Source organism: Pseudoalteromonas sp. TAB23 (assembly GCF_000498075.1).
Lineage (GTDB): Bacteria > Pseudomonadota > Gammaproteobacteria > Enterobacterales > Alteromonadaceae > Pseudoalteromonas > Pseudoalteromonas arctica.
This window is the reverse complement of sequence record NZ_AUTP01000117.1, coordinates 1-53,275: the sequence shown is the minus strand read 5'-3', so window position 1 is coordinate 53,275 and position 53,275 is coordinate 1. Positions and strand designations below refer to the sequence as shown.

Here is a 53,275-nt window from a genome sequence, read left to right as displayed (position 1 = left end):
ACGTTAAAAATTATTTATATAGAACAACTATGTATCATAATTTTAGCCTTGTTATTGAGCTATTTTCTTATCGCTATAATAGATCACTAATTTAATGCAATTGGTATAAAAATAACTGAGGTTTTATTTTATCAAATTTAAACTAAACGGGTAATTAAACTCTTTACCTTCGTTAGCTTTAATACTCGCCATTACAACCATTACAAACCCAAAAATTGCCACTATAGGTAGTAATATTAAGCCTACTGCTACAAACATCAGTAAAAAACAAACTACATATGCAATTGCCATCGTTATTTGAAAGTTAAGCGCCTTTTTACCGTGCACGTCAACAACTGGCATCTCATCTCTTTTAATTAACCACACAATTAATGGCCCAATTATTGAGCCAAACGGCACAATAAATCCGGCAAGCGCACTCAAATGGCATAACATAGCCCACATACGGTCATCTTTATTAACTGGTTCAACCTGTTGATTTTCTTCCATAACACTCTCCTTTTTGTTTTATGTATGTTGCCTCTTAACTAAACAAATGTCTACAAATCAACCAACGTATTTGTATTTAAAAATCACAGCGTAAAATCTTGTGATAAAAAAGTGATAAGTTTGTGAGAGTTTCTGGAGACGATTATTCAATACTAAACTCGAATCATCACTTACAGGAATAATAATGAAAACTTCTACATTAACAATTGCAATTCTTTTAGCGGCAGCTAGCCAATCGACTATGGCCGCAGAATTAGACCTAAAAGTTACTAACCTAACCAAGGGTATTCACTTTACTCCACTGTTAATTACAGCACACAACAGCGAAGACACACTATTTGAAGTCGCAACAGAGGCATCTACAGCATTACAAACAATGGCTGAAGGCGGCAATATTGCAGAGCTAGTTGCACAAGCAACTGCAGCGGGCAGTGATATGGCTGNCCAGCCGCATCTACAACGGCAACACTTACCACTACCGACGGTAACGAGTACCTATCTTTAACTGCAATGATGCTACCAACTAATGATGGCTTTGTAGGCTTAAACAGCTGGAAAATCCCAACAGAAGCGGGTACTTACACAATTAATTTAAATGCTTACGATGCAGGCACAGAACAAAACAATGAGCTTGTAGTTGAAGGCTCTGGCGCTCCAGGTACTCCGGGGATTCCTGCGGCTCCAGGTGGCGACGCTGGCACTGGCGGTACAGGTATATTAAGTGGTGATACAAATACAAGCATCCATATTCACCCAGGTAGCTTAGGTGATGACGATTTAGAAGCGGGTAATAGCGATTTAAGTAATACAGTACACAGATGGTTAAACCCAGTAGCGCAATTAACCGTTACAGTTAAGTAGGAGCATGATTATGTCATCTGCTAACAACCTTAAAAAAAGTCTACTAGTGCTTGCACTTGCAACCACACTTGCAGCGTGTAGCGATAATGATAACGACCCAGTGGTTGAAGAGCCGGTCGTTGTTGAGCCAATTGTTGTAGAACCTGTGATCAGTGAGTTTACTATTACTTTTAGTAACTTAACTGCAGGACAGCCTTTGTCACCACTCTCTGTCATTGCTTTTGAAGATGAAGCACCTTGGACATTCGGCACAACAGCTTCTGTTGGTTTAGAAATGCTTGCAGAAAGCGGTGCAAATGAAGAATACCTCAGCTACGAAAGTGCACTTGCTGCAGTTTCAGCTGAAGGCGCTATTGGCCCTGGTGAAACCACCACAGTAATCATTACTGTTGAAGAGCAAGAAACGCTTAATTTGTCATTTGCTGCCATGCTTGGGAATACAAATGATGCTTTTACCGGTCTTAGTTCTTTAGATGTATCAACATTAGAAGTTGGCGGTTCGTTATCACGCACTACGACTGCTTATGATGCGGGTACGGAAGCAAATACAGAAACAGCTGAAACTGTGCCAGGTCCTGCCGCTAGCGGTGAAGGGTTTAACGAAATACGTGACGATACAGCCGATATAATAACGATGCATCCAGGCATTGTTTCAAATCAAGATGGATTATCTACATCAGCACTTGGTGTTGAACATAAGTTTGATAACCCAGTATCGAAAATAGTAATTACGCGCACGCAGTAACGTTCCAGCTTGTAATGGGGAAGTAAGGGAGCACGGATGCCCCCCTTTTTACGAGGTAATACATGCGTCACGAAAAAATATTAGTAGTAGAAGATGACAGAGAAATAGGTAAGTTAATTACCACGCAGCTAACGTCGCTTAACTTACATGTTGATCATGTTGTAAGCGCAGAACTTGCCTTAAAAAAAATAGCTAAGCATCCCTACGGACTTATTTTACTCGATATAAACTTACCCCAAATGGATGGTTTGAGCTTATGCCGAAAAATAAAAGAGCATTACCCAACTACCTCCGTAATTTTACTCACCGCGCTGAGTAGCGATATGGACAGAGTTATTGGCCTTGAAATGGGCGCCGATGATTATATTTGTAAACCCTTTTTTGCACGCGAATTACAAGCCAGAGTAAAAACCCAATTACGCCACAGAGCACAGCTACTCGCTAGCCAAAATAACGACAACTCCCCCGTTGATAGCGAACAAACACTAAATGTAGGCTCACTCAATATAGAATTTAGTTCGCACCAAGTGTATTTAGGCAAGCAAGCCCTTAACCTTACCGCCACCGAATTTGATTTACTCGTTTACTTTGCACGCCATCCTAATCATGTTTTTAGTCGTCAGCAATTACTCGATAAAGTATGGGGTTACCAACACAGTGGTTACGAGCACACGGTTAATTCACATATAAACCGCTTACGTGCCAAGCTAGAAGAACACCAACAAGCGCCTATCATCGAAACAGTTTGGGGTGTTGGTTACAAACTAAACCCTAGCCAACTCAATTAAGACACCTATTATGAAATTATCTTTGTATCAAAAATTAGCTATATCGCTAGTCGTAATTTTTTGTTTTATTTGCGCCCTAGTTTACGGCTGGAGCAAGCAATTAGAACTGACTTCAAAACACCACGCCGAACAAAATCTGCACTTAGCGTTAGCGGAACATTTAGTACAAGATAACCCACTAATAAAAGAAGGTGTTTACGACTATAAAGCGCTTGAAAACCTCTTTCATACCTTGATGTTATTAGGCCCTGCGTTTGAATTTTATTTTGTAGACGAAACCGGAAAAATTCTTACTTACTCAGCAAAACCGGGTAAAGTTAAACGTACGCATATTAGTTTAACGCCTTTAAAAAAGCTGATTAACAACCCAAGCGCTGCACCTATTTATGGTGACAATCCTCGTAATAAAGAGCAGCAAAAAATATTTTCAGCCGCGCCAGTATTTAATCACGATAAGTTACAAGGCTATTTATATGTAATTATTGGTGGCGAAGCTTACGACACCTCATTAAGCACTGTAAAAAATAATGACAAGTTATGGCTAGCCGCTTTATGGCTTGGCTCTGCACTCGCATTTTTATTTATTGCGATGCTAATTTTACTACGTTTTTTTACCAACCCAATTCAGCGCTTAGCACGCGATGTTAGTAATATTGAAGCCGCTAACTACAGCCTTACCGACACCAAGCTAAGTAACTATTCAACGCAAAAAAGTAACGAAGTGCATAGTTTAGGGCGAAGTATTCAAGCCATGTTAACGCGTATTAATGAGCAGTTTAAAGCGCTTGAACAAGGCGATAAACAACGCAAAGAGTTGCTAACTCATCTATCGCACGACCTACGTACACCACTTGCTTCACTGCAGGGGTTTTTAGAAGTATTAAATCAGTCAGGCGAGCAGCTAAGTAAAAAAGAGCAGCAAGAATACTTGCAGGTATCGCTTAATAATTGCGGGCAATTAAAGCTACTCATAGAGCAAATATTTGAGCTTGCTCACTTAGAAAATGGCGAAATAAGTATAAATAAAGAAACCTTTAATTTAGGTGAACTCATTTACGATTGCATGGCAAAATTTAGTTTAGCCGTTGACAAAAAAGGCATTAGTTTGTCGGTAGAACCTGCGATTTGTGATTTTCCTGTGGTTGCCGATATAGCTAAATTAGAGCGCGTGTTAAGTAACTTAATTGATAATGCAATTAGGCATACCCCTCGCGGCGGCAGCATTGCAGTACATGTAAAACGCAGTGACGATAATCAACTATTTGTGCATGTATCAGACACGGGCGTAGGCATAAAAGAAGATGAGCTGAATGCTATTTTTGATCCGCACTACCAAGCAAGTAATTCTAATAAAGAAGGGCGCCAGCAAGGTGGTTTAGGATTGGCTATTTGCAGAGGGTTATTAAAACTGATGGATAGCGAAATTTACGTACAAAGTGAAATTGGTAAAGGCACTATGTTTAGCTTTAACTTGCCACAAAAAAAGGTGCTTTCTTAAAAAGCACCTTACATTTTTGTTTATTTTAAATATATAAATTAATTACTTTTTAATACCCGCTAAATCAAGCATAAATGCATAGTTTAGCGCGGTATCTTCTAAGCGCTTAAAGCGACCCGATGCGCCGCCGTGCCCTGCTTCCATATCTATTTTAAACAGTAACTTATTGTCATCAGTTTTATAGTCACGCAGCTTAGCAACCCATTTTGCAGGTTCAAAGTATTGAACTTGTGAATCGTGCAAGCCAGTCGTTACCAACATATTAGGATATGCTTGCTTAGATACTTGGTCGTATGGCGAGTAAGACAGCATGTAATCGTAATACGCTTTTTCGTTCGGATTACCCCACTCGCCGTATTCATTTGTTGTAAGCGGAATGCTCGCATCAAGCATCGTTGTTACTACATCTACAAACGGTACCGCAGCAACCATGCCTTTATAAAGCTCAGGCGCTTGGTTTGCTACTGCGCCCATTAATAAGCCACCAGCACTGCCACCTAACGCAAATATTTCATCTTTTGCGCCATACTTTTGAGAAACCAATGCTTTGGTTACGTCAACAAAGTCGTTAAATGTATTCTTTTTAGTTAGTAGCTTGCCGTCTTCGTACCAAGGACGACCTAGCATTTGCGATCCACGTACATGGGCAATTGCAAATACAAAGCCACGGTCTAACAAGCTCAAACGTGAGCTTGAGAACGTTGGATCCATGGTTGCGCCATAAGAACCGTAACCATATTGCAGTAGCGGGTTAGTGCCATCTTTTTTAAACGCATCTTTACGGTAAACTAAGCTTACCGGTACTTTTATGCCATCACGTGCTGTTACAAAAATACGCTCTGAAGCGTAATTGTCAGCATCAAAATCACCTAACACAACCTGTTGCTTAAGAAGCGTTTTATCGCCAGTCGCTAAATCTACATCGTACGATGAGCTTGGAGTGGTCATGCTTGTGTAGTAAACACGTAACGTGCTGCTATCTATATCGTTATTGCCATAAGTACCAATTGTATAAGCGCTATCGTTAAAGCTCAGTGGTAACTCTTTACCTGTTTTTAAATCACGCGCAATCAACTTTGATTGGCCCATTTCACGTTCTTGGTAAACTAAGTAGTTATTAAATAAATCAATGCCTTCGAGTTTAATATCATCGCGTGCAGGGATCACACTTTGCCAATTAGCCTTGTCGCCTGCTTTATCAATATCAACTTTCATCAGCTGAAAATTTACAGCATCTAAGTTAGTTACAATGTAGTAAGTATTCCCTAGCTTCGAAATATCATATTCAAGCCCTGCTTCGCGCTCAATTAAGCGTTTAGGCATTGCCTTAGTATCATCAGCACTTAATACAGATACGCCTGATGCAGCCGTGCTACTGTGCCAAATATAAATCTCTGACTCATCTTTGCTTTTACTCATACCCATGTAGTAACTGGTATCAGTTTCTTCGTAAATTAGCTTATCATCAGCTTGCGATGTACCTAATGTATGACGATACACTTGGTAACCTAATAGAGTTTGTAAATCTTTTTTAATGTAGTAAACCGTTTTATTATCGTTTGCCCACACAATGCCACCGTTGGTGCCTTCAAGTGTGTCTTCGAGTAATTTACCGGTAGTTAAATCTTTTATTTTTACGCTATAAATACGACGGCTAACAGTATCTTCGCCATAAGCCATTAAATTGCCATTCGGGCTTACATCTAAACCACTTACTGCATAATAATCATGGCCTTTCGCAAGCTCATTTACATCTAAAATAACTTGCTGATCTGTACCTGCAAAATCGCTGCTGCGTAAGTAAGTAGTGTACTCGTTATCGCCACGTGTTTGCGTTGAGTAAAAATAATCACCGTTTTTAACTGGGACTGAATCATCGTCTTTTTGAATACGCCCTTTTAGCTCTTCAAACAACTCACTTTGCAGCGTTTTAGTATGTGCGAGCATTGCATCAGTGTATGTATTTTCAGCTTCTAAATAGTTAATTACCTCTGGTGCTTTACGTTCATCATCACGCAGCCAATAGTAATCATCTATACGAGTGTCACCATGAATAGTCATTTCATGTGGCACTTTTTTAGCAACCGGGGCAACAGCTTGGACTACTTGAACCGTTTTAACTTGTGTATTACTTTTTTTGGTTTCTTCAGGGGCTTGATTACAGCCACTTAAAATAGCGAGTGATAGTGCTGCGAGTGCGAATGGAGTACGTTTCATCAGTCAAAGTCCTTGTTGTATTTTTATTTTTTATTAAGTAATTAAATATACCTAAAAATAACCTGTGTTGTGATTTAGTTTGTGAAGCTATGTAAAGTAAATCAACGTAATTCCTCTTTTCTTAATAAGCCTACATCAGGTACTCTGTAGATATATAAATCACTTTTAAGCTCAACTGATTAAGGGTAGTAATGAATAGCGAAGTAATTAACATTTTAACTATGGCAAAAGTAATTCAAACGGCCGTTGCTCCCGTATTTTTAATCACAGGTATAGCAGCAACTTTAGGTGTTTTATCTAATCGCTTAGCACGAATTACCGACAGAGCACGCTTATTGGAGCGAAGATTAAAAGTAAATACAGATGATGATTTTAATAAGTCGCTAGCAACAGAACTCCGCGCTTTATTAAAAAGATCTCGATGTATACATATTGCTTTTAGTTTAAGTGTATTAAGTGCCTTACTTGTATGTGCTGTGGTTATGTTTTTATTCTTGTCGCACATTCAATCAATTAACTTAAGCGTGACCATTGCTTGTTGTTTTGTAGCTGCCATGGCGTTACTCATTTGTGCATTTATGTCGTTATTAGGCGAAGTATTTTTAGCAACGCGCAGCATGCGTCGCGGGATGATATTTGCAGATATTGATATAAACGATTAATTTTTTATAAAAAAACCCCGAGCAACTAATGTTGCTCGGGGTTTTTATTAAATAAGCTTATTTAATAAAATAACTTATTGTGCAGTATAAATCGTCTCTAGCACTTCAATTCTAGCTTCTTTAGCATAACCTGAAGCATTTAACTGCTCTGCTGCAACTAAAATATCTTGTCCATCATTCACTGCTAAAACGGCAATCTTAGTACCAGGAAATACAGACACCACTTTTAATCCAGCCGCTGCAGCAATGTCGCTAGCAGTAATACCATCTTTTAAAAGTACCGTAATATTACCTGATAAAGAACTTAAGTTATTAGTAAGAATATTACGAACTAATGACCCTTTAGTTACTACATCAGATGTACTTGCAACATTAACAACCGCCATGTCGCCTTTATGCATAACTACATGCTCATCGGCAGCAACACTTGATGGCACTAAGCGTAAATTTTTCTCTACTTTATAAGAACCAAAATCAGCTTTAGTATACTTTAAGCTAGATGCTTGCTTCTTTGGTAGTTGGAGCTCTTTATCAAAGCTTGTGTTTGCCGTAGCGCTTAAAGAAATACACGCAGCAGCACTTAATACGATTAATTTATTAACTTTCATTTTCATAATCCTTACTCTTGACCTGCGTGACCGAATGCGCGTAAAGACACACCCTCTAAAACACTTGCTGAACTATTATTGCTAATACCTACTACACCTAAACCATTGTCATCACCTTTACTAAGTGCATAGCTATCTGCGCTCGTATCTAGTAAACGAACTGTCCAAGTGCCTTTAGTCGACTCACCATAAAACGCATTTGAAAGCATTACTGCATCTTTTAGTATATAGCCAACACTCCAACTGCTAGTGAAACTATATGCTGGGTAGAATAAAGCTTGCTTAGATGACAGTAATACACTTCTTGTACCCGCTGGCGATGTAACTTCTATAGCTAAATCTGTTCCGGCTGAAGTTTGTGTACCATCGCTTAAGCCAAAGCCCATTTCAGCATTACTTACATCAAACTTAAACTGCATTGCTTCAATGCTTAGCTCTTCAGTCACTTCAATTTCTTGTGTAAGACCCGTTGCATTGTTATCTGGAATTTCTAGTGCAAGTGCGTCTTCAGCAATTACTGAACCAACACCGCTCCACTGAGTAATAACTTGTTCACCTAAAGCAACATCGTAAGCCTTTGCCATAGAAACCGCAGCTCCAGCATCAGCACGACCAAAACCATATAAGTTATTGAAGTTATAACCGGCAGAGTTTTCAATCCAACCGTCGTGAGCAACAAATTCGCCTTCACCAACTGTTAATTTAACAGCAGCATTATCTGCATCAATTAAAGTGCTAGTTGATGCAAGGATATGGCGAACGTCACGCCATGTTAAATCTGGATTAGCCGAAAGAATTAACGATACCACACCCGATGCATTTGGCGCAGCAGATGATGTACCATTAAACGTTGAAGTATAGTTACAGCTTGCATTGTCTGCATGGCCTGGGTAGTTAAATGGATATTGACTTGCAGCAAACTCTTCACCATAAGCAGCAGCCCATGCTGCAATAGAACCACCATTGAAACCTGAATAACCATTAATACAAGTCATTTGATCTGTTGTTACCATTGCAGGTGCAAAACGACCATACTCACCCGCTGGAGCCGACACCATTACGTTAGCACCCGCTGTAGAATAGCTAGTATGTTTACCATTAGCATTTACTGCAGCAACACTTAAATAATAAGGGTGGCCTTGGCTTGGCTCAAAAGCGCCATTATAACAAGTTAAACCTAAGTCATTTGCACCATTGTCAGCACATAAAGAACCTTCATCGCCACCGTCTTCAAATGAGTTACCGCTAGATTTCATATTTAGCGCACCTTTACCGTCACGAAGGTTAAGGTTAGGGTAAGACTCAATTGCCTCATCTAGCTCTGAATAACCGATAAACGTAGGGAACGTAATACCGTAACTACGGTTAAAGGCTGAAATATTTTCAGACGTACTAATACCACTACCAGGGAAGCCATGAGCAAGTAAATCAGTTTGTGCTACTTTATCTCCACCAAGGTAGTTCATACCGATTAAGCCTGCATCAGGTGCAACACCACGGCCGCCTTTGCCATTCCAACCTTTTGCTGCAATTAAGCCGGCAACACTTGTTCCGTGGTCACCACTGTTTGATGTACTTGTAGGGTCTGTACGATCTAGCGCTTCAGCGTTAAGGTTTAAAGAACGATTTGGTAATACGTTATCTACTAAATCTTCGTGGCGAATTTCCATGCCCGAGTCAACAACAACAGCAGTTACACCAGCTCCTGTAACGCCTTGAGCATAAGCGGCTGTTACATTCATATCTTCACCAGCAACCAAACCTGTAGCTTCTGCATTAGCAAAACTAGCATCAACACTTGCTTGCGCTTCTTCTTCTGTATCGCCAAATAGATTTACATATAAATTAACTAAGCCCTGCTTCATTTCATCGCTTAATGAGTATGCTTTTTGGCCTGTATTATTTAGGTGCCATTGTTGATTTGCTAATGGGTCACCAACAACTCCTGAAATGTTTATTTGCGCAGAAGCCGTTTTACTATTTGCGTTTACAGTGTAATCAATAACTGCATCATCATCCGTCATTGGAACATAAGTAAATGATGTTCCCTCTACAGTTAGAGTACCGTGACTAAATGTGAATACGCCATCTTCTGCAATCACTTCTTCACCGTTTTCAGTGAAGCTAAATGTAAGTGCATCGCCATCGTTATCGCTGGCTTTAAATTCTGCAGTAACAGGGATCCATTGTTTTAAGTCTACAACAACTACATCGCTCGCTTTAGGAGCTACGTCAGTAACTAATGGTACGCTACTTTTATTATCGTCATCACTACTTCCACAACCAGAAAGTGATACCACTATTGCAGCAGACAATGCTGACATTTTAAAAATATTATTTTTCATAAACTCTCTTTGTTAGTTATTTTTATGATGGGGGGGAAGTTACACAACAGGAATCAAAATAACAACGAGGTGTTTACAGTCATTAACAATAAAGACAATAGATGTAACGATAGGGTAATCGTTGTATGCTTAGTTAAAGAAACAATTATTAAGCACATATATTAACTTGAACATTCAAAGAAGCTAATATAGAACAGGATTAACAATTACTTTAAAAGGGGCAAACATGAAATTGAAAAAAGTATTAGCAGGTATAGCATTAGCTACATGTGCACTTAGCGTATCGGCAAATTCTGCATTTAAAGAACCAAGTGACGCGATTGAATACCGCCAAGCAGCGTTTTCAATGATCTCAGTACAAATTGGTGACATGGGCGCAATGCTAAAAGGTAAAGTACCTTTTGACGCAGAGCAATTTAAAATGCGTGCTAACAACGCTGCTGCACTTTCAAAAATGCCATGGGAAGCGTTTTACGAAGGGACAGATAAAGGCGACACAGCTGCACTTGCTGCTGTTTGGGCCGAAAATGCAACCTTTGTTGAAAAAGCGAATGCTTTTGCAGCAAATGCAGATAAGCTAGCGTTAGCAGCCCAATCGGGCGATAAAGCCGTAATTGGTAAAGCTTTTGGCGCATGGGCTAAAGGCTGTAAAGATTGCCATAAGCAATTTAAAGATTAATTATTGTTGTAGCCAGTTTAACAACAATAAATAGATAATAAAAAAGCACTGAGCGTTAATAACGGTCAGTGCTTTTTTATGCTTTATATTTACGAGACTTTAGCAGCTCGGCTTTTAAAAGGGCGCTTAAATAACGCACCAATATCGCCTAGAATAATATATAAACACGGTACTAATATAAGCGTTATTAACGTTGCAAACATAACAGCAAAGCCAAGTGCTACTGCCATAGGTATTACAAACTTAGCCTGCAGGCTTGTTTCAAACATAATAGGTAATACACCAGCAAAGGTTGTTATAGACGTTAATAGTATTGCTCTAAAGCGGGCACAACCGGCTTCTATTACTGCATTTTTAACGCTAACACCTTCGCGGCGAACTTGGTTTACATAATCTGTCATTACAAGTGAATCATTTATAACAACACCTGCTGCGGCAATTAAGCCAAATCCCGACATTAAGCTCATATCTAAATCAAACCAGTAATGACCCCAAATAGCCCCGGTTAAACTAAACGGAATAACCGACATTACAATAAGCGGTTGTGAGTAGCTTTTAAGCGGCACAGCTAGCAGTATGTATACTAAAATCATTCCGCCAATAAAAAACATTATTTGCTCATTAGCTTGAGCTTGCTGCTCTTCTATTGCGCCACCAAGCTCTGATTTAACACTTGGGAATTCTTCTATTAGCTGTGGCAGTAGATTTTCTTTTACTTGCTTAACCACTTCGCCTGGCTCAATTTGCTCTTCATCAATATTGCCATAAACATACACGGTACGGTAACCGCCTTCGCGGCGTATATAGCTAATACCTGGCGTTTCTGTTAGCTCTACTACATCACCAAGAAGTACTTCTCGCCCTTGTGGGGTAGTAACAACGGTGTGTTTAAGCGATGAAAATGCTTCGCGAGTCAGTTTAGGGTAACGTACCATGACGCGTACTTCTTCGCCGTTTCGGATTACGCGCTGCGCTTCGCCACCATAAAAACTGGCTCCCACTTGATTTGCAATACCTGCCAAATCTAAGCCTAAATCGTAAGCAACAGGTTTAAGGCTCATTTGCACTTCTTTGCTTGCCGGATCTATGGTTGAGCTAATATCAAACAACCCTTTTTGCTGTTGAAGTAATTGAATAAAACGACGACCCGCTTGATTTAAAGTATCTATGTCTGAGCCATACAGTAAATAGCCAAACTCGCCGCCGCCATTACCACCGCCGCCACCAACATCGTCTTGAATAGTTAACGACTTAATACCAGCAATAGTCGGCATAGCCTCACGCCAGCGACGCGAAAGTTCAAATGCATTGTATGGACGTGAATCTTCGTCAACTAATGGAGCTAGTAACTGCGACTCGGTTCTGCCTTGATTAAATACCAATACATCACGAATAATCTTTTGCCCAAACTCACGTTCAGTTTCTTCATCGACTCTAAGTACCATAGCTTCTATTTCACGAATAGCAGCAATGGTTTGTAAGTCAGAAACGTTGTCGTTCATTTCTACTTGAATTTGTGGAAAGTCGTGCGGCACTTTAGGAGTTGGAACTGTACGTACTTTATTAGACGTAATAAGTGCAATACTGATTATAAACATTGCAATAAAAGCAAACAAAACAGTCCAGCGCCAATCAACACACTTAGCAATAAAACGTTTGTATGGGCCATTTACGAAACCAAAAAAGCGTGTATTGAAGCGATCGCGCCAACCACCTTTTTTAATCGGCGAAAAGTGCGTATGAGCAATGTGAGCTGGCAGTATCAGCTTTGATTCAATCAAACTAAATACTAAACACAGCATTACTACAACGGCTATACCATAAAAGAAGGCACTTTCTGGCCCGCTCGACATTGTGAATGGTGCAAATACAGCAATTGTTGTTAACACACCAAAGGTTGCAGGGGTCGCGACTCGGTTAGCGCCACGCACAACATTTTCTACACCACCGCCGCTTTTTTCAACTTCGGTGTAGGCAGCTTCCCCTATCACTATGGCATCATCCACCACTATGCCGAGCACCATTATAAAAGCGAATAACGAAATAATATTAATGCTAATGCCAAATAGTGGCATCATCATCATGGCCCCTAAAAAGCAAACAGGTAAGCCAATCATTACCCAAAGCGCTAGTTTAAAACGCAAGAATAACGACAACATAATTGCCACCAAAATGGCACCTTGAAACAGGTTAGCTTTCATCATATCAAGGCGAGCATTTAGGTAGTAGGTCATATCCATTAATGGCTCTAATCGAATACCTGGCGGTAGCTGCTTATTTTTTTGATCAATAAACGCTTTAACCGAATCCGCAACGGGAATCATGTTTTGCTCTTGCGTTGCTTTTACCGATAAATACACCGCGTTTTCGCCATTAAACTTAAAGTAGCGCTCACCTTCGGTAAATTGATCTTTAATAACTGCAATATCTTGCAGTAAAACTTTAGCGCCATACTCGCCAATTTTTACCGGAATTTGCCTAAACTCTTCACCCGAGTAAAACTGATTCTCGACGCGAACAGAAATAACACCTGCGTCTGTTTTTAGCTGCCCCGCCGAAAAGTTAGCTGAATAACGACGCACTGCATTCATTACATCACTAAGGGTTAGGTTATATTGACGCAGCGTATCGGGCTCTATTTCAATTGCTATTTCATCAAGAGGAACATCGTTTACCACTAACGACACGTTAGATAACTGTAGTAACTCATCCTCTATTTGGTTTGCTATAGGCTTAAGCTCTGTAAGTGGTAAATCAGCAACGAGCGTCATACCTATTACGTCTTGCCTAAACTCAACCTGACTTATGGTGACCGGTTCCATACCCGCCGGAAAAGTCGCAATGCCATCAACACGCAACTTTACTTTATCAAGCACATCGGTAAGTTTTGCATCGGTGTTTATTTCCAGGCTTGCTGTACCGCCATTTCTAAATGCGCGATATACGCCTTTTTTAATTTCGGTTATATCTTTAAGTGACTCTTCAACTTTTATAAGAATACTTTCTTCTATTTCCTGAGGAGAGGCACCTGGGTAATTAGCCTCAATATTAATGTAGTTAATCTCTACATTAGGAAACATTTGACGTTGAATCGTAAAGTAACTTATAGCCCCCATAATAATGATAAAAAACATCATTAAATTAGCGGCTACTGAATTATTAGCAAAGTAGGCAATTAGCCCTGTTTGTTTTTGTTGTATTGACTCGCTCATAACTATTACACCCTACAGCTGTTGCGTGTTTGAAGTGCTCGTTTCTGAGCTTTCAGGTTTTGCAGCTACACCTGCAATTTTAACCTGCATTCCTTTTTGCGGGTATTCAGGTAAAGTAATAACGAGTTTGTCATCGGCATTTAAACCGCTGCTAATATAAAAATACTCACCCTCTTCACGAATAACCGTTACTTTACGTGGCTCTAGCTCTTGGTTTTCGTTTACTACCCACACAGTTTGGTTGTTAACCAAAGCTTGCGGTAAACGGTAAATATTATTAAGCATTGCACCTGCAAAATTTACCTGTACGTAGCTGCCAAACTTAATGGCTGGTTGTATGTTTTTAAGACCGTATGGGTCTTCTATACGCACTACCAAACTGCTCATACGCGTAGCGTTATCAACAATCCCTAGGTCGCGGTCAATTACACCTTCACGGGTGAAGCTGTTTAGGCCCTTTTGAATAATCGTCGCGGTAATGCCTTTAATACGTTCTGGCAAAAAAACGCTATCGAACCCTGCTATAGGAATAATCACTTCAGCAGTTTCAATATTATTGAGCTCAGCAACTTGCGAACCCATAGTGACAAATTGACCAACACCTACATTTCGGCTAATAACCAATGCATCGTAAGGGGCTGTTACTTCACAATTATCTAAGTCACGTTGTGCACGTTTTAATGCAGCTTGCGCCGACTTTACAGATGCCTGCGCACTTAACACTTGAGGCTTACGTAAAAATAAGTCGGTACGCGCTTTACTTGGAAAACGCTTTGCTTCATCTGCGGCCACTTGAGCTTGGGCCTGCTCTTCAATCAAGCCTGCTTGTGCACGAGCAATTTCTGCCTCTGCAACAAGTACTGCTGCTTCGTAGTTGTCTTTTTCGATAGTGAATAACGTTTCACCGCGAGCAACGATGCCACCGGCTACAAAATTAGGATGCCAACTTAACACTTCACCCGACACCTGCGCCGAAAGCTGTGTACTTTCAAGAGGCTTTACTTCACCGTAGCTATTAATAATAACTTGATGATCGTTTGCAGCCACTGGCTCAACTTGCACTGTTGGACGAGTATCAATTACTTCTTTTTTTTCTGGCTCTTGTGCAATGGCATTTATTCCCATAAAGCCAACAACACCAACAATTAGCGCTACAAATGGAAAAACCCATCTAAGTGAATTTGTTTGCATATCCTATTATCCCCAAAATTCTATTAACGTCATAATACCAGAGCCATATGAAACATTAAGGTGACATTTGTAAGCAACTGTTGCAAATACATATAAACCACTGCTATTTAAGGCTATAAAAATAACTTTGCATGCAGCTCACCTCATTCGTTATATTTTGTTACAAACTTTTGTTTATTAATATCAGTTAATTAGCGTTGTACACTTAAATTTCGTCGCGAAGATGTGCGAAATTAAATTAATTTACGTACAGTCCAATTAAATTAACAAATATTAAAAGTCTCAAAATGAAATTAACGACCATCACCCTTGCGCTTAGCTTAGCGTTTGGCAGCCATGCATTTGCAGCCGATAAAAAAGACGAAAAAGAGCCAAAAACACTTAGCGAAATGATCAAAGGACAAACCGAATTTGCCGGTATATTTAGCCTTTATCAAGACGAAAAAACCGGTAAGCACCTTATGGTGATTAACGAGTCCCAACTTAATACGCCGTTTGTATATTTTGCGCACACTGTCGATGGCGTTACAGATGCAGGCCATTATCGTGGTTCGTACCGTGAAACTAAGTTAATTGAATTTAGAAAATACTTTGATCGTATCGATATCATTAGCAAAACACCTCGCTATAAATTTGACGAAAACAGTGCAATTTCAAAAGCGAGTGATGCCAATATTAGTGAAGCGGTACTTGCGAGCATTAAAATAGAAAAAGAAGAAGACGGTAAAATAGCATTCAACGTAAATAAGTTATTTTTAAGCGAAGCACTTCATAAAGTATCACCTACGCCAAATCCAGCTGATAAAAACGCTAAAAAGCGCTTTAAAGTAGGCAAGTTAGACGATAAAAAATCACGCATTATTAAACAGCGTCCATACCCTAATAATTTAGACGTGGTTGTTGATTACGTATTTACTAACCCAAGCCCAACGGTACGTGGCTCAAATGCAGTAAGCGACCCACGTAGCGTATCTGTAAAAGTTCAGCACTCGTTTGTTGCTCTACCTAGCAATAACTACGCACCACGTATGGATGATGCGCGCATTGGTTATTTTACAAATCAATTTGATCAAATGACATCTACCGATTGGGCACCTTATGAAGATGTTATAAAACGTTGGGATCTACAAAAGAAAGATCCTAGTGCAGCACTTTCAGAGCCAGTAAAACCAATTACTTGGTGGATAGAAAACACCACACCTATCCAATGGCGCGATACTATTCGTGACGCTGTTTTAACGTGGAATACTTCTTTTGAAAAAGCCGGTTTTAAAAATGCCTTAGAGGTAAAAGTACAACCAGATGATGCAGACTGGGATGCGGGCGATATTAATTACAACGTACTGCGTTGGACTTCGTCACCTAAGCCTCCATTTGGCGGATACGGTCCAGCACTTGCTAACCCATTAACAGGCGAAATACTGGGCTCAGACATTATGCTTGAGTTTGTATTTATGAAAAACCGTTGGATTTACGACACACTTTTCACTCAAGGAACAATGAGCCACGGTGAAGCAACAAATACCGGTGAGCTAAATTGCTCACTAGGGCATGAGATTCAACAAAATCTAATGCTTGCCAAAGGTCTTGCTAGCGGCGACAAAATTGAAGATAAAGAAATGCTTCGCCAAGGTCTAACGCAATTGGTACTTCACGAAGTTGGCCATACTTTAGGTCTTAACCACAATATGAAATCATCTATTTTGTGGGATGAAAAAGAAGTACACGACAAAAACAAAACCCAAGGCATAGTAACCGGTTCTGTTATGGATTATGCACCAGCTAACATTGCCCCAATTGGTAAGCAGCAAGGTGATATTTTTCAAACAAAACCAGGCCCTTACGATGATTGGGCTATTAACTATGGCTACAGCGTAGCACTTGCAGATGAAGCTGCTGAGCAAGCTCGACTTGAAAAAATACTTGCTCGTTCAAGTGAACATGCCCTTGCCTTTGGTAACGATGCAGACGATATGCGCGCACCAGGTCGCCATATCGATCCACGTGTCATGATTGGTGATCTGTCGTCAAATCCTGCGGCCTATGGCGCAGATCGTATGGCGTTAATTAATAAATTATTTACTGAGCTAAAAGATAAAGCAACGGTTAAAGGTGAGTCTTACCAACAGCTTGTTACCTCTGCTAATAGCTTATTTGGTCAATACCGAGCTCAAGCAGGTGTTGTTTCTCGCCAAATTGGTGGTGTGTACGTTGAGCGTGCTGTAGTGGGTGATGCAAACGCAGATAAACCATTTACACCGGTATCTCTTGAACGTCAAACACAAGCGATGGATATATTAGCCAAGTTTGTATTTGCACCAGACGTACTACAAAACATGCAACCTCTATATAGCTACTTGCAACTGCAACGTCGTGGCTTTAATCACTTTGGTAAAAATGAAGACCCTAAAGCACACAAAATGATTTTAGGTATGCAAAAGTCTGTACTTGCGCAGCTATTACACCCAGCCGTATTACTGCGTATTTCTGATACTGCTTTGTACGGCAATGAATATAGCCTAACTCAGTTTATGCAAGATTTAACCGCTAATATTTTTGTGAAAAGCAAAGACGCAAATTCTATTAGTCACAACTTACAAATTGAGTATGTTAATCAGCTAATCGCAATTGCAGGTCTTGGCAAAGCAAGTAAGTACGATAACTTAGCTAAAACAGCTGCGTTATATCAGCTAACTCAAATAGCCGATACCAGCACTGCTTGGGGTGCAGATACAGCAACTAAAGCGCATAAAAAATATATTGATCGCTTAATTGCAAAAGCGCTAGAAGCGTAAAATATCTCTGCCAATTGAGTAAACCAAGGCCACGTTTAACGTGGCCTTTTTTATAACTTAATTCACAGATCAAATATAAATAGTGCCTTTTAAATACCTTACAGCATGCCCCGTTAAGGTGACGGTTGTATCACCCACTTCACATAGTAAATGCCCGCCTCTGCTTGAAGCCTGATAAGCGCTTAACGTAGTTTTACCCAATTGCTGCGCCCAGTAAGGTGCCAAGCCAGTATGAATAGAGCCTGTTACATAATCTTCGTCGCCACCGCTTGCAGGCCAAAAATAACGAGATATAAAATCATATTCAACACTTGGAGCAGTGGCCACTACATCAAGTGGATAAAGCGTTTTTAAAAGCTCTGAGCTAGTTTTTAATTCAAGTATTTGATCGGCGTTTTCATAAATAACAAAGTAGGCTTGGCGATTTTTAAGCACTTTACTCGGTTGTATAGACAGGCCATCAAGCAGTTGCTGCGGCACATTTTGCACTTCAACCGGTGCTTGTTTTGGAAAGGTCATTGCAAAGCTGCCATCAGCGTTTTTATTAACGATTAGCTCGCCCACCGCATCAGCAATAAAGCGAATTTGCGATATATTATGCTCTTCACATAAAACATAGGCAGCCGCAAGTGTGGCGTGACCACAAAAATCGATTTCCATTAAGGGCGAAAACCAACGAATAACAAAACTGCCATCGTCTTGCAGGCAGGTAAAAGCAGTTTCAGATACGTTATTCTCAGCGCCAATCTTTAGCATTAAATCGTCACTTAACCACGATTCTAATGGGATCACTGCCGCATAGTTACCTTTGAATAACTCATTCGTAAACGCATCAATTTGATGAATAGCTAATTGCACTTTAATCCCCTAAACTATTTTATATACACGCTGAAGGTAAAATTTCTTTTGGTACTGTTGTTTTATTTTCGCCAACCGCTTGCATGCCAGTTACCGGTTCGTCAAACCCACATAACCACGCAATTGGGCTTGTAGGGCTTCCCGTTACAACTGCGGGTCTGAATGTTAAAACTGTATCTTGCAAAAGCTGTGAAGCTTTATTACCCAAGCTAATATGAATAGCACCATTATCAACTGTAATACCTGTTACTCGATTGCCAATCAAAAATTTACTTGCAGGCACACCTGCTTGTTCATTACTTGCTGGAAAACGCCTGTTTTCAAGATAATAAACCGTAACGTCTTCTCTAATGGCAGNGCTGCCATTGCAAGTGGGTCAACAAGTTCTGCTCGTTGTATATACTTACTGTATTGAGGTAGCGCAACCGCAGCTAAAATACCAATAATGGACACCACCACCATCAACTCTATTAACGTAAATCCTTTTGTTCTCATAGCACTTCTCCTAGCATAAATAGTGGTTGATAAGCCGCTTTCACAAATAAGCAAATAGACACAACAATGACCAAACCATAAACAATAACGAGCTTACTTATAAAGCTTTTAATATGTGTATTAAGTAACTTTAGCTGCTGCTTTAATAACGCTTTAAATTCTTCTTGGGTTTCTAAACCTAGCAGCTCGCATTGAGCTAAGTGCTGGGTTTGAGGTGTAGAGGCTTTAACACCCTTTTTATGATTACTTGGAAATAATAGCGTGGTAATTAAAGAGTTATGCTCATTAATTAATTGACGAGGAATAAGAAATTTAAATAAACCCGAAAAAGGCTTTAGCTCTGTGAGAGCACTTACATTTTTTAGCTTTAAAATAACGGTAAAAATAACACTCAGCAATAAAACGAGTAAAATAATTGGCACATACCAGTACGTAAAATAATCATCAAATACATGATTTAAAGAAACAGTATGCTTGCTATATATCTCAACAAAAGTAGGCACAACAAAAGACTGATACAACAAAGAGGATAAAACATAAATAACAAATACAATGGTTAAGTAACTAAGCCAGCCCTTGTGCTCAAACTTAAATTCGTTAACTAATTCCGGTAAACATTGATAATACGTAGCTTGCTTTTGCGATGTTGCCTCATCTTGAGATGCAATTTGCGTCACCAGATTATGCGCTAATTTACTATGCGACCCGCTATTGGCATACATATTTAAATGGGGCGGTGTACTCAGCTCATCTTTTTGCTCTGTACTTAGTGTTTTAGAGCTATTAACACGGCAAATATAGCCAAACTGATTCCAATTCATACTTTATCCTTTTATTAGATAAAGTAATTTGCCATAAATTAGGCTAAATAGGAACTTAAGTAGCTTGTTTTTAAGCCATTACAGGCCGCATTCTATAATATTGCATACAACCAAATTGCACAGCATTGGTAAGCAACAGCATAATAAACATAAGTAAGTGCGCCGTGCTTGGAGCCGCTGTTGTAAGCTCAACAGCTAAGCCGCAAATACCAGCAATAAACTGCAAGCTAAAGTAGCGCGCGCTTAAATTACTTACATTACCCGTACGCAATGTTTTATAAGTTTGCGGCATAACACGTACCGAACTCATCACAAGGCCAACATACGTTAAAGCGCTTAATACCGTTGCAGTATCGAGGCTTGAATTCAAAAGTAGTGAAAAAGGCAGTAACGAAAAACCTAGCATAGTAAACAACTGTACCCGTTCTCGTTTAGCTGCGTTATAACGTGCAAAAAAATACAAAATAAGTCCGCTTAACGCACCGGTTACAATAAATGGTAACGCAATATAAAAACGCTCAAAATAAATATTGTAGGTTATAAAATAAAGGCTTTGTGCTAACCCAAACGTCATCATCAATAGTGATAAACCTGAGACACTACGATTTTTTCGAATTTTGTTTAGTAATGGTAAAAAACTAAAAACCAAAATAAATGAAGACAATATAGGCAAATAATGCGCCAAAGCAACCTCGCTCGTTACATAAATGTTAATTAAAAGCAGAAATAAAAACATTTAATAAACATTTGTTTTAAAAGGCTTTTACTATGAGCGCGGCATTGTAGAGCCGCGTAAATTTAACTCAACTAAATAAGAAATTCTTGTTTTAGGTACTGGCAAGCTAGGTATACAAAAACCGTAGAATTAAGTTCACGGTTTACCGGTTTAATAGAAAGCCTCACCGCCAAACTATTAAATGAAAATGATAGTTGTTATCATGCGCAAGTCATCAACTGCTGTATATAAAACTACCTATGAGAAAAACTCTTTTTAAAATTCACAGTTGGATCGCTCTAATAGCTATCATTCCATTGATTGTTATTAGTATTACAGGGAGCGTATTAGTTTTTAAAAGTGAAATAGATGGCTTACTTATGCCAAGCAGGCACTTTGTTGTAAATGCACTGCCAGAGCGCATGCCAATCGACACGTTAATTGCAAAAACAGAGCATGCTTACCCTGAATATGTAGTAGGTAGTTGGGAGATTTTTAACGATGATACAGCTGATCGGGTTTATTTAGTCAAACGCGGCACAGAGCAATGGTATAAGTTTCATTTAAACCAGTATACGGGTGACATTTTGTCTGAACCTGTTGGTACCAGCCATTATTTTACCGATTGGTTTTTAGAACTACATTACACTTTTTTACTGAACGACTTTAAAAACTTACCAGGGCAAACAGGCACTGTACTAGGCTTCTTTTTTGCTCTGTTTTTATTGGTATTAGGTATTACAGGGCTTATTATTTATCGTAAATTTTGGCAGCGTCTATTTAGTGTGCGCTGGCGTGCAACACTGCAAATTGTACTTAGCGACATTCATAAAATGACGGGGGTTGTAGGATCTCCCATCATTATTATTTTAGCTATCACAGGTGGCTACTTTAACTGGGCGGTGTGGTATCACGAAGTTATTGAACACGCAGAGGAAGAGCACTTTGTACTAACCAAAAACCTACACAGTAGCGATATTTCGTTTCAACACATACTCAATGACAGTAAAAAACAAATACCCACTTTTAACGGTACGTTTTTAGTTATGCCACTCGAGCCTGACGAAAACATTACCTTATTCGGCGAAGTCGATACCGCCAACCCACTTGCTAGTGAGTATGCCAATACTGTTAGCTATAACAAGCTAACAGGCAAACATTTAACTAACTGGGATATTCGCGAAGTAGGAGTTGGCTGGCAGGTAATTGATAGTTTTAGAAAGCTTCATTTTGGCTACTTTGCAGGGCTAATAAGTAAAATACTGTGGTGCGTAATTGGTTTAAGCCCAGTGTGGCTAGCAGGTACTGGTTTTTACTTATGGTTTACTCGCCGAAAACGTAAAAAACAATCACAAAAAAACCGCTTAAGTAAACGCAGTACAGCAAGTGCTTGATTAAAAACCCACCACATTGTAATGTAAAATTTAACAATGGAGTGGGTTTATGATGTTTTATAAAATAGCAGTCTGTATTACTTTTTTATATTTAGTTGGATGTAACACAACCAAGGTTCAGCAAGTAGAACAACAAATAGAGCTTGAACAACTATTAAACCATTCTTTGTTTAATAAACTCGACACTCCTTCTGAGTACAGTATTTTTGAGTTACCGGATACTGAAAAAGAAATGTTTTTAGCTTACGCCGAAAACCAAAAGCTATCCCAAATCCGTGATGACCGCATTATTTACAACTACCTCGAAAGCAACTTAGCTAACTTTAAATACCACGGCGATACACTTACTTCAGCCCAAGCCTTAAAACTTTCGCAAGGCAACTGTATTAGCTTAGCTGTTTTAACACAAAGCTATGCACAAACTCTCGGACTAGAAACGAGCTTTCAAGAAGTAACAAGTCAGCCTGTATACGCAAAAGAAAATAATGTTGTTTATGTAGCAAGCCACTTTAGAACAAGAGTATACGCCCCAAAAGTAGAGAAAGAAGATGATAATATTGTTGAATTTTTCAGAGCGGGCACCTTAATCGACTACTTTCCTACCCGTCGCAGTTTTTATTCAAGCAGTGCAGATTATAACGATTTAGTTTCGAAGTTTTACAGTAATTTAGCTGCAACAGCGCTAGCAGACAAACAGCTGGATATTGCTTACTCGCTTATTTTACAAGCAAACAAATACACTCCCAATGATCCTGAATTATTTAATATAGCGGGCATTTTGCATCGTCGGGCTGGTGATTTACAAAGCGCTAAAAACATCTATCAAACAGCACTTAGTAATAATGAAATAAGCATTAATTTAATCAGCAACTATCAGCTTTTAGCTAAAAAATTAGGCGACAAAGAGCTTGTTAAAGAGCTCACTTCACAATTAGTTAATAAAGAAAAAGACCCATACGAATTACTAGTAATCGCTAAAAACGACTTACAAGCTGGCCACGCTCATCAGGCTAAAGCACACCTTGAGCAAGCTATTACTAAAGCGCCTTACATTGCTGAGCTATACTTGGAACTCGCAAAAGTTCGCTATCAACAAGGTAATATTAAACAAACACAAACCTTACTTGAGAAAGCAATTGAACTAGAACGTGATAATCAAAAACTCGATGTATATCAAGCTAAGTTACTATCCTTGCAGATGGATAAGTAACTTAGCCAATTGATATTTATAACGAATAATAAAAGCTCAGCCAAGCACGCATTTCATCTTCAAAACTGTCGCCTTCTACTCGCGACAGTCCCATATTAAACGTTAAATCGTTTACACCTGCTGGCCCCATTCCAAAACTAAAGTCACCTTGGTATTTTAAGCCGTAGCTTTGTGCGTATACGGTGTCGTCGAGTTGATGTTGCTTATAATAAAGCCACGGCATGCCTTCTTTAAAGCTAAAGCCGCCACCGTAGCCTTGATAGCGCTTTGCAGTTGCACTGTAAAAAGGCAGCTCAGATGAAAGTACATATTCACTATTTTGCTGCTGATTAATAAGATTTGAGCTAAAGCCACCTAATGCAAGGCTCCTGTCGTCACGTTGCTTTTGAGAAAAGTTTGCATAAAGAGGAATACCAAATGCTTTACCAAAAATTTTTGCTGCTAAATCATAACCTTGCCAATTATTACTTTTGCTACCGCCATCGTACCAACTCGCATAAATACTTTGGCCTATAGCAAAGTCTTGACGATCATATTGCCAATTTTGAGCAATACCTAAACGCGTCCAACTTTTATGGCTTTGCTTATAATCAGTGTAATTGTAGGCAAGCTCTGGTGTTAAACTTAACTGTCCAAATTTAACGGGGTAACTTATTGCGGCAAAACCACCACGGGCATCCATGTCTGCACTTAGACTTTGCTGATACTGGCGCGATGTATCTAAATTGTAGTCAAACAGTGCAAGTTTCAGTTTTACATCAAGCGCATTATATTTTGCCTGCACATAACCACCGTGCAATGCCCCATCGTGTAAATCAGTGCTATAACCCGCTTGTAAGTCGAGCTGCTTTAATAAGTCGCTACTTTTAATGCTTAAATCTAACAAACTGGTAGAAGCCGAATAATACTGGGAGCCAATCGCGAAAGTAGCGTGCTGGTCGAGCACGTTGTAATTTGTTTGCTCTGTAGTTTCGTGCTTATATATTTTAGCTTTTGGAAGTGTATGTTCGTTTACTATTAGCAGCGGTGCTTTTTTGTTAGCTGCAAACTCAGTAACTACAGTGCTTTTTATAGCTTTTGGCAGTGTTTTTACATTTGGCCCATCTGCAGTTATCGAAAAATAGAGTAACGAGCCATCGGCCATTTCAATTGGGTGGGCAACGGCATCTTGCCCTTGGGTTAACTTGGTGAGTGTTTTACTCTCTATGTTGTAGTTATAAATATCGGTGGCGCTATTTAAACCTGCAACAAAGTAAATTGACTCGCCATTAAGACTAAAGCTCGGCTGACTTAAATATTGATACCCGTTTGGCATAGGTACTAATTGCTGCTGATTGCCGCCTACATCTTGTATATACAATTGCCAGTTTTCATTTAATGATGTTGATAAATAAGCTAATTTAGTTTCATCAGGACTGAGTATTGGGTAATCGTAAGTTGTCTCAAGGCTTTTTGTAAATAATGGTGTGATGGTTTGCGTATTGAGATCAACCTTTACTAATTCAGAGTAGCCATCTCTTATTTGCTCGCCATACAAGGTTTCGCCGTTACTGGTTACGTTAAAACGACGTATACCAGCAAGTTCGGTAAGTTGTGTAATATTTCCAGTGTCAGTGTTATAGCTAAATATGTCAGACACTTTGTTATAAATACCCGACTCTTCATTGCTGTACGCATTGAAATATAACGTTGTGCTATTTACCCATTGAGGATTTGCAATACCGGCTCGGTTAATTTGATTAAGTACTTGTTTTTGTTCGCGCTTAAACACACTGGGCGCTGTATCGGGAATATCTTGTGCATCGTTTTCGAGTAGCTCTTTTTGCGCTTTAGTAAACTCTTCTTGCGCTTTAATGTTGTCATCAGTGCTATAAATTATAAGCTTGGTATTACTCTCTTTATCTCGCTCAACAATCGCAATTTTACTACCATCTTTTGAAAGTACTGGGTTACTTGCATATAAGTTAAGCTCAAGCCAAAGTTCACTATTAAGTAACGGCTCCCCTTGCTCTATTTGCATTGCTTTATAGGTATATTCAGCTATAAATCGGCGATATAGCTTGGCTGCACTTTGCCCAAACACACCGCTAAATGCCTCATCAAAATTCCGCGTTTTTACGCCTTGCATTCGCGCCCAAACACTATCGAGTGTTTGTTCTGAATAGTTTTTCTCTAACCAATTTAAAAAGCGACTACCCATTAAATACGCCATTGAGCCGCCCATAAAGCCCTGCTCGCCATTTAACTGCCCATAGGTTGGCAGTGCGCCCTGTTGAGCAAATTCTCGCAGTATTGACTCTGAGTAGTTATCAAACAAACGTCCACGACCCGTCATTTTAGACTCAATCAATGTGGCATAACCTTCGGCTACCCAGCGCGGCGTATCACTGTAGGTTAAGTCGTATAAATCCCATATACCACGTACTTTCTGCTGCCAGTCATTGCGTGTAGGCTGTGCTAAATGCACTAAGTGAATATATTCATGCAACACAAGCAACTGCTGCCAGCCAGCGCTGTTTGATATAACTGTGTCGGATTGTGGTGGGGTTGTAAAAAGTGCCATTACAGGGTTACTTGAGGTAGGTAGCGCAAAGCCGTTTGCTGCATTTAGGGGATCAAACACCACTACATCAACTGTTTTATCAAGTGCTCTGTTTTGCTGCTCAAGCACTTTGGTGCGTACTATTTCAAGCTCTGTTGCAGTTGATTTAGCAAAATCAGCATGCTCAACACTGTAGTGAATGTTGAAATGTTCAGTATGAATAGTTTGCCAATCGGCTGCAAAGCTTGGTGCTACTAGTAATAAAGCTGATGCGATAAGTGTTTTTTTCATGAGCGTCCCTAAAAGAATTCCTTAATACCATCTAGGGTATTATTAAATGTCTTTCATGGGCAGTAAGAAAGTGTAATAAAGCATGTGCAAATGTGTATTTACACATGTTTTATTAGGGGAGTTTACATCCAGCTGCGAGTATCTGACTCAATCTGCTTAATTGTAAAATCAATAATAAAGTCAGCATCTTGCTGCTTTATGTAGGGCATAAATGCAAAGCCAGAAGCAAGTTGTATATACAGGCTTTTTAAGCCTGACTTTCTCATTAAGTACGTGCTTATACTGCGTGCACTTTGCGCTTTATAAAGCTCAAAAACACGGTAATGAACGCCAACCATACCTTTGCGTACAACCATGTAAAATCGACCATTATCCTCATGCATGTAATAACCATAACGCTGATACGATAAAGTTACCAAGCCAGAAAACACCACCAAAACACCAAGGCTTATCAAAGTATTAATATCAGCAATAAAACAAAAGCCAAACACTAATGCACTCGGTAACAGTGAATAAAAGCCTAAATTTTTATACAAAAGCGCTCGCTCTGCGCGCTTAAAAGCGAGTTTTTTACTATTAAACCACGGGTAAATCCATTGGCATACACTATCAACTTGTTCGCTATTTAATACGGGTAATACCAAGGTTTGTTTATTTTTTTTAGCCGCAACACCGGCTGCTATTCCCCCGCTACTTGCTTGCAAGCACTCAACGGTAAATCGCTTTAGTAATCGCCCCATTAGGTTTTGCTTAATAACAATAGATTGCACTTTATCCATGCTCATTGAAAGCTGATGGCGCTCTAACAAGCCAGCAATACGTTTAAACTTTTGACCTTTAAAATAAAGCTCAAAGTTATAAAAACGAATAAGCGACATAGTCACCGATAGCATTACAGCCACCAAAACTAACAAAACAATTAAGGTGATCATCGCAAAGGTAGCAGCACTTGCCAGCATACCAAGCTCTTGTTGGTAAAAGCCTTCTACTTTCGCAATAATTTGCTTCTCTAAAAAATCAACAATCAGGTTTATAAAAGGGGCCAAAGCAGCGATTGCTAAAATAGCCATATTCGACATTAAACCAAATTTAGCTATTTCTTTATTGCTAATGCTTAGGCTGTTTTCGATAATGTCTGTTTTGCTTTGTTCAGTATTTTGTATTTCTTGCTGTTGCTGTGCTTTAAAATCAAATATTTGTTTACGCATTTGCTGTGCATAATCTTTAGTGACGCCAGGTAAAACAACTTCTTGTGACACACTGCCAGCTGCATCAAAAATACAATTAACTAAGTTTACGGGGGTAAAATAAAATGGCTCGGCAATATTAACGTTTTGCACACGACCAAATTTAAGCGTAAGTCGCTCTTTTTTAAATACACCTTTGTTAAGCAATATTTCGTTGTCGCTACTAATACAAAACTTAAAATTTAAATAATATAAAAATGAGTAAATAAGCAACGAAATTAGCGCAATCCCACCTGCAACCTGTGCCCAAAACAACTTATTTTCTACTTGAGTAACAAACACGACAAGCATAGGTAGTAAGTTTAAAAGGCCATCTTTTACAAAGCGCACACTAAAGTGCACAACAAAGTATAAAAGTGCCCAGGGCGATACTTTCTGCCAGTAAATAGGGCTCGCTTTATCTTCGATAGTTGTATTACTCATCGACTAAAGCTGCCTGAGTAGTTGCGTCGTCTTGGCGGTAGTTTTGTACAAATTGGCGCATATTTTTACAATCATCATGGGTTAGCCCACTAATTTGTAAATCGGCACTTACACCACCAGCGCTAAATAATTTAATACTCGCAAGGCTAAGTTTTCGCTCTATTGGCCCTTGGTGTATTTCCATATGCTGTACACGCGCTAAAGGTAATACCGTCACTTGTTGCCAAATAACGCCTTTTTTAAAAGCAATGTCATGATTTCGCACTGCAAAACCTCGTAACCTCACACTTATCATGTTGTACAGCATAGATACGGCCACCAAAATAGGCATACCAATTAGCAAATACGTTTGTGCATTATTAGCAAAGGCTTCATTAAAATAACAAACAGCAATAAGCGCTCCAATTAGCGGTATATAAAACAGAAGCGAGCTAAGCTGTGTATGTAATAAGGCTTTATCAGCCAATGGCTTAAAGCTAATATCACTATGCTTTGGTAAATCCATTATTTGTTGATTGTTAAACACTATTTGTCCCTATTCCTGCTTTTAATTATGACTAGCTTACCAACTAATGGTGGTTATTAAGGTGTGGCTTTGTTTTGGCTCAAGCGTTACTTTATCTGTCAGTACATTAGCAGCCTCTAAGCAGAGCATTGTTTTATATTCATCATCAGCAAAGTTAGATAAGCGTTTTGATTTTTCTATCCATGGATTCCACAGTACACACGAACTTGAGTTTTCGCGGCTCACATTAATAACACCTTCTGGCGTATTAATGGTTTGCATTGTATTTGCTTGTGTATAAACCATGTCGGTTTCGCGATTAAAGCTTACAACATCGTTTTGTACAAATGGCCCTTCGCTAAACTCAATATATTGGGCGCCTTGCAAACCATTTACATGGGTATTTGTAATGTCTGATGTAGGAAAATAGGTATGCAGCGCTTGGGTAAAGCTAAATGGCGCACTCCCTAAGTTAGTGGTCGTTAAGCTAACCTGTAATTTATCGCTTAATACAAACTCAACTTTTAATGCTGACTGATATGGCCAATACGTTGTATTAACAAGCTTCATGGGTAGCTTTAAACTAACTGTAATTTTCTCATCAGATTCGTGTACTTCATCAGCTTGCCACACGCTTGTGCGCGCAAAACCATGGGCAGGCCACCCATCATTAGCGTGTGTACCAAACCACGGCCAACAAATAGGAATACCACCTCGAATACTTGCCCCTTCTTGATAGGTTTCGTCTTGTGATACCCATATAAGTGGCTTGTTATTTTTAGGGATAAAGTCGGTAATTTGCCCACCTTGCAAAAATATTTTTGCATCGCACTTTGAGCTAGCTATTTTAATAAACTCAAGACCGGTTTCGCTTTGCTCAATGCTAACTGATGGCGATAATTTCATACCTTCCCCTATAATACTGATACTAAAGATTTTTAATATTTGTGCAGAAACAATAATGCATGCTTAAAGTATACGCTATTGATATTAAATATTGATTGCTGAATTTGTTCATTGCCGATTAATACATATACAGTAAACTCACAAACAATTACTTTGTACTAACAGCTGTAAATGAATAATACTAAAGTCTATACAATAAGACTTGCCAATTATTCACAACATACGTACTGTGCGCAACTTAATGCACACAAGATGCTAAGAAAATTTACTATAATTTAAACAATATAATTTTACATTAGTTACTGCTCTAACTATTAAAAACCAATAAAAGCGGCCTAATGTGCAATATATTGTTTGAATTCAATTTATTTGATGTGTAACATTTCGCGATTACGGCAAACTACCGCCCCATCGATGAGATAAGCAAATGCAAAAATATGACGAGTTATTGGTTTCTTTACGTAAAGTGATCCGCGCGATTGACTTACATTCTAAGCAGCTAAATAAAACTTCAGGTTTAACTGGGCCACAACTGCTTATAATGCAAGAAGTTGAAAAAACCGATGGAATAACGGCGAGCCGTATAGCTCAGAACGTAAATTTAAGCCCGGCAACGGTCACCAATATTCTCGACAGAATTGAAAGCAGAGATTTAGTAACACGCGTACGCAGTCAAATGGATAAACGCAGAGTGAGCTTATACCTCACCGAAAAAGGAAAAGAGTTACTTGATAAAGCACCTCAGCCATTGCAACAACACTTTATTGAAAAGTTTTCTGCGCTTGCTGAGTGGGAACAGAGCCTTTTACTCTCATCAATGCAGCGTGTAGCCGCGATGATGGATGCAGATAAATTAGATGCATCGCCCCTTCTAGAAGTTGGTGCACTTACTCAAGCTCCTAAAGAATAAACAATAAAAAAAATACATAATTTTGTACTTACTCTAAACGTAAGGCGTTTTTTGACGTCTTGAATTTTTTATTTTTTAATCACAAGCAGAGCGGCTATTATGACTAAACTCTCAAAATTAACACTAGCACTAGTCCTAGGTGGTGTTACAAGCACTTCTTATGCGTCTGATGATCTAGACACACTACAAAGCCAACTTAAACAGCTAAAGCAACAAATGCAATTGCTTGAAAATAAGTTAGCTGATGAAAAAACAAAACAACAGCAAATTAATAAGCAGCACGAACAACAAGTTGCAAACATCAGTAAAAAATCTGATCAAAAAGTAGTTGAAGTTGCCGCAGCTGAACCTGAGAAAAAAGATGAAGGCATTAAAGTTGGTGGAGCAATACGCTTTAATTACAGCACCAACACATACGATGAAGATACCCAAGATCGCGGTGGCGATTTTGATTTTGATATTTTCCGCATAAATGTATCTGGTGAGATTAACGATATTTCACTTAACGGTGAAGTACGTTTTTACGATTATATGACCGTTGTTAAATATGCTTACTTAGGTTATGAGTTTGCAGATGGCTGGGAAGGACAAGCAGGTATTGCACCCGTGCCTTTTGGTAATGGCCCATACAACTCACACAGCTACTTTTTCAGTACTAACTATTATGTAGGCCTAGAAGACGATTTTGATTTAGGTGTAGTAGTAAAACGTAAACTTAAAGATAACTGGAAACTAGACCTAGGCTTTTTCAAAAATGATGAGCTAGGTGGTATAGACGGTGGCTCTTCAGATATTAACCATCGTTACTCTTACGACATTATTGGTAGTCGCTCAGCAGAGGAAGGTACATACGATGCACCAGGCTCTCGCATAGGCGAATACAATACGTTTGCCGGGCGTGCGACATATCAAATTGAACACAGCAAAAATATAACTACCGATGTGGGTGTATCACTATTAAGTGGTGGCTTACATGACGGTAACGATCGTGCAGGTAACTACGGCGCATGGGCATTTCATGTTGATAGCACAATTAACAACTGGAATATCCAATTTCAACACGGTGAATACGACTACGATCTAGACGACAGCAGCGACCGCTTTGTTGTTGGTGCGTATGCGTATTATGACACTGTATCTAGCGAAGCAACTATGACTAACTTTAACGTTGCTTATAATTACTCGCTTGATTGGGGCCCAGTTACCGACATTCAATTTTACAACGATTACGGCATTATTTATGACAAGTCTGACGATAGCGCAGATACATGGATGAACGTAACGGGTATGAGTGTTGCTGCAGGTGGTTTCTTTAGTTACTTCGACTTTATTCAAGCACGTAACCAGCCATTTATTGGCGGAACAATTATTGGTGATGGCGATACAGAACGTCGCTTCAACATAAATATTGGTTACTACTTCTAAACTGTTAACCGCATTTATTTTTAAAAGGGCAAACTTAGTTTGCCCTTTTTTATTGATTTTAAGCTTCGAATTAATAGCTATTTAGCCTACAATTAGAGATACCATAACACGCCTAAAAAGAGCCTAAGTGAATATAAAAGCAGTGTTTATTTGTTATAAAAACTTATGGTTTAAAGCGCTTGGCTTAATACTTGTAGCCTTGGGTATTATTGGCATTGTGTTACCGGTCATGCCTACCACTATATTTTTTATTTTAGCGCTCACCTGCTTTACTCGCTCATCACCCGCGCTTGAACAATGGCTGTTAAACCACCCTCGTTACGGTGTAACTTTGCAGCAATGGCAAGCCCACAAAGTAGTGCCTGTTAAAGCCAAATGCTACGCCGCCATTGGCATGTTAATTGGATTTATATTTTTACTGTATTCAGCCGCCCCTATTTGGGTTATTTATCTCGTTGCAATAATAGAAGTATCGGTAATGATTTACCTTATTTTAAGACCCTCTAGCCCCCCTAAGCATTAAATATTCATTTTTTACCTGCATACACCTTTATTTTAAAGTTTTATGTAAAGATAAGTAAGTAAATTTGTAATAGCTAATGCAAATCATTATCATGTTGTAAATTTGATTTATTAACTGTTTTTATGTCATTTATTAATAAGCGGGCTTTGTATAGTACAAGCCGCGCTCTACATATTTATATTTCTACAGCTCTGTTTTTTTTGCTTATTTTATTTTGCGTTAGCGGCATTGTGCTTAATCACGTTGATTGGCTTAAAAACGATAAAAATAACGGTCAAGTAAATGCAACAATTCCAGTAGAGCTAGTTACTAAAGCAAATGAACAGCTAAATACGCTGCCAACGCTTTACCCAGAAATAGAAGCTTACTTAGCTGAGCAATATGCACTTACAAAAGTAAAAAGCATTGAGTGGGAAAAAGAAGACGCGCTAGTAATGCTCGACTACCCACTGCCTGCAGGATTTGCCTACGCAGAGCTCGACTTTACAACTGGCGAGCTAAATCTTGATTACCAAACAGGTGGCTTTTTAAGCCTTATTGGCGACTTACATAAAGGCCGCCACAGCGGTGAAGTATGGAGTTGGGTAATTGATATATCTGCCGTACTAATGATTTTATTTGCCATCACCGGCATGATTATTTTGTTTCAAAATAGAAAAAAACGCTTAGCAGGAATATGGATAACCTTACTAGGAGTCGCAACTCCAATGGTTATTTATTTATGTTGGGTTCCACAAATAAAAGGAGTGTCTTAATGGTTAAATTTAAATTATTTATAAGCGCCGCATTACTGCTCGTAGCTGCGTTTTTTCAAACAACGGCGCATGCGCAAACACCACAGCTAGAGGTTGAATTAACGCTTCCCGACTTAGAAGTACAACCGTATCACCGTCCATACGTTGCAGTTTGGCTTGAAACACCAGAGCGCAAACACGTTACAACGCTTGCACTTTGGGTACAAAAAGCAGAATGGTTTAAAGACTTACGCCAATGGTGGCGTAAAGCCGGTAAAAGCGATGCCAACTTTGACGGCATTAGCGGCGCAACAAAACGCGCGGGTACTTACACTATAAATTGGCAAGGTAATGATTTAGACGGTAACCCAGTAAAACCAGGTAAATACTTACTAAATATTGAAGTTGTACGCGAAGAAGGCGGCAGAGACTACACCCGTGTTGAGCTCGATTTAACAAAGTCGGGAAAAATTACAATTGATGGTAAAAACGAGTTTTCTAAAAGCTTCGTCACTGTAAGCACTAAGTAGCTGCTACTTAATCATTTAAATTTAAGGAAATACAATGAAAATTAATTTATTAAAAACTGCATTAATCAGCGCATTGAGCTTATCTGCTTTAGTGTCAACTTCGGCAAGTGCACACGGACGTTGGTTACTACCTTCGCATACATCTTTATCAGGCGATAAAGCGCATTACGTAATGATTGACGCAAGTATTTCAAACGAAATTTTTGCACCAGACAAAGCCTTTAAACCTAAAGAAAAAGGCGCCGAGTACGATGACACATTATTAATGGCACTTGCGCCTAATGGTGAGCCAGTATCTGAAACCATCCGTGCTTATTACTTAAAACGTAAAAGCTCAGCTGCTGTAAGCTTAACAGAGCAAGGCACTTATCACATTGCAATGACCCAAAAGCCAATGTACATGACCTTCTATAAAAACGAAGAAGGTAAGCGCAAACGCGTATTTGGTAAAAAAACAGAAGCCGAGTTACCTAGCAATGCAAAAGATGTAACTACAACGAAGGTTGTTTCAACAGTAGATACATTTGTAAGCCGAAATGGCACCTCAAAGCCTGCACAGTTAGGTTTAGGCTTAGAGCTTAGTGGACCAACGCATCCAAATGACTTATTTGTAGGTGAAAGCGCTAAGTTTCAGCTTTTACAAGATGGTAAATCTGCCGGTGAAGGCATTGAAGTAAGTATTTTAAAAGGCGACACACGCTACCGTAACGACCGTGGCGAAGTAAAAGTAACGACCGATAAAGAAGGTATGTTTACAATTACGTGGAAAGAACCAGGCCTATACCTAATCGAAACCTCTAACAAGGTTACCGTAAATGAAGAAGGCGTAGATGCAGGACGTTATGCATTATTTACAACGCTTGAAGTTGCCCCTGAATAATTTAAATTACTAAATTTAAAAAATTGAAAGGCCAAGCATTTGCTTGGCCTTTTTACGTCTTACTAACTTTTATCTAAAATTCCCTTGAATTCGCAACCATTCGACACAAGATTGCAACTACAACGATCCAAACGCCTATATCGCGCGTAAACACTGGGGCGTGTTGGCCTTTGTGGATTGAAATTTGTTCAATCTAGGAGCGATTTAATCGCGGCGCGAGGTTTGTAACCTAGTGGGCTAAGTAAAAACTGAGTAACAAAGAGTTAATCGTTCCTAGAAAGAACCCAAAGGGCAGCGCATGTTTGGCATTTATGCTGCGTTATCGCCTATTTATGGGGAGTACTACATAGGCTCTGCCTTGCCTAAAAGCCAAACATACTGCTGCAAATTCAATCACCAAGGCAACACGCCCCAGCTTCACGTGTTAACAACTTAGAATATCTTAGATAGTTTTTATCTTTGCACTAGGGTAGTCGCTTCTATATGATGCGCTCCTTTTCGACTAGCAGCTCTTGGGGAACAATTAATGACTTTTAAGCGTTTATCTGCAAATAAACTAGCACTTAGCTTGGCCGTTACCACTGCACTTAGCACACCTTACTCTATGGCCGTTGCCGCAGAGCAAGATAATCAAGCAGAAAAGAATATCGAAGTAATTTCGGTTACCGGTACTCGCAGAAGCTTACGCAGTATTGCCGAAAGTACGGTACCCGTAGACATTATTACCAGCGGTGATATGCAAAGTACGGGTCAGCTAGAAATAAGCCAAATACTAGCAAACCAAGTACCTAGCTTTAACTACCCAAGTGCCACTATGGGTGATGGTACTGACCATGCAAAACCAGCTGTTTTACGTGGATTAGCACCCGATCACACATTAGTACTTATAAACGGTAAGCGCCGCCATGCCGGTGCGCTATTAAACTTAGCAGGTGTTGTTGGCCGAGGCTCTACAGCTGTTGATTTGAACATGATCCCAACCTCTGCAATTAAACGTGTTGAAGTACTACGTGATGGCGCAGCCGCACAGTACGGTTCTGATGCAATTGCTGGGGTAATTAACATTGTACTTAAAGATGCCTCAGAAGGCGGTAGCGTAAGCGTAACGTACGGTAAATACGATACTCAAATGGCTGGTGTATCTCAGCTAGAAAGCACCTATGCAGACGCAAACGGCGACTTAGCCTTTAATACCGGTGGCGACAGAGAAGTAAACGACGGTGCGACACGCACTGTTAGCGCAAACTCTGGTTTTGCGTTATCTGATAACGGCTTTGTAAACGTATCAATTGAATACCGTGATAACGACTCAACTCAACGCTCAGGTTTTGACCCTCGCGAACAATACAGCCGCCTTGATGATGGCAGCCTAGACCCACGTGAATTTACTATCGATCGTTACAATCACCGCTTTGGTAAAGCAGACCTTGAAGATTACGCGTTGTTTTACAACATGGGTTACGATTTAGATAACGGCTTAAACCTTTATTCATTTGGTAGCTACTCAAAGCGTGAAGGTAATTCAGGTGGTTTTTACCGCCGAGCAAAAGACAGCCGTAACGTTTTAGAAGTGTACCCAGATGGCTTTTTGCCGCAAATTGAAACAGACGTACAAGACTACTCATTTGCACTGGGCTTACAAGGCGAAACTAACGACTGGACATGGGATGTAAGTACCAACTACGGCCGCAACGACTTTGGTTTCGGTGTTGTAAATAGTATTAACACATCACTAGGTGCCGACAGCCCAACCGAATTTGACAACGGTGCATTGGTTTACGATCAGTTTTTAGTAAACGCAACGGCCAATACCACACTGGATTTAGGCTTACCTGATGACGTATTTTTTACCGTAGGTACTGAATACCGCCATGAAAGCTACAAAATAGAAGAAGGCGAAGAAGCGTCTTACATCACCGCACTTGATAGCGACGGTAACCCAATTGCAGCCGGTGGCGCGCAAGTACTTGCTGGTTTTGGACCAGAAAGTGCGACTGACGAAAGCCGTCATAACATCGCTTTATTTGTTGAGTTTGATACCTACTTAACAGAAAAGTGGAACGTCGTTTTAGCGGGTCGTTATGAAGATTACAGCGACTTTGGTGACACATTTACTTCTAAGCTTGCTTCGCGTTACAGCATTACTGAAAACCTATCGCTGCGCGGTGCAATTAGCACAGGTTTCCGTGCGCCATCTTTAGCGCAAAGCTCGTACCGCCAAATATCAACCGTACTTGAAAACAACCAACCATTTGAAGTTGGTCTATTCCCAACTGATTCTGCAGCAGCGCAAGCGCTAGGTGCACAGCCGTTAGATGCTGAAGAGTCAGTAAACGTTACTGCGGGCTTTATTTACACTCAAGGCAGCTTTAGCTTAACTGTTGATGCGTACCGTATTGATATTGATGACCGTATTGTATTGTCTGAAAACTTAGAAGGCGATGCAGTTGTTGAAATACTACAAAATGCCGGTGAGCTAAATACCGAAAGCGTACGTTACTTTACCAACGCTATCGACTCACGCACGCAAGGTGTAGATATAGTAGCCACTTATAACTTAGATTTAGACAACTTAGGTGATTTACGCCTAAACGTAGCTGCTAACTTTAACGATACCGAAGTAACGCACGTAAACGACAACCCAGCACAGCTTAACTCACTAGGTGACGACTATGTAGTGTTTGCACGTCGTGAAGTAGGTCGCTTTGAAGAAGGCACGCCAGATAGCAAATGGAACCTATCAGCAGTATGGAACTTTAACGAATGGCAAACAACGCTTCGTGCCACACGTTATGGTGAAGTCGCTGATATATCAACTACAGCTGACCGCGATGAATACCTAGACCCTAAGTGGATCACCGACCTAGAAGTGGCATACCGTCCAGACGAATATTGGAAATTTGCCGTTGGTGCAAACAACTTGTTCGATCAGTACCCACAAGCCACCGTGGATAACATTGGTTACTCTGACTTTGGCCAAATATTCCCGTACACACCGTATGCGCCTTACGGATTAGACGGACGTTTCTTATACGGTAATATTACTTACAGCTTTTAATTTAAATTTAATGAGTTAAATTAAAATCCGATATGGCATGCCATATCGGATTTTTTATATTTAAAAAATAGTAATAAAAATAACCATCCTAGCTATAATCAAATAAATTCAGCAATAACACCTTCAACATAAATTGCTAACTTTTTATTATTATTAAATTTTTTTTATATGATAAATTGATTATCAGGTTAAGTTAGTTGCTAGTAAGTCATCAAAAAACAACTTAAAACGCCTATAATTAAACTAAGTACGCATAAATACCGTCTTTCTTTGGAGTGAAGTATGAGCTATAAAAACTGGTCAATATCAAAACAAATTGGTGCCCTAGCATTCACTTTAACGTTATGTATTTTTAGTTTAGTGGGGCTATCTACCTATTTAATCTCGGCTAATACACTTTCTGAAAAAAGTGAAACTGCGATTAAGTCTGAAATAACCGCTATTTCAGATCTTTTAGAACTCCAATACGACAGCCTACTTGCAATAGCAAAACGCAATGCGACCGTATTTAAAGGTATGTACCCTGGTGAATTTAAAAAAAGCGATCAAAAAGTAATGGTCGTAGATACTATGGTTCCTATTCTTTTACATGATGGTGAACAGGTTAATAACAATATCGATATTGTTGAAAATTACGCTAAATTAACCGGAGGTAACGCCACGGTATTTATGCGAGATGGGGATGATTTTTTTCGTATTACTACCTCTTTAAAAAAGAGTGATGGGCAACGCGCTATTGGCACATACCTAGGAAAAAAACACCCAGGCTATCAGCCTCTTATGAACGGTCAAAGCTATGAAGGTTACGCTAAATTATTCGGCAACGAGTATATGACTGTTTACCAACCAATTAAAAATAAACAAAACCAAGTAATTGGTATTTTATACATAGGTTTTAATATAAACGATGCACTGGCATCGCTGAGAGAGTCTGTTAATAAAATAGTAATTGAAGAAAGCGGTAACTTATTTGTTTTCAGAAATACAAATGATGTAGTTATAGCAGGTAAAGAGGCCGCAGTTGACTCAAAAGTGAACTCCAAAGCACTTGATGGGCTTAATCTAGAGGCAATTAAAAAAGGTCTGTCATTAAAATACAATAGTGAAAATAACACCCCGATGTTTGCTTACAGTAAAACGGTACCTGGGTGGGATTGGACCTTACTTGGTCGTGTAAAAGAAAGCGAACTCACTGAAGAAAGCATAAAACTAATGGTAGTTAACAGCATAACGTCTGTTGGGGGGATCCTTGCTATCTCAATTTTACTTTTTTGGGTGCTAGTAAAAACACTTAAACCATTAAGACAGTTAACACGTAGCGTTGATGCATTAGGCAAAGGTGATTTGTCACAACATTTTGTAAATACCAACACAAATAGTGAAAATGAAATAGACCAAATTACCGCGAGTGTAAGCAGCATGTCGGTTGAACTCAAAAAGCTAATACTCGCCTTACAAAACTCTGTAGTTGAGCTGGAAAAGCAAGCGGGCATCTCCAAAAAAATTGCACTCACTAACGGCAAAGAAGCACATGCAATGATGGGGCAAACAGATCTAATAGCCACCGCCATCGAAGAAATGTCAGTATCCATTAAAGATGTAGCCAATAACGCAAATGAAGGCGCTCAACGAACCCAACAAGTTGATGCAGAAGCTCAATTAGGTCGAACACAATTAACCCAAGTTGTTAATGACTTAATGCAACTAAGCCAACAGTTAAATGATAGCCATAACTCTGTAGAAAAAGTAAACACCGCGAGTAACGAAATAAGTAAAGTAACCGAAGTAATTAATGGGATTGCTGAGCAAACAAACTTACTAGCACTTAATGCAGCAATAGAAGCGGCAAGAGCTGGCGAACAAGGTAGAGGGTTTGCAGTTGTAGCCGATGAAGTTAGAACATTAGCGCAGCGCACTCAAAAATCAATTTTAGAAATTAGCCAAACAATTGAACAGCTACAAATACAAGTTACCGCCGCAACTAAACAAATGGAACAAAGCCGTCAGTTGGGTATTAAATCAGCTGAAGAGGGCGAAAAAACAGGAGAGCAACTTAACTTAATCACTCAAAGTATTGGTGATCTAACTCGCTCATCAAATAATATAGCTGAGGCAACAGATCAACAAAGCACCGTTGCTGCAGAAATCACTCAAAACCTACACTCTATAAGCCAGCTCGCTAAAGAGGGTGAGTCTCGCACGCAAAGCACTGTAAATTCGGCAAGTGAACTAATGACATTAGCTGAAAAAATTAAGCAACAAATAAGCTACTTCAGAGCACATTAATACCACAGTTAAAGTTTCTAAATTAAACAAAGGATGCATCGCGCATCCTTTTTTATTAATAGTTAGTTATTTTAACCACTTATTAGTATTTCAACTTTCATAAAAAACCACCACCCTATATAAAACAATAACTTACATTTCGGCCTCATTTTTGCTCTATATTGTTTATATAAATACAAACAATAAATACCAAAGGACTAAACATGAGCTCATCAACACAATTAAGCATTGCAAAACCACTTTCACTTATTGGCGGCATTTTATTATTAAGTGGCTGTGTATTTCATATATCGCCAAGCGTTGCGTCGGTAAAACAAACTAAACAGCTATCACTGCCAAGTAATAATTTAGAATATTTAAATGTGTTAAGCGGCGCAGGTAGCCTTGAAATAAAAGGCTCAAAAACGGCCACCAGCATTAGTGTTGATGCCACTATTTACACAGCCGACATTGAAGACGAATACGAGCTAACGCTCGAGCAAGACGGTAAACAGGCAAAGCTTGTTGCCCAAAATAAAAGCCGTAATGGTATTAGCTTTTACAGTGGTCAATCTCCAAGTATTAATTTAGTGGTTACTGTGCCAAGTAATCTAAATTTAGATATTGATGATGGCTCTGGCGACATTTTAATAAATGCTATGCAAAGCAATATTGATGTAAAAGACGGCTCAGGAGATTTAACAATAAGCGGTGCTAAAAACCTAACTGTTGACGATGGCTCAGGTGAAGTAAACCTTGAAAACATCGCAGGTAATTTAGAACTAACCGACGGCTCTGGCAGTATTCATATAAACAACGTAACCGGCAATGCAACTATTGACGATGGTTCTGGCGAAATGCACGTGAGCAACATAAGCGGTTCGCTAAACGTTGAAGATGGATCGGGTGATATAACAATCAATAATATAAGCGGTGCTGTTAATGTTGATGATAACTCTGGCGACATGATCATTGAGCATATTGGCTCAAACGTAACAATTGAAGATGGTTCGGGTGATATTCGCATTAATCATGCAAAGGGGCTGACTATTACAGAGTCGGGCTCGGGCGATGTAAGTATCGATAATATTAGCGGTTCAGTAAAAGTAGCTGACTAATTTTATTTAACCTGAACTCTGGTTAAGAGATTTACTGACACTTTGAATTATGATGATATTTAAATTTATTTTTCTCTAGTCAGAGCTCAGGTTATTTAACTACCATTTAATATACTTTATGCCCTATCAATCTGGGCATAAAGCACTCCCCTCAAAGTATAAGTTATTTAAAAGCAGTACTGTTTCGCGTTAACTCTTTCCTAAAATAATGAAAAAGTATTTATTTGATTTATTTTTTTGCTTTATAGCTAATTTGGGTACATATTAATATTCAACTTATTAAAAGGATATTAATATTATGAAATGGAAGTTATTAATTTTAATTACTGCTTTATTCACCCTCGTAGCTTGTGGCTCTGGAGGTTCAGACTCCAAAACAGTAACTAAACCGCTCAGCACTAACACAAAGCCTGTTGCGGTTATTACCACCGAGCAATCGGAGTTTAAAGTAAATACCACCCTCGTTTTTAGCGCAGCAAAAAGTAACGATCCCGATGGCGACTCGCTCACTTATCAATGGCAATTAACCAGCAAAAATGCGCAAGTAGAAATACCGATTACGGTTAATAATGAAAGTACCGTTGAGTTTTCAGTATCTGAAGCACAAGAGTACCAATTAGTATTAACCGTGAGTGACGGCAAGCTTTCAAGCACACCTGCACAAAAACAATTCACCGTTACTGCAAATACCCAACTAATTGCTAACGCAGGTAGCACACAAACCGTTAAGCAAGGTGATGTTGTGCTTTTAAATGGCGCGCAAAGTAGCACAACCAGCGGCGCCATTAATCAATACAAATGGCAATTTATTACTAAGCCTGTAGCAAGTAATGCAACGCTTGAAAATGCGACTCAAGTTAAAAGCCAGTTTGTTGCAGACGAAATAGGCGAGTTTAAAGTTGAGCTTACCGTTACTGATTCACAAGGTGATACAGCAAGCACTGTCGTACTCATAAAAAGTGAATCGCTTAACTCTAACTCATCGCCACAAGCGGTTATAAACGTAGAAAATCAAACAATTGCTCCAAATGAAGTTGTTACACTTTACGGTAACCAAAGTACTGATCCCGATAAAAACGATACACTTAGTTATGCGTGGGCAATTACAGCAAAACCCCAGGGCAGCACACCAGCTCTTTCAAGCATGCAAAATCATACAGCTGGGTTTTCAGCGTCAACAGCTGGAGATTACTCGCTTTCACTCACTGTTACCGATCAACAAAACGAAAGTGATACCGCATCCGTTACTTTAACTGTTACCACAAGTAATAAAGCCCCAGTTGCAACACTTGAATCCGAACGTGATATTACGTTAAACGAATCAACCACTTTGCAGTGCCAACAATGCAGCGACCCAGACGGAGATGCGCTGAGCTATAACTGGCAGTTACAAGCCAAGCCTGTAAATAGTGCATCGCAACTGACTAACAGTACATCAGCAACGCCCTCTATTGTTGCCGATAAAGAAGGCGACTACGTTGTAGTGCTTACAGTGTCTGATGGGCAATTAAGCTCAAACCAAGCAACCTCAGTACTGCACGCCAGTAGCAATAAAAAGCCTATTACTTTGGTAACTTATGCAACCTCCATAACGGTTGATGAACAAGTTTTACTTGATGCCTCAACTAGTTACGATCCAGAGGGCCAGCCACTAAGCTACCAATGGGAAATCATTTCGTCGCAAGGCCAAGCAACGCTTAGCAGTAATACAATATCAAAACCAACGTTTAGCGCATCAGTAGAGGGACAAGTGGTTATTTCGTTACGCACTAACGATGGCGTGCAGTTCTCTGACACAAAAACCCTAACAATTGATGTAATACAAAACGCATTGCCAGTAATTAGCTTCACGGGGGAGCAATCACGCTACGATGTAGTGGGCAATGCAGTTAAATTTGATGTAAGCCAAAGTTACGACCCAGAAGGAACCTCTCTCGATTACGCTTGGACGCTATCAGCCCCTTCAGGCTCGAGCACCGGTTTAAGCAATACAAACCAAAGTATTACCGAATTTATCGCCGATATGACAGGTAGTTACACGCTAACCGTTGTCGCAACTGATGCTGATGGCTTTTCAAAAAGTGTGCAATTTTCAATTACAGTAACTAACTCTGCACAACTTACCGGTCGCATTAAAGGACAACTCACTAATGTGCAAAAAGCGGCTATAAGCAATGCACAGCTAACAATTAATGGACAACAGTACAGCACCAACACAAATGGCTTTTTTGATGAAGAGGTTAATTTAGCGCAAGGTGAAAAAATAACGATAAAAACAGCAGATCAAAGGATTGCAGTTGGGGAATATAACTCTGTAGCAATTACGCAAAGCAACTTTACTGTGGATATAGGCCAAAATAGCATGCCCGTTTTACAAGCTGTTGAGATTTCGGTATTTGTGTGTGCTGAGTTTTCAGGCCCCGACACCGTTAACCTACGCTTTAACATGGTAGATACACTTTTAGCGTCAGATAGCTTTCAATTTAGCTTTGATCAAACAAAACCACTTACTTTGCAAAAAAGCGGAAGTACTTACCTCGATAGCGAATTAGATATCGACCTACCTGCATCAGCCGAATTTGAAGTAACAGCAATTGAAACAAACGTTGAAAATACAATCAGCTCAAACATTACTATTTACCATTCTGATTCAGGCCAACCAAGCTCAGCAATTATAAGTATTTGTAATATTTAGTCCCCAACAAGCCCTTCAACATAAAGTGCTATTTTTAGCCCAGTAGTTATAACCATTAGTGTTATAGCTACTGATAAATAAGCAACTTTGAGCCATATAATCCATTGTATTTTATAAGCAGCTAAGCCATTCTAAAAGCCTTGATGTTATTAGGATAAACGCGTGTTAGAAATTGCTTTAATTTACTTAGCAGCAGCCATTGTAGCTGTCCCTATTGCAAAACGAGTCGGACTTGGCTCTGTGTTAGGTTATTTAATTGCCGGAATACTCATTGGCCCTTATGCGCTGGGTGTTGTAGGCGATCAAACCGATGTAATGCACTTCGCTGAATTTGGCGTAGTAATGATGCTGTTTTTAGTGGGCCTTGAACTACAACCTTCGCGTTTATGGACATTACGCCACTCTATTTTAGGGCTTGGCGGCTTACAGGTTGTGCTATCGGCAGNGCAGCTATATTTGCATTTTGTTATTGGTTTTTTGCCATGCATTGGCAAACCGCACTCGCCATTGGTTTAATGCTCGCGCTCTCCTCTACGGCTATTGTACTGCAAAGCCTTGAAGAAAAAGGCTGGCTAAAGCAAGAAGCCGGACAAAACGCGTTTTCGGTATTGCTGTTTCAAGACATCGCAATTATTCCTATTTTAGCCCTATTGCCACTGCTTGCATTTGCCCCGCAAACTAGCTCAAAAGAAATCAGCGATTCGATTATTGCAAGCTGGCCTGTATGGCAACAAGTATGTGTATCGGTCGCGGTTATTGCCGCTATTATTGCCGGCGGTAAATATGTATCGGCGCCGTTATTTAGATACATTGCCCAAACACACATGCGTGAAATATTTACTATTTTTGCACTGTTTTTAGTGGTCGCTATTGCACTGGTTATGCAAAGTATTGGTTTATCGCCTGCGCTGGGGACTTTTTTAGCAGGCGTTGTACTTGCCGAGAGCGAATTTAGACACGAATTAGAAGCCGATATTGAACCCTTTAAAGGCTTACTTTTAGGATTGTTTTTTATAACTGTTGGCGCATCAATTAACTTTGAACTGCTATTTAACGAGTTTAGTACCGTTATAGGCTTAGTGGTTTTACTTATTGTAGTTAAAGCCTGCATTTTATTTGCCCTTGCCGTTACCTTTAAAATTAACAGTAAACAGCAGTTATTATTTGCCTTAGCGCTTGCCCAAGGGGGTGAGTTTGCCTTTGTACTTTTAAGCGTAACCACCACCTTAAGTATTTTAACGCCCGAGCAAACCAGCCTTGTTACCTTAGTTGTGGCGGTATCAATGCTAATAGCGCCGTTATTACTTATGGTTTATGAACAAATACAAAAACGCAGTAGCAGTGCTCTGCCTGAGTTTGATAAGCCAGAGCAAATTAGCACCGCTAAACACGTAATTATTGCGGGCTACGGACGTTTTGGTCAAATTATGGGACGTTTACTGCACGCGCAAGGCTACGAAATTACCGTACTTGATCACAGCCCTAGCCAAATAGAATTACTACGCCGTTTTGGTAACACCGTATTTTATGGCGATGCCGCACGCCAAGAGCTCCTTGAAGCCGCAGGCGCGCACACCGCGCAAATGCTAGTAATCGCAATTGATAACCCCGATAAAACTATTGAGATAATTAAGCTCGCGCATAAAAACTACCCGCAACTTAAAATAGTTGCTCGCGCAATCGACCGCCGCCATGCGTATCAGTTACTTAATTTAAAAGTAGATGCGTTTAACCGCGAAACCGTCGACTCAGCTATTAACCTTGCCGTAGAAGCTCTGGAGCTATTAGGTAACACTAAGCAAGATGCAGAACGTGCTGGTAAGCTATTTAGAGACCACGACCGCGCTGCAGTACTGCAACTGGCTGCATTATGGGGAGACGACGCCAGCTACGGCGTAGCAGTTCGCCAACGCATGGAAGATTTAAAGCAAGTGCTGCAACAAGATAAACAAGCACAAAGCGATTTAAATACCTGCGACAGCGGTGATTGCGAAGACGGCTTAACAGAAGTAGCGAGTAAACCTAAAAAGCCTGATGATGCTCATCTTGAGTAGCGTCTAAAAACTGATATGTGCTATTAGCGTGAGTTAATAGCACTGTGAGTAAGTGCCACAATCAAATAAGATACCTAAAAGCATGGCTGTACTTTATAGCTAGTGTTCAAAGCGCTGATATGTTCCACGCCAGTCTGCGTGTTCAGGATATTTAATCTTATAAGCATTTATTTCAGCCTTAGAAGCGTACTGAAAATAGATAGAGAAATAGTCACTTATGTAGCTTTCGCCGTCACCCATTCTCCAAAATATATCGCTCGGATGATAATTTGGAAACTTAATCCAAGGCGGTTTTGGCGGAGTATGCTTTAACTCATTTTCATAGCGCTCTTTAAGCATTTTATTCCAAGCAGCTCTATGCTCTAGATACTTACCCCATTGTTCATCGGTAGTGTTAGCTTGTTTTTCACTTCCCATTGATGAAATAGGTATCAGCATTAAAATAAACACTAAGACGGTGTAAATATTTATAAAATGACGCATTACTAAATATGGGCTTTAATTAAAGCTTTTAGTTCTTCTTTTTCGGCTTCGTTTGTAAATGTGCTAGCTGGGATTATTAAAGCCAATAGCTTGTCTATAAATATATATAAATCGCCTTTATTTTCTTCAGTTGCCTCAACGGCTTGCCATTTATAAAAGTAACGTCCTAGATGATTAGTCTCGCAAATGCCATCAGCCTGAAATTCAATTGTTTTATCGCCAATCATTACGCCATTTTCATTAGGAATAGATTGCTTTTTTAACTTATTAATATTGTATAAAAATACAATAATAAATATTAAAAATGGCACTGCTACAATTAACCCACTTGGCCAATGAAAGTCAGAAAGGCGAATAGACTCGACCTGAAAGATAGTCATAAAAACAACAGTTGTTACAAACCAAACAATCACATTTTTTATAAACCCTAAACCTTTATTATCTTTAGGCGCACACAGCCTTTTTATTGCAAAATCAGCATAGTCGGTGTAATTTTTTTTAGTAACAGTGATAGATTTGATCATAAAAAATGAATCCTAACTTTGTTTAAACATAGCGCACTACTTAAGCTACATAAATATAAGACCAAGCAAAACTCGAACAAACTATTTCAAGCGCTTTGATCGTCGTTTAAAAATAATTTAATAATTCGATCTGTTTTAGTGGTGTGGGGGCGCGACGATCATTTCTGGTTGATTTACTCTGAGCAACTCTTTTAAATTTAACTGTATTCTTTCACCACACATTACAATTCCTTTTTTGTCTTTTGTTGTTGAATAACCAAGTACTATATTTAATAAATCTAATTTCTCAGGATTAACTTGAAAAAATACCTTGTAATAACCTTCATAACTATTAGCTTCAGTAAAATCCAAGTCTGCTAATAAAGTACCTTTTATCACTACTGTAAATGACGTTAAATAATAGCCTTTAAATATCTCAGGTACGTAGACATCATAACCAGCAAAGTTACCTACGCTATAGTCTTCATTTATTTTTGCAAAAGAGGCTGATTGACCTAGTTCATCATTGCCGCAGGCAAATAATAAGTTAGTCCATAAAAAACATATAACTAGAAGTACTCGCATTAAAGTCCCCATATAACAGCTTTGTTAATAGACATTTTTGCAAACGTCCCTATTGCGTGGACATCTATTAATATCAAATAGTGTAAATTATTGCCAACTATAAATATTATGCGTCTGATGGTGTGCGTTTTATAAAAATAGGAAAGTGTTTGTTGTATTACCTGGGTGGGAATGGCTTAAATTAATCTATTTTTGAATATTGGCTTGTAGCTCATAGCCGCCTGTCATTTTTTAGCTATGAACTACAACATTTAAAAACCTAGTGGTGATGTCCGCCTTGAATAGCCTCGCCTTGCTGGTTGTAAAAACCTGTTGCACTGTGCTCAATAAAACCAAGGTTTATCATTTTAGCTAAAAACGGGTCGCCTTCGTTATCGCCAATGTCGGCGTAATCGGTGGTTTGAAAGCGATCCCACTGTGCAAATTGAGCGGTAATTAATGGCTCATTAGTGTTTACATTATTAAGGCTAAGTAAGGTAGTAGTTTGGCTTTTTTTATTACTAATACTAAATGTTTTAACTAATTTTGAATGCGTAATAAAGGCAAGGTTAAAGTCGTTGCCATTTTCGCTCAGTGTATAGTTTTTTACTTCATCGCAGCCTTTGCCTTGTGTGCTTACTAGGGTCATTTTTTCGATTAGGTGATTATCCACCAGCTGGCTTTTAGCACTCCAATTTTGTACGCCGCGTACTTCAGATGGTTGGTATTCTATGCCGCGTTGCTGGGCATTAAAGTAACGTATTGGTCGTATTTGATTATTGGCTAAGTGCTGCCAAAGCTCGGTTATTACTTCACTTTGATGCGCTACTTGCTGATTGTTTCGCCAAAGGGTAAGTGACTCGCTACCTTGCTGCGCTTTATGGCTGTTGGTAATTTTATAATCCGCTTTTAAATGCTTGGCATCAATGTCACATTGCGAGGCAAAGCTACTTGTACTTACAAGCGTGGCAATTATTAATAACGCTTTTTTCATTTAGCTATCTCTTATTTATATTTCAAGTTTATGGCAATAACATAACGATTAAAAATGTCAGTTTAATGACAAAAACCCCGCAAAGTAGGCGGGGTTTTTTATTTAGATATATTTAACTAAATTTATAACTAGCCGGTATTTATTGCGCTAGTTTTTCGTCTGCTGTTTTTACAAAGTCAGCGGCAAAGTCCATTACATGGAACAAAAAGCTTTGCTCGTTTGTGCCTGTTACCAAGTGTGCACCTGGTCCCATTGCATAAACGCCTACGTCTTCACCGGCATGTGTTTCTGAGCCCATTGGTACCAATGCTTCTTGATGAAAACCAGGTGTTGTTGTATCAACATCTGTTAAATCAACACGCCCTGTTACTGGTGCAAAGGCGTAACCTGCATCGGCATCGGTCTCGCTACCTAGGTTTCTAAAGCCACCACCATTGGTGTAACCAACCGTTGTATAAGGCATATCGTCGGCAGCTAAGCTTGGCTCAGTAGCGCCTACTGCAACCACTTTACCTAAAATTGGGTTACCGCGTTTAGGGTAACCAGCAATGGTAAATACATGGCTGTGATCGGCAGTTACAACTATTAATGTTTCTTCTGGGTTGGTGTTTTCCATCGCCACTTTAACGGCTTTGGCAAGCTCAATAGTGTCGTTTAACGCGTTATAAGCATTACCCGCATGATGCGCGTGGTCAATTCGACCCGACTCAACCGTTAAGAAAAAACCTTGCTCGTTGTTATCAAGTACGTTTATTGCTTTTTCGGTCATTTGTGAAAGCGAAGGCTCGCCTGCTACATCGTTTGCGCGGTCAGCTTCGTACTGCATGTGGGATTCGTTAAATAAGCCAAACACTTTAGTGGCGTCGTCACTTATTGCATCAAAACCGGTTTGATCCATTACGTACGTGCCATTTGGATATTGCGTTTTCCACTCTGCGGTTAAGTCGCGGTTATCTGTTCGATCCCCTTCAACAGCACTTACTGCATCGGCTGAATTAAACGCGGCATCTTTTGGTAAAAAGTGACGACGACCGCCGCCCATTACTACGTCAATACCGTCTACATCAACACCACTAAAGCGTGCTTCTAGGTTGGCTTCAAAGTTAACCAGTTGCGATGCAATGTCTTCACACGTTGCAGCACTTTCTGGCATATCGGAGATATCTTCCCAGTTACGCTCTGCCGATTTAGCATACGTTGCAGCGGGTGTTGCGTGAGTAATGCGCGCTGTAGAAATAATCCCTGTTGCTTTGCCTGCAATTTCAGCAAGCTCTAACGAGGTAACAAGTTCGTGCCCTTTACCTGATACACAATTACCACGTTCAACCGCTTCATCAATACCAATAACGCCCGCATCGGTTTTAACACCCGATGCCATTGCGGTCATAGTGCCTGCCGAATCTGGCGTTTGCGCATCTACGTTGTATGTTTTTACAAAGCCCGAAAAAGGCATAGTTTCAAAGCTTAACTGGTGATCTTCACCCATTTCGCCCTCTAACTGACCCGCTAAAATACGTGCTGCGGTTATGGTAGAAATTCCCATACCATCGCCCACAAATAAAATTACGTTTTTAGCCTTGCCTGATTCTGTAACAATGTTGCTACTGGCTGTTTGTGCAGCACCTAATTTTGTTTGTGCTTCACTAAACCACGTATTACTAGTGAGCGAGGCTAACTGTTCGCTTGTTAGCGACGTTGCGGGTGCATTACACACTAAATTAGTTGAGTTAACTTCGTCGCTATCTAGCACGTCGTTATTATTGGTATCTGCGCCTACTTGCGTCTCTACACCGCCATTAATACACTGCTCAGAGCCCACTGCAATAGCGTTATCTACTGCGATAATATTATTTTCATTTTTGTTATCGTCACTCGAGCAACCTGCTAGCGCGACCATTACTGCCAAAGAAAGTACCGTTAATTTGTTCATGTTAGCCGCCATTATTGCTGAGTTAGTTCAAGAGCTTGATTAATTAAATGAAATACAACGTTTTGTTCAATTACGCCCTGTGCTAGCTGAGCACCAGGACCTTTAGCGTGCAGTGAAATATCTTCACCTGCGTGTGTTTCTGAACCCATTGGTACAGTTGCTTCTTGGTGAAAACCTGGGGTTGTTGTATCTACGCCATTTAGCTCAACACGCCCCGCTACAGCTGCACTTGTATAACTTGCATCAGCATCAGTCTCGTCGCCTAGATTTCTAAAACCTAAACCATTTGCGTAACCTACTGTGGTGTACGGCATATCGTCAGCGGCGAGGCTTGGAGTAGTTGCACCTACTGCTACTACTTGACCTAAAATTGGATTACCACGCTTAGGGTAGCCTGCAATAGTAAATACATGGCTGTGATCGGCGGTTACTAAAATAAGGGTTTCTTCTGGGTTGGTATTATCTACCGCTGCTTGCACGGCTTTAGCAAACTCAATGGTGTCGTTAAGCGCGTTGTATGCATTACCCGCGTGGTGCGCGTGGTCAATTCGACCCGACTCAACCGTTAAGAAAAATCCGTTATCGTTTTTACCAAGCACTTCAATTGCTTTAGTGGTCATATCGGTAAGTGAAGGCTCGCCCGCTACATCGTTTGCGCGGTCAGCTTCGTACTGCATGTGCGATTCGTTAAATAAACCAAATACTTTAGTGGCGTCGTCTGCTATTGCATCAAAGCCTGTTTGATCCATCACGTACGTAGCATCTGGATACTGTGTTTGCCACTCAGTCACTAAGTTGCGCTCGTCAGTACGGTCGCCTTCTATAGCACTTACTGCATCTGTTGAGTTAGCCGTTTCGTCTTTTGGTAAAAAGTGACGACGGCCGCCACCCATTACAAAATCAAGACCGTCTACGTCGGTACCTACAAATCGTGCTTCTAGGTTTTTTTCAAAGTTAACCAGTTGCGATGCAATGTCTTCACAGCCACCTGTTACTGCATCTTCTGGCATATCTGATACGTCTTCCCAGTTACGGTCAGCCGATTTAGCATATGTGGCAGCAGGGGTTGCATGAGTAATACGTGCTGTAGAAATAATACCGGTAGATAGCCCTTTAATTTCAGCCAATTCAGTCGCGGTAAGAAGCTCGTTACCTGCCACTGTTGAACACACACCGCGTTCAATATCTTCGTCTACACCAATAACGCCCACATCGGTTTTTACACCGGAAATAATAGCCGTCATCGTGCCTGCTGAGTCGGGAGTTTGAGCATCTACGTTATACGTTTTAACTTGTGCAGAGTACGGGAACTCTTCAAAACTTAAATAACCTTCTTCGCCAGATTGATTATTGCGCTGCCCTTGTAAAATACGCGCGGCGGTAAGTGTAGAAATACCCATGCCATCGCCAACAAATAAAATGACGTTTTTAGCTTTAGTGGCTTGTGTAGCCTGCGCTTGTGCTGTTTTTGTTGTTAGTTTAGTTTGCGCAGCGCTATACCAGCTGCTGTCTTTTTGGCTTTGCGGTAGTACATCAGCATGGCTAACTGCGCTAAACGCAAATGTTAGCGCGATTGCCGCAGCGACTTTTTTAATTTTCATCCGTAATTCCCATTGTTTAGTGGTTATTTTTTGAAATGTGTAAACACAAAAAAGATCAACCGCTGCACTATAGAAAACAGATGTGACTGATAAAGGTAATTTTGATGAAAGTAAAATGACTAAACTATTACAAAAATAAGTCACAAAAAAAGCGCAACGTGTTAAACGGACTTAAACTGCTAATTAGCAATCTTAGCGCGTAACCATTAAATATTTTTTAAAGACAACAAGCCTTACCTTGATGGCTCTCTGCTGGTTTTTCATCCACTAATCAGCCGCTTTGCTGTAAACGCGGCATGATTCATCATAATGACTTACATATTACATAACGCATCTCCGAGATAAATTCCTATTGAAATAATTAAGAACCATCCTTCCAGTAGGGTGCTATTTATTAAACTTAGAGTAAGAATATTGTGTACAAACGGTATGAAAACTAATTTAGGAAAGCTTACCGAAGTAGGTATGAAACCCATTATTTTAATTGTGGCTGAAACACTTTGGATTGCATTATTAATACTTGGATTTGTAATTTGGAGCTAATGAATTAGGTTATTTAAGGTATATATCAAAAAATTTCAGTAGGTGGTTAGGTCATGTTTTAACCACCTAAAGCTGGTGTTTTACCTACTCTAGAAGCACATGCCAAAATAAACATAAATATTTGATTAATATAAATTTACTTTCAATTTAAAAGCAAAAAAGATCACCTCAATCATAGCCAGTTAGTTAAAAAACAAACAAACAAATAAAGCACTTACTCTAAAATAAATTTACAATAGGGCTTGGTATATAGCTCAATTTGCTGTTATCCTGCTTGGCATCGGGTTGACAGAAAACCCTATTTATTTGTAAGTACCACGTTGTTTTAGTAATAATCCTTCGCGTTATCCTCAGTTAAATGTATGTTTTCTTCCTGTTAAATTGCCTAATTTAAGGCGCACTTTTATTAATTCTTAGGATACTATTATGTCTAATACTACAACTGGTACAGTTAAATTTTTCAACGAAGCAAAAGGTTTTGGTTTCATCGAGCAAGAATCTGGTCCTGATGTTTTCGCACATTTCAGCGCAATCTCTGGCGACGGTTTCAAAACTCTAGCTGAAGGCCAACGTGTACAGTTTACTGTTACTCAAGGTCAAAAAGGTCCACAAGCTGAAAACATCGTTAGCATCTAATTGCTTTCGTTAAAATGGGTTAGCAATAACCCATTTTGAATACTAGTTTGAAAGAAGTTTTGTTTTATTTGTTAGTACCCCGTTGTTTTAGTAATAATCCTACGCGATATCCTCAAGTTAACTATTTTTTCCAGCTCAATCGCCTCTTTTCAGGCACACTTATATTAATTTTTTAGGATACATATTATGTCTACTACAACTACTGGTTCAGTAAAATGGTTTAACGAAGCAAAAGGTTTTGGTTTTATCGAGCAAGAATCTGGCGCAGACGTGTTCGCACATTTTAGCGCAATCTCTGGCGACGGTTTTAAAACTTTAGCTGAAGGCCAACG

39 protein-coding genes and 4 pseudogenes are annotated in these 53,275 nt (G+C 39.6%); 23 read left to right on the top strand and 20 right to left on the bottom strand.

Annotated elements, in window-relative coordinates; translation table 11 throughout:
* Positions 1–123 precede the first annotated feature (123 nt).
* The gene (locus tag L654_RS0103420) at positions 124–489 is read right to left on the bottom strand and encodes a DUF4870 domain-containing protein (protein ID WP_007580507.1); all 366 of its coding nucleotides are present in this window, start codon (positions 487–489) and stop codon (positions 124–126) included.
* A 184-nt stretch (positions 490–673) separates the two neighbouring features.
* On the opposite strand from L654_RS0103420, the pseudogene L654_RS01000000125405 reads away from it, so the two are divergent.
* From L654_RS01000000125405 to L654_RS0103400, 4 genes and pseudogenes are all read left to right on the top strand, one after another.
* Positions 674–1,350 (top strand): annotated as a pseudogene (locus tag L654_RS01000000125405) (spondin domain-containing protein).
* 10 nt (positions 1,351–1,360) lie between these two features.
* A complete protein-coding gene (locus tag L654_RS0103410) occupies positions 1,361–2,095 on the top strand; it encodes a spondin domain-containing protein (protein ID WP_024607274.1) in 735 nt (244 codons plus the stop codon).
* A 62-nt stretch (positions 2,096–2,157) separates the two neighbouring features.
* Positions 2,158–2,883 (top strand): response regulator transcription factor, encoded by a 726-nt coding sequence (locus tag L654_RS0103405; RefSeq protein WP_007580488.1) that lies wholly within the window; start codon positions 2,158–2,160, stop codon positions 2,881–2,883.
* Positions 2,884–2,893: 10 nt separating this feature from the next.
* Entirely contained in the window at positions 2,894–4,381 is a 1,488-nt protein-coding gene (locus tag L654_RS0103400) for a HAMP domain-containing sensor histidine kinase (RefSeq protein WP_024607273.1), read from the top strand.
* Positions 4,382–4,423: 42 nt separating this feature from the next.
* On the opposite strand, the gene L654_RS0103395 is transcribed toward L654_RS0103400, so the two are convergent.
* Positions 4,424–6,598: an oligopeptidase B gene (locus L654_RS0103395; protein ID WP_024607272.1), complete on the bottom strand. Its 2,175-nt coding sequence runs from the start codon at positions 6,596–6,598 to the stop codon at positions 4,424–4,426.
* 191 nt (positions 6,599–6,789) lie between these two features.
* Between L654_RS0103395 and L654_RS0103390 the strand changes: the two genes are divergently transcribed.
* Positions 6,790–7,260, top strand: a complete 471-nt coding sequence (locus L654_RS0103390) for a DUF2721 domain-containing protein (RefSeq protein WP_024589627.1) — start codon at positions 6,790–6,792, stop codon at positions 7,258–7,260.
* 74 nt (positions 7,261–7,334) lie between these two features.
* Here the strand turns inward: L654_RS0103390 and L654_RS0103385 are convergent, their stop codons facing one another.
* Entirely contained in the window at positions 7,335–7,868 is a 534-nt protein-coding gene (locus L654_RS0103385) for a hypothetical protein (RefSeq protein WP_024589626.1), read from the bottom strand.
* A gap of 11 nt (positions 7,869–7,879) precedes the next feature.
* Positions 7,880–10,213, bottom strand: a complete 2,334-nt coding sequence (locus L654_RS0103380) for a S8 family serine peptidase (RefSeq protein WP_024607271.1) — start codon at positions 10,211–10,213, stop codon at positions 7,880–7,882.
* 226 nt (positions 10,214–10,439) lie between these two features.
* On the opposite strand from L654_RS0103380, the gene L654_RS0103375 reads away from it, so the two are divergent.
* Entirely contained in the window at positions 10,440–10,892 is a 453-nt protein-coding gene (locus L654_RS0103375; RefSeq protein WP_024598794.1) for a cytochrome c, read from the top strand.
* An 89-nt stretch (positions 10,893–10,981) separates the two neighbouring features.
* Here the strand turns inward: L654_RS0103375 and L654_RS0103370 are convergent, their stop codons facing one another.
* Both L654_RS0103370 and L654_RS0103365 read right to left on the bottom strand, forming a co-directional pair.
* Positions 10,982–14,104 (bottom strand): efflux RND transporter permease subunit, encoded by a 3,123-nt coding sequence (locus tag L654_RS0103370; RefSeq protein ID WP_024592632.1) that lies wholly within the window; start codon positions 14,102–14,104, stop codon positions 10,982–10,984.
* Positions 14,105–14,116: 12 nt separating this feature from the next.
* Positions 14,117–15,295 (bottom strand): efflux RND transporter periplasmic adaptor subunit, encoded by a 1,179-nt coding sequence (locus L654_RS0103365; RefSeq protein WP_007580481.1) that lies wholly within the window; start codon positions 15,293–15,295, stop codon positions 14,117–14,119.
* A gap of 287 nt (positions 15,296–15,582) precedes the next feature.
* Between L654_RS0103365 and L654_RS0103360 the strand changes: the two genes are divergently transcribed.
* The gene (locus L654_RS0103360; RefSeq protein ID WP_024607270.1) at positions 15,583–18,090 is read left to right on the top strand and encodes a zinc-dependent metalloprotease; all 2,508 of its coding nucleotides are present in this window, start codon (positions 15,583–15,585) and stop codon (positions 18,088–18,090) included.
* 69 nt (positions 18,091–18,159) lie between these two features.
* Here the strand turns inward: L654_RS0103360 and L654_RS0103355 are convergent, their stop codons facing one another.
* The 4 genes and pseudogenes from L654_RS0103355 to L654_RS0103340 all read right to left on the bottom strand — a co-directional run bounded on the left by L654_RS0103355 (position 18,160) and on the right by L654_RS0103340 (position 20,949).
* Positions 18,160–18,948: a PhzF family phenazine biosynthesis protein gene (locus L654_RS0103355; protein ID WP_024607269.1), complete on the bottom strand. Its 789-nt coding sequence runs from the start codon at positions 18,946–18,948 to the stop codon at positions 18,160–18,162.
* 19 nt (positions 18,949–18,967) lie between these two features.
* Positions 18,968–19,443, bottom strand: a pseudogene (locus tag L654_RS01000000125400) (pilin).
* A complete protein-coding gene (locus L654_RS0103345; RefSeq protein WP_024607268.1) occupies positions 19,440–20,264 on the bottom strand; it encodes a hypothetical protein in 825 nt (274 codons plus the stop codon). Before L654_RS0103345 ends, L654_RS01000000125400 begins: the two are co-directional and overlap by 4 nt.
* A 70-nt stretch (positions 20,265–20,334) precedes the next feature.
* Positions 20,335–20,949, bottom strand: coding sequence for a PQ-loop repeat-containing protein (locus L654_RS0103340; protein ID WP_033010146.1), 615 nt, complete (start codon positions 20,947–20,949; stop codon positions 20,335–20,337).
* A 290-nt stretch (positions 20,950–21,239) separates the two neighbouring features.
* Here L654_RS0103340 and L654_RS0103335 point away from each other — a divergent pair, with 290 nt between their 5' ends.
* Both L654_RS0103335 and L654_RS0103330 read left to right on the top strand, forming a co-directional pair.
* Entirely contained in the window at positions 21,240–22,373 is a 1,134-nt protein-coding gene (locus L654_RS0103335) for a PepSY-associated TM helix domain-containing protein (protein WP_024607267.1), read from the top strand.
* A gap of 49 nt (positions 22,374–22,422) precedes the next feature.
* On the top strand, positions 22,423–23,583 hold the full coding sequence (locus L654_RS0103330; RefSeq protein ID WP_024607266.1) for a tetratricopeptide repeat protein: 1,161 nt from the start codon (positions 22,423–22,425) through the stop codon (positions 23,581–23,583).
* A gap of 16 nt (positions 23,584–23,599) precedes the next feature.
* Here L654_RS0103330 and L654_RS0103325 read toward each other — a convergent pair whose 3' ends face one another.
* From L654_RS0103325 to L654_RS0103310, 4 genes are all read right to left on the bottom strand, one after another.
* A complete protein-coding gene (locus tag L654_RS0103325; RefSeq protein ID WP_024607265.1) occupies positions 23,600–26,416 on the bottom strand; it encodes a hypothetical protein in 2,817 nt (938 codons plus the stop codon).
* A gap of 122 nt (positions 26,417–26,538) precedes the next feature.
* Positions 26,539–28,086 carry a PH domain-containing protein gene (locus L654_RS0103320; RefSeq protein ID WP_024607264.1) on the bottom strand — a complete coding sequence of 516 codons (1,548 nt, stop codon included), beginning with the start codon at positions 28,084–28,086 and terminating at the stop codon, positions 26,539–26,541.
* Positions 28,079–28,612 (bottom strand): PH domain-containing protein, encoded by a 534-nt coding sequence (locus L654_RS0103315; protein WP_024589616.1) that lies wholly within the window; start codon positions 28,610–28,612, stop codon positions 28,079–28,081. The genes L654_RS0103320 and L654_RS0103315 overlap by 8 nt, the downstream gene beginning before the upstream one ends.
* A 36-nt stretch (positions 28,613–28,648) precedes the next feature.
* The gene (locus L654_RS0103310; RefSeq protein ID WP_024607263.1) at positions 28,649–29,497 is read right to left on the bottom strand and encodes a D-hexose-6-phosphate mutarotase; all 849 of its coding nucleotides are present in this window, start codon (positions 29,495–29,497) and stop codon (positions 28,649–28,651) included.
* A 427-nt stretch (positions 29,498–29,924) separates the two neighbouring features.
* Here L654_RS0103310 and L654_RS0103305 point away from each other — a divergent pair, with 427 nt between their 5' ends.
* The 11 genes and pseudogenes from L654_RS0103305 to L654_RS01000000125395 all read left to right on the top strand — a co-directional run bounded on the left by L654_RS0103305 (position 29,925) and on the right by L654_RS01000000125395 (position 45,689).
* Positions 29,925–30,407, top strand: a complete 483-nt coding sequence (locus L654_RS0103305; protein WP_024589614.1) for a MarR family transcriptional regulator — start codon at positions 29,925–29,927, stop codon at positions 30,405–30,407.
* A gap of 99 nt (positions 30,408–30,506) precedes the next feature.
* Positions 30,507–31,832: a hypothetical protein gene (locus L654_RS0103300; RefSeq protein WP_024589613.1), complete on the top strand. Its 1,326-nt coding sequence runs from the start codon at positions 30,507–30,509 to the stop codon at positions 31,830–31,832.
* Between the two features lie 127 nt (positions 31,833–31,959).
* Positions 31,960–32,355, top strand: coding sequence for a YbaN family protein (locus L654_RS0103295; RefSeq protein WP_024607262.1), 396 nt, complete (start codon positions 31,960–31,962; stop codon positions 32,353–32,355).
* Positions 32,356–32,477: 122 nt separating this feature from the next.
* On the top strand, positions 32,478–33,110 hold the full coding sequence (locus tag L654_RS0103290) for a PepSY-associated TM helix domain-containing protein (protein WP_024607261.1): 633 nt from the start codon (positions 32,478–32,480) through the stop codon (positions 33,108–33,110).
* Positions 33,110–33,619 (top strand): DUF2271 domain-containing protein, encoded by a 510-nt coding sequence (locus tag L654_RS0103285; protein ID WP_024607260.1) that lies wholly within the window; start codon positions 33,110–33,112, stop codon positions 33,617–33,619. Before L654_RS0103290 ends, L654_RS0103285 begins: the two co-directional genes overlap by 1 nt.
* 34 nt (positions 33,620–33,653) lie before the next feature.
* On the top strand, positions 33,654–34,499 hold the full coding sequence (locus L654_RS0103280; RefSeq protein WP_024607259.1) for a DUF4198 domain-containing protein: 846 nt from the start codon (positions 33,654–33,656) through the stop codon (positions 34,497–34,499).
* Between the two features lie 526 nt (positions 34,500–35,025).
* Positions 35,026–37,557, top strand: coding sequence for a TonB-dependent receptor (locus L654_RS0103275; RefSeq protein WP_024607258.1), 2,532 nt, complete (start codon positions 35,026–35,028; stop codon positions 37,555–37,557).
* 282 nt (positions 37,558–37,839) lie between these two features.
* The gene (locus tag L654_RS0103270) at positions 37,840–39,843 is read left to right on the top strand and encodes a methyl-accepting chemotaxis protein (RefSeq protein ID WP_024607257.1); all 2,004 of its coding nucleotides are present in this window, start codon (positions 37,840–37,842) and stop codon (positions 39,841–39,843) included.
* A 203-nt stretch (positions 39,844–40,046) separates the two neighbouring features.
* On the top strand, positions 40,047–40,940 hold the full coding sequence (locus L654_RS0103265; RefSeq protein WP_024607256.1) for a DUF4097 family beta strand repeat-containing protein: 894 nt from the start codon (positions 40,047–40,049) through the stop codon (positions 40,938–40,940).
* A 298-nt stretch (positions 40,941–41,238) separates the two neighbouring features.
* The gene (locus L654_RS0103260) at positions 41,239–43,635 is read left to right on the top strand and encodes a PKD domain-containing protein (RefSeq protein ID WP_024607255.1); all 2,397 of its coding nucleotides are present in this window, start codon (positions 41,239–41,241) and stop codon (positions 43,633–43,635) included.
* 162 nt (positions 43,636–43,797) lie between these two features.
* A pseudogene (locus L654_RS01000000125395) lies at positions 43,798–45,689 on the top strand (monovalent cation:proton antiporter-2 (CPA2) family protein).
* 99 nt (positions 45,690–45,788) lie between these two features.
* Here the strand turns inward: L654_RS01000000125395 and L654_RS0103250 are convergent.
* The 6 genes from L654_RS0103250 to L654_RS0103225 form a co-directional block, all read right to left on the bottom strand.
* Positions 45,789–46,172 (bottom strand): hypothetical protein, encoded by a 384-nt coding sequence (locus tag L654_RS0103250; RefSeq protein ID WP_024607254.1) that lies wholly within the window; start codon positions 46,170–46,172, stop codon positions 45,789–45,791.
* Between the two features lie 2 nt (positions 46,173–46,174).
* The gene (locus L654_RS0103245) at positions 46,175–46,696 is read right to left on the bottom strand and encodes a YcxB family protein (RefSeq protein WP_024607253.1); all 522 of its coding nucleotides are present in this window, start codon (positions 46,694–46,696) and stop codon (positions 46,175–46,177) included.
* Between the two features lie 135 nt (positions 46,697–46,831).
* A complete protein-coding gene (locus L654_RS0103240) occupies positions 46,832–47,260 on the bottom strand; it encodes a hypothetical protein (RefSeq protein WP_024607252.1) in 429 nt (142 codons plus the stop codon).
* Positions 47,261–47,519: 259 nt separating this feature from the next.
* Positions 47,520–48,233: a hypothetical protein gene (locus tag L654_RS0103235; protein WP_024607251.1), complete on the bottom strand. Its 714-nt coding sequence runs from the start codon at positions 48,231–48,233 to the stop codon at positions 47,520–47,522.
* A gap of 139 nt (positions 48,234–48,372) precedes the next feature.
* Complete coding sequence (locus L654_RS0103230; RefSeq protein ID WP_024607250.1) at positions 48,373–50,163, bottom strand: alkaline phosphatase; 1,791 nt, start codon at positions 50,161–50,163, stop codon at positions 48,373–48,375.
* An 11-nt stretch (positions 50,164–50,174) separates the two neighbouring features.
* Complete coding sequence (locus tag L654_RS0103225; RefSeq protein WP_024607249.1) at positions 50,175–51,764, bottom strand: alkaline phosphatase; 1,590 nt, start codon at positions 51,762–51,764, stop codon at positions 50,175–50,177.
* 426 nt (positions 51,765–52,190) lie between these two features.
* Here L654_RS0103225 and L654_RS1000000128095 point away from each other — a divergent pair.
* From L654_RS1000000128095 to L654_RS0103210, 3 genes and pseudogenes are all read left to right on the top strand, one after another.
* Positions 52,191–52,307: pseudogene (locus tag L654_RS1000000128095) on the top strand (putative sulfate exporter family transporter); the annotation flags it as partial.
* Between the two features lie 426 nt (positions 52,308–52,733).
* Positions 52,734–52,943, top strand: coding sequence for a cold-shock protein (locus tag L654_RS0103215; RefSeq protein ID WP_006792548.1), 210 nt, complete (start codon positions 52,734–52,736; stop codon positions 52,941–52,943).
* Between the two features lie 186 nt (positions 52,944–53,129).
* Positions 53,130–53,275: cold shock domain-containing protein (locus L654_RS0103210; protein WP_021031994.1), on the top strand; the 146-nt coding region annotated here is incomplete at its 3' end.

Excerpts from the sequence above, each read along its gene's own strand:
- L654_RS0103395 (WP_024607272.1), bottom strand. The coding sequence starts at position 6,598 with ATGAAACGTACTCCATTCGCACTCGCAGCACTATCACTCGCTATTTTA.
- L654_RS0103400 (WP_024607273.1), top strand. The coding sequence starts at position 2,894 with ATGAAATTATCTTTGTATCAAAAATTAGCTATATCGCTAGTCGTAATT.
- L654_RS0103325 (WP_024607265.1), bottom strand. The coding sequence starts at position 26,416 with ATGAAAAAAACACTTATCGCATCAGCTTTATTACTAGTAGCACCAAGC.
- L654_RS0103305 (WP_024589614.1), top strand. The coding sequence starts at position 29,925 with ATGCAAAAATATGACGAGTTATTGGTTTCTTTACGTAAAGTGATCCGC.
- L654_RS0103230 (WP_024607250.1), bottom strand. The coding sequence starts at position 50,163 with ATGAACAAATTAACGGTACTTTCTTTGGCAGTAATGGTCGCGCTAGCA.
- L654_RS0103235 (WP_024607251.1), bottom strand. The coding sequence starts at position 48,233 with ATGAAAAAAGCGTTATTAATAATTGCCACGCTTGTAAGTACAAGTAGC.
- L654_RS0103310 (WP_024607263.1), bottom strand. The coding sequence starts at position 29,497 with ATGAAATTATCGCCATCAGTTAGCATTGAGCAAAGCGAAACCGGTCTT.
- L654_RS0103335 (WP_024607267.1), top strand. The coding sequence starts at position 21,240 with ATGAGAAAAACTCTTTTTAAAATTCACAGTTGGATCGCTCTAATAGCT.
- L654_RS0103410 (WP_024607274.1), top strand. The coding sequence starts at position 1,361 with ATGTCATCTGCTAACAACCTTAAAAAAAGTCTACTAGTGCTTGCACTT.
- L654_RS0103250 (WP_024607254.1), bottom strand. The coding sequence starts at position 46,172 with ATGCGTCATTTTATAAATATTTACACCGTCTTAGTGTTTATTTTAATG.
- L654_RS0103290 (WP_024607261.1), top strand. The coding sequence starts at position 32,478 with ATGTCATTTATTAATAAGCGGGCTTTGTATAGTACAAGCCGCGCTCTA.
- L654_RS0103275 (WP_024607258.1), top strand. The coding sequence starts at position 35,026 with ATGACTTTTAAGCGTTTATCTGCAAATAAACTAGCACTTAGCTTGGCC.
- L654_RS0103270 (WP_024607257.1), top strand. The coding sequence starts at position 37,840 with ATGAGCTATAAAAACTGGTCAATATCAAAACAAATTGGTGCCCTAGCA.
- L654_RS0103300 (WP_024589613.1), top strand. The coding sequence starts at position 30,507 with ATGACTAAACTCTCAAAATTAACACTAGCACTAGTCCTAGGTGGTGTT.
- L654_RS0103260 (WP_024607255.1), top strand. The coding sequence starts at position 41,239 with ATGAAATGGAAGTTATTAATTTTAATTACTGCTTTATTCACCCTCGTA.
- L654_RS0103380 (WP_024607271.1), bottom strand. The coding sequence starts at position 10,213 with ATGAAAAATAATATTTTTAAAATGTCAGCATTGTCTGCTGCAATAGTG.
- L654_RS0103390 (WP_024589627.1), top strand. The coding sequence starts at position 6,790 with ATGAATAGCGAAGTAATTAACATTTTAACTATGGCAAAAGTAATTCAA.
- L654_RS0103375 (WP_024598794.1), top strand. The coding sequence starts at position 10,440 with ATGAAATTGAAAAAAGTATTAGCAGGTATAGCATTAGCTACATGTGCA.
- L654_RS0103240 (WP_024607252.1), bottom strand. The coding sequence starts at position 47,260 with ATGCGAGTACTTCTAGTTATATGTTTTTTATGGACTAACTTATTATTT.
- L654_RS0103265 (WP_024607256.1), top strand. The coding sequence starts at position 40,047 with ATGAGCTCATCAACACAATTAAGCATTGCAAAACCACTTTCACTTATT.
- L654_RS0103225 (WP_024607249.1), bottom strand. The coding sequence starts at position 51,764 with ATGAAAATTAAAAAAGTCGCTGCGGCAATCGCGCTAACATTTGCGTTT.
- L654_RS0103345 (WP_024607268.1), bottom strand. The coding sequence starts at position 20,264 with ATGAATTGGAATCAGTTTGGCTATATTTGCCGTGTTAATAGCTCTAAA.
- L654_RS0103385 (WP_024589626.1), bottom strand. The coding sequence starts at position 7,868 with ATGAAAGTTAATAAATTAATCGTATTAAGTGCTGCTGCGTGTATTTCT.
- L654_RS0103370 (WP_024592632.1), bottom strand. The coding sequence starts at position 14,104 with ATGAGCGAGTCAATACAACAAAAACAAACAGGGCTAATTGCCTACTTT.
- L654_RS0103365 (WP_007580481.1), bottom strand. The coding sequence starts at position 15,295 with ATGCAAACAAATTCACTTAGATGGGTTTTTCCATTTGTAGCGCTAATT.
- L654_RS0103245 (WP_024607253.1), bottom strand. The coding sequence starts at position 46,696 with ATGATCAAATCTATCACTGTTACTAAAAAAAATTACACCGACTATGCT.
- L654_RS0103405 (WP_007580488.1), top strand. The coding sequence starts at position 2,158 with ATGCGTCACGAAAAAATATTAGTAGTAGAAGATGACAGAGAAATAGGT.
- L654_RS0103420 (WP_007580507.1), bottom strand. The coding sequence starts at position 489 with ATGGAAGAAAATCAACAGGTTGAACCAGTTAATAAAGATGACCGTATG.
- L654_RS0103280 (WP_024607259.1), top strand. The coding sequence starts at position 33,654 with ATGAAAATTAATTTATTAAAAACTGCATTAATCAGCGCATTGAGCTTA.
- L654_RS0103285 (WP_024607260.1), top strand. The coding sequence starts at position 33,110 with ATGGTTAAATTTAAATTATTTATAAGCGCCGCATTACTGCTCGTAGCT.
- L654_RS0103360 (WP_024607270.1), top strand. The coding sequence starts at position 15,583 with ATGAAATTAACGACCATCACCCTTGCGCTTAGCTTAGCGTTTGGCAGC.
- L654_RS0103215 (WP_006792548.1), top strand. The coding sequence starts at position 52,734 with ATGTCTAATACTACAACTGGTACAGTTAAATTTTTCAACGAAGCAAAA.
- L654_RS0103320 (WP_024607264.1), bottom strand. The coding sequence starts at position 28,086 with ATGAGTAATACAACTATCGAAGATAAAGCGAGCCCTATTTACTGGCAG.
- L654_RS0103330 (WP_024607266.1), top strand. The coding sequence starts at position 22,423 with ATGATGTTTTATAAAATAGCAGTCTGTATTACTTTTTTATATTTAGTT.